The organism is Acinetobacter sp. SCLZS86, from assembly GCF_021560715.1.
GTDB classification, from domain to species: Bacteria; Pseudomonadota; Gammaproteobacteria; order Pseudomonadales; family Moraxellaceae; genus Acinetobacter; species Acinetobacter towneri_A.
This window is the reverse complement of the sequence record NZ_CP090864.1, coordinates 2764573-2822243: the sequence shown is the minus strand read 5'-3', so window position 1 is coordinate 2822243 and position 57671 is coordinate 2764573. Positions and strand designations below refer to the sequence as shown.

Sequence of the window (57671 nt, the reverse complement as noted above, 5' to 3'; positions counted from 1 at the left end):
AAATCATGAAAAAAACACATGGCTTCACATTAATTGAGCTAATGATTACAGTGGTGGTGGTAGCAATTATTGCTGCCATTGCCGTACCTTCGTATCAACAATATATGCGAAAACAGGATTTGGCGATTGCGAAACAGGAGGCCTTGCGTATAGCCAGCGAACTAGAACGCTTTAAATCCAAGAATTTCAGTTATAAGGGCTTCGACGCAAGTTATATCTATAGCTCTTATAATAATTCTACGGGAACCTTGTATCTTCCTGTTGGTTCAGCAGCAGCAGATGGTAAATATGTTTTAACTCTGGTAGATGCTGATTTGAGTACTCCGACAAGCGATACTAAAAAGCCTTTAACTGTTGTAAAAAGTGGGGGGGTTGAAACCGCAGATTCCCAGTCAGTTAAAGGTTTAAATTGGGCAATAAAAGTAGAGCGCTGTAAAGTAGGGGGATGTGCCGCTACCAGTGGTTTTCCGAAAGATCCTCAAAATTATGATTTATTACTGAGAGGTAATGGTCTACGTTGTATGACAAAAGTCAAAGATGTAGTGACAGGTTATGCAAATTGTGGCAGTTATAGCGAGTCATGGTAATGAAAAAATACTCTTTAGGATTTACTTTAATTGAATTAATGATTGTTGTCGCAATTATTGGCATCTTGGCAGCAATTGCTTATCCATCTTACACACAGTACAAAATCCGTACCAATCGCGCAGATGTACAAAGTGAAATGATGCAACAGGCACAACGTCTACAGAGTTATTACGTTATCAACCATAACTATACCAGCGCAACACTGGATAATGGTGCAACTACAAAGGATTACCCAACATCTAATCCTGTTTATAGCATTACACTGGTCCCGAATGGTCAAACGTATACGTTAACTGCAGAACCTAAATCTGGTACTGTTCAGGTGGGTAATGGAAGTGTAATTTTAGATAGTCAGGGAAGGAAGTGTTGGACTAAAACAACTACAGCTTGCGTTCCCTCAGCCACCTCCAACTGGGACGGACGCTAAATAAATTCAAACCTGTAGATAAACAGATTATTTACTTTTAATCAAAACAAAAATAACGTAGAATATCGCCCTCTATGAAAGGGGTTTGAAATGTTGCCGATGGTCGGTACAGGGATAATCCGTAAAAACTATAAGGTTGTTCTCATGGTAGTTATTCGTTTAGCTCGTGGTGGTGCTAAAAAGCGTCCATTCTATCAAATCGTTGTAACTGACAGCCGCAATGCGCGTGACGGTCGTTTCATCGAACGTATCGGTTTCTTCAACCCAACAGCTCAAGGTAAAGCAGAAAAACTTCGTTTAGATGCTGACCGTTTTGCACACTGGGTTGCTCAAGGTGCTCAACCGTCTGAACGTGTTGCTTCTTTAGCTGCTCAAGCTAAAAAAGCTGCAGCTGCTGCATAATTAAATGAATTAAGTAGTAGTAGGTAGCCCATGACACCAACACAGAATGTGCCCGAAGATCGTATTCAGATTGGACAGCTACGTTCAGCTTATGGATTAAATGGGTGGCTCTGGGTCTATTCCAATACAGAACCTATGAGCAACATATTTGACTACCTGCCTTGGTACATTGAAACCAAAGCAGGTTGGCAAATGGTCGATGTAAAACGTTGGAAACCACATGGCAAAGGCTTGGTGGTCAGCTTAAAAGGTGTGAGTGATCGCACTGGAGCAGACAACTTGGTCGGCGCAAATATCTGGATTTCAAAATCGCAACTGCCTCAACCAGGCGTGGACGAGTATTACTGGTCAGATTTAAAAGGTCTAACCGTGTTAGGTCTGCATGATGACGAACAGGAAATTAATCTCGGTCAAATCCACGAACTGTTTGAAACAGGTGCCAATGACGTGATGGTGGTTCGCGCAACTGCCGATAGCGTCGATGGTGAAGAGCGTATGATTCCATGGCATAAAGATGTGGTACAACGCGTTGATCTCGAAGCGGGTCGCATCTATGTCAATTGGGGCGTAGATTATTAATATTTTTGGAAATACGGGAGTCTGCGGTGTTTTTTGCAGTCATTACGCTTTTTCCTGAAATGTTTGAAGCGATTACACGTTTCGGTATTAGCGGACGTGCAGCAAAACGTGATCTGATGCAAATTCATTGCATTAATCCACGTGATTATGCTGAGGGCAACTACAAACGGGTGGATGAACGTCCATTTGGTGGTGGTCCAGGTATGGTGATGATGGCAGAGCCACTGGCAAAAGCAATCCGCCGTGCCAAAGAACTTGCACATGAAGCAGGAGCGGTCAACGTACCTGTGGTGTATATGTCGCCACAAGGTAAAACCTTAAACGAAACTGCAGTACAACAATTCGTTGAATATGATGGCTTAATTGTATTGTGTGGCCGTTATGAGGGTGTCGATGAGCGTTTGATCCAGAAATATGTTGATCAGGAATGGTCGATTGGGGATTACGTGTTGTCGGGTGGTGAACTACCTGCGATGGTGTTGTTGGACAGTATTATTCGGAGACTTCCAGGTGCTATGTCTGATGAGCAATCTCATGTGCAAGACTCATTTGTGGATGGTCTTTTAGATTGCCCACAATATACCAAGCCAGACCATTTTGAAGGTTTGGATGTCCCCGAAGTATTGAAATCGGGACACCATGCCAATATTGAAAAATGGCGGTTTTTGCAGCGTTATCAACGGACTTTAGAGCGTCGACCTGAGTTGATTGAAAAAGTTGAGTTGAGCAAGCAGCAAAAAAAATGGCTAAAAGATGAGCGAGGGTGAGTAAAGCATTGCTCTACCCGAGCGCAAGGCGAGAAGCTATGCTTCGAGCAAACTAAACTGCTTAATGTAAATTAAGTACTTAAATAGGCTCTTTATGTCTTGAAGCGGTCAAGCATAGAGGGAAAGTCAATCGGGTCTATGCGCTTTAGCCTCTATACCCAGTGGAAATCAGACCTCTTCTGACCCACACATATTGGAGATACCCCATGAGTGGTAAGCATCCTTTAGTACAAGCTGTTGAAAATGCACAGCTTAAGCAAGACATTCCAGCTTTTGCACCAGGCGATACAGTTATCGTTCAAGTAAAAGTTAAAGAAGGTGACCGTGAGCGTCTACAAGCGTTCGAAGGCGTTGTCATTGCGAAGAAAAACCGTGGTTTGAACTCTGCGTTCACAGTACGTAAAATTTCTAGCGGTATTGGTGTTGAGCGTGTTTTCCAAACTCACTCTCCAATCGTGGCGAAAATCGAAGTGAAACGTCGTGGTGACGTTCGTCGTGCTAAACTTTACTACCTACGCGAACTTTCTGGTAAAGCTGCACGTATTCGTGAAAAGTTACCAGCACGTAAACAAGGTTAATTTTAACTTTGCGTTACTGCTAAAAAATGCGCCCTTGAGGCGCATTTTTTTGTCTGATCGTTGAGTTTATAAACCTTGTAATTTTAAACGGTTGGCATGTTGACGATAGACATCGACAGGGTCTGGGGCAAAAATACTTTTTAAACCCAGCAGTTGGTTTACTTCATCTAAATGATTCCAATAGTAATTGTCACGAATGGTTTTACCAAATTTGGCACTACAGCGTGAAACCAGACCATCGTTATCACGACCCGCATCAATCAATAAACTGGTTGCCAGCATGGCTGAGTCTGGATCTAATAAGTTGGTGACTGCGGTATTGCCTGTAAATGAATAGAATTGAATGCCTTTTTCTTGATAAGCTCCCTCACCACAACTTGTCGTTGGCATACCCATCGGGAATTTGCGGTTAAATTGTGCAGAACCCGCCAAACTTAAACTGTTGGCACCTGCCAATGAGTCATGTGGATAGCTATTTGGATCTAAACCTTGTGCCCAAGTAATGGTTTTGGAAACCAAATTGACCATGTCGATTAATGGCTTTTCAAGTGGTGTGGCTTGTACTTTTAAAATAAAGTCAGCTACAGGCGAGCCTTTGTTAGGTGAACCGACCGCTGTCAGCGATGCGACTTTAGACGGCATCACGCCTGCAACATAACGAATAGTGGGCCCACCATGTGAGTGACCAATTAAGTTGACTTTGCTTGCACCTGTAATTGCAAGAATTTCATCGACTTGTTGTGCCAATTGTTCGCCACGAACTTCTGATGAGTTAAATGGAGATACGCGGGTTGCCCAAGCGTTAGCACCGTTACGTGCTAAATTGGGTAAAATTTGGTACCAATAATCGACACCTAACTGATCTCCACCAATATTGATAAAGCCTGCCATACCGTGAGTAAACACAATCGGATATTTGGTTTTGGCATAACTGGAGATCACGAAGTTAGATTTGACCTGTTCTGCATTGGATGCGTGCGCGGTACTGAAGGTACTAGCCGCAATTAAGCCTGCAATGAATAATCCATATTTCATATAACATCCTCTATTTTATTGTGCTTTCCTAGCATGACAATATCTATTGTCAAATATCATTATTCAGGAAATTTGCTAGATTGCAAGTTCTGAATGATTCATGGTTATTGAACTTCTTGCACTTGAGTTTCAAGCACAGGAAGATGGTTTTGCCAAGATTGAAATGAGCTTTACTATTACAAACCTTGTAATTTCAATCGGTTGGCATGTTGTCGATACAGTGCAACTGGGTCAGGTGCAAACAAGCCCGTTAAGCCAAACATCATGTTGGCAAGGTCGGTATGATTTAGTCGGTAGTTGTCACGAATGACGTGTCCAATGTGGGTACTACAACGTGCGACCATGCCATCGTTGTCTAAATTGCCATAAGACAGTGGGCCGAGTTGCATTAAAACAGTGTCAATATCCAGTAAATTGGTGGCTTGTGCTACACCTGTCCATGAATAGTAATGAATCCCGCGATCTACTTTGGCACCGCTGCTGCTACAATTTGCGGCCAAGGCTGTGGTTGGAAAACGACGGTTAAAATCTGCAGACGCTGTTTCGGTTAAAGAAGCCATCGATGCATCAAAATCGACAGGCATGTCTGGCTGTTGCTGCGCCCAAGTAATGAGAGGCGCCACCATATAGTCGCCTAAAATATTAAAAGCGGTGCGTGATAAACGATTATTTTGAATATCATCGGCAACTTTGGAGCCACGGAATGTACCTGCAACGCCCGTAATTGATGCCACATATTCAGGTTTGGTCGCAGCTACATAACGTACTGTTGGGCCACCATGTGAGTGACCAATTAAATTGACTTTGGATTTGCCAGTGATTGCCATGACTTCTTCGACTTGGGCAATCAGTTGCTCACCTCGAAATTCAGTACGGTGTGCAGGGGAGAGTTGTGCGGCAAATACGGTTGCGCCATTACGTGCCATATCTGGCAAAATTTGATACCAATAATCCATATTAAAGGTTTCATTGCCAATGCGTGACCATCCGAGCCAGCCGTGTACCATGAGCAATGGATATTTGGTTTTGGCATAGTCAGATTTGGCCTGTTCCTGAATAGGCAACACGCTTGGAGCAGCTTGAGCGACACCCATTGAACCGAGCAAGCAGCCAGTGACAGCCAATGTAATTGCCCGTATGTTAGAGATGATGGTCATAAAACAATCCTGTGTTCTTTATTTTTATTACAAGTGAAGTGGTGGCTTCACTTCCCTCCTGAAAGCTCAGATATGCAAATTGCCGTTGCTTGCGGCACGGTGTTGTGAGTCATCCTCGACTATTTTTTGTACGCTCAGGTATTTTTTCATGCGTAATTTAGAAAAAACATATCATTTGGGGACAGTTATTGCGCATTGCCCAAGAGATTTGTAAATCTACATGCATCTTGATATCTATTTAATATTTATAGACATTTGTATATTAAATCGTTGTGGTGGGTTTGTACTAAAACAGCTTTTCAGGCATAAAAATGGGGCATGTTGCATGCCCCAGTTGTTCTATGCAATATGTTAGTCAGCAAAGGGTAATTTTCCACCTTGATCATGTACCTGTTCAAAGGTTTCTAAACGCAATTGCTCTTGTGGATTTTGAAAATGCTGTCCGCGTAATTGTTTCACGGCTTGTTGCTTGGCTTGATCATTCATTCCACTTTGCATGATTTGATCACGCGTACTTAAATAATCCTCTACTCGTGATTTCCACTGACTGCGTTGCCCATCTAATTGTTCTAAACGCTGAGTTGCTTCAGGACCAACCAGATTTAAACGCATTTGGCGGATTTCAGCAGCAGAACCACCACGTGCTTTAATTGCCGCAGTCAAGCTGCGTAAATCTTGCAAGGTGTTCAGCTGTTCTAAATTTTCTTGCCAATCTTGAGGTAATTGTTTAAATAATTCCTGCAATTGTCGTGCTTTTTCAGCTTCAGATAATTTTTTATCATCCATGACTGCCATGCGCTTTAGGGTATATTCGTGATAGGCATCTTCCGTACCAAATAAACCTTCAATTTCATAATCAGAAAAATATTGTTTACGCAGATTTTGCATGCTGCTAAAAATGCTGCGGTAATATTGCGGATCTTCCTGATTTAAATTCGGTGCTTGCAGTTGTCCAAGCGCATTTCTGTAGTCCAAATAACGCTGCCATAAATCTAAAATTTGCGACAAGGCAGGTTCTTTATGTCCTTGTTGAATATAGCTTTTAAAATCACCACGAATCTGTTCAATGCTTTTTTCGCCATATTGGGTAATAAAATATTCAAAACAGTTACGGGTTTGCTCATTCACAATCAGACGATTACTTGCATCCAGTTTAAGCTGACAATTGACTTCGGTGTCCTGCTGACTTGGGCTTAAAAAATTTGCAGCAGGGTGATTCTGCATGGCTTGCTGCATGCTCAAAGCTTGAGATGTTTCATCATTTGAGCTTTGCTGGGGTGATGTATCGGGGGAGTTTGATTGTGGCATCAGCCAATACACCAAAGTTGAAATGAGCAGTATCACTACGCCTAAAACAATCCATATTTTATGTTTCTGCATTCCAATGCACCTGTATATCCATTTTATTTTTTTAATCCTAAGCCCCAAATATGCCATAAAAGTAAATCGCTGTTCTAGAAATGTTGTCATTTATCGCGGCAGATTGTTACCATGACGCAGTTTTGCTTTGACCTATGTGTGCTATGAAATCATCTGCGGCTAAAATCCAGCGCCGTGCCGTGAGTGGTGTATTTTTATTGAATAAACCTTTGGGCATCAGTTCCAATGCAGCATTGCAAAAAGTGCGTTGGTTATATCGGGCGCAAAAAGCAGGGCATACGGGGGCATTAGACCCATTGGCTTCGGGTTTGCTGCCGATTTGTTTGGGTGAAGCGACCAAATTTTCGCACTATTTACTCGATTCGGTGAAACGCTATCAAACCACTATTCAATTGGGACATAGCACCACCACGGGAGATGTGGAGGGTGAAGTGTTGTTGCAGCAGGATCTACCTGCATTGAGCCAAAAGAGCATTGAGCAGGTATTGGCACAATTTCAGGGCGATATTATGCAAGTTCCGCCTATGTATTCTGCCTTAAAAAAAGAAGGCCGTCCGTTGTATGAATTGGCACGACAGGGCATTGAAATTGAACGTGAAGCGCGTCCAGTCACCATTTATGCCATTGAATTGCTGTCTTTTACAGAACAGAGCATCACTTTGGATGTAACTTGTTCTAAAGGCACGTATATTCGTGTTTTAGGTGAAGACATTGCCAAAGCCTTGGGTACTTATGGACATTTGACCTATTTGCATCGGATTAAAACGGGGCATTTTGACCTGATTCCAAGTAATAGCATTGAATATTTGGAAAGTTTAAGTGAAGCAGAACGTGAGGCTTTATTGCTGCCTGCGTATGCACCTGTGCAGCATTTTCTACACATTCAAGTCCCTGAAGGACGCGCTGAATATTTTAGTCGTGGCATGGAAAGTAATATTGACCATCCTGCATCAGCGCAAGTTTTGGTCTTTGATGGTGAGAAGTGTTTAGGTTTGGCTGAAATTACAGATAAAAAACGCTTGGTACCGAAAAGGGTATTAAATCTCTAAATCTTGTTCAGATACATAACTTGAATAAAGTGGGTAAGTGAATTAAAGCTTTCTATACAAATAGTTGCAGGATTTTTGATTGATCTTCTATATAGTAGCTAGAAGATTAAAAAACGAAATCAAAACTGACTCCAAAGCCAAACCGATGTGGATGTGCGAGTAGATTCTTATCAATCTGTTCGCCGCGCATGGGTTAAAAATAGAGGTCTGCATATGAATATTTTTGAAGCTTTACGCCAAAGTCACGAGATTCAACGAGATTTAGCCCGCCAACTGACGCAAACTTCAGGCGATAGTCGTGAACGTAGAGCGATATTTGAACAACTTAAAAATGAATTATTTGCTCATGCGGTAGCAGAAGATCGCTATTTTTATATTCCTTTAATGATGACTGACGCGGGTTTAAATATCACTCGCCATGCTTTGGCAGAGCATCATCAAATGGATGAATTACTCGAACAATTAACCGAAACGGAAATGAGCAACACGGGTTGGCTGGCCATTGCAAAGCAACTGTCAGATAAAGTCCATCATCATTTAAAAGAAGAAGAACACGGCTTTTTTCAGCAGGCAGGCAAAATTTTGTCTGAACAGCAAAAACAAAGTCTAGCCAAGCAATATTTGGCAGAGTATGAAAAATACCAACAGATGTCTAAAGACAGTTTGGTTTAAGCATTATTCTGATTTAAACATTCTGCGGCTGTTTGGATTTTTTTACTGCTCTAAAAGTAACACCGACCGAAGCTAACATAATGCAGCATAAGGCGAGCCATTGCAGTGAAGTAATTTTCTCACCCAACAATACCAAGCCTGTCAGTGCAGCCAAAGCAGGCGATAAACTGGAAAGTGTGCCATAACTCATTTTGCTGAGTTGTTTTAAGGCCTGTAAATCCAGCGCATAAGGAATGGCCGTGGCAAGCACTGCAATGGCAAGCGCCTTGCCCCAATACTGGGTTTCAAACAGTGCGGGGGCATTGTTATACAGTCCGAATGGAATCAAAGCCAAAGCCGAAATACTGATGGCGATGGTCAGCGCGTGCATGCCAATATTTTGTTGCACCACTTTTTGCCCAAAATAAATATAAAAAGCCCAACACAATCCTGCACCTAGGGCACAGGCTGCACCAAACAGACTAAAATTATCGCCGTGAGCTTGTCCCCATGGCACCATAAAAATAATGCCTAAAATGGCCAAGAACACCCAGATATAATCTTTACGGTTTTGAATGGACAATAACGCCAAACCCAAAGGTCCGACAAATTCCAAACCCACCGCAATGCCTTGCGGTAATTTGCCCAAAGACAGATAAAACAAAATATTCATGCAGCCCAAGGCTGCGCTATAGCACAATAAATCACGCCATTTTAAATGTGCGAGCCGCGAAAGAATTTGCCATGAGCGAAACATGATTGCCACAATCACGCTGGCAAAGCACAGCCGTAAAATTGTCACACTAAGCGGGTCGAGTACCTGAAAGAGTTGTTTGGCAAATGAGGCACTGATTTGATAGGAGATCATGGACAGAACCATGAACAACACCGCAGTGAGTTGGGCGTTTGGCATGAGGCAGGAAAATACTCTAAAGCATCAGAATAGGAATAAGGGGCAGATTATACCAAGTTTAAAATACTAGCGGGTTGTGTAGCATGATGTTGTGCAGATGCAGCAGACATAAAAAACCACAGTACGCAGACTGTGGTTTTTTGTAGCATGCGCTGGTGGATTAGAACAATACACGTACGCGAATTGTGCCTTCAACTTCATGCAAGGTATCAAGCGCTTCTTTAGATGCCGTTGCATCAACGTCCATTACTAAGTAACCGACATCACCTTTGGTCATGAGTGACTGACCAGAGATGTTGATGCCGTGTTCAGCAAACAGGTTGTTAATTTTTGACAATACACCTGGAATATTTTGGTGAATATGTAATAAACGGTGTTTGCCTTCAGTTAATGGCAGTGCAATTTCTGGGAAGTTCACTGCAGATAAAGTCATACCTTTATCTGAATATGCAACGAATTTCTCTGCAACTTCTAAACCAATGTTCGCTTGTGCTTCCATAGTCGAACCACCCACGTGCGGTGTTAAAATCACGTTTGGTAGGTTGCGTAGTGGAGAAACAAATTCTTCACCATTGGCTTTTGGTTCTTTCGGGAATACGTCAACCGCAGCACCAGCAATATGACCAGACTTGATCGCGTCTGCCAAATCTTCAATCACCACACAAGTACCACGTGCCGCGTTAATGAAAATTGCGCCTTCTTTCATTTGTGCAAATTGTTCTTTTGCCATGAAATTACGGGTAGATGGTACATCTGGAACGTGTAAAGAAACCACGTCAGCATTTGCCAATAGTTCGCCCATTGAGCCGACTTGACGTGCATTACCTAAAGGTAACTTGGTCACTGCATCATAATAAATGACGTGCATACCCAAGCTTTCAGCCAATACTGAAAGTTGAGAACCAATTGAACCGTAACCCACGATACCTAAAGTTTTACCACGTGTTTCAAATGAACCGACTGCAGACTTGTTCCAGCCACCTGCATGCGTATCGGTTGATTTTTCAGGTACGCGACGTAGTAATAAAATTGCTTCAGCCAATACCAATTCTGCAACCGAACGGGTGTTTGAATAAGGCGCATTGAAAACTGGAATACCACGTTCCATTGCTGCAGTTAAGTTCACTTGGTTGGTACCAATACAGAAACAACCGACCGCAATTAGTTTGTTCGCAGCTTCAAAAACTTCTTCAGTTAGCTGTGTACGTGAACGAATTCCAATGAAATGCGCATCTTTAATCGCTTCTTTTAACGCATCGCCCTCAAGCGCCGTTTTACGATAATCGATGTTGGTATAACCCGCTGCATTTAACACGTCGATTGCGTTTTGGTGTACGCCTTCTAACAACAAGAAACGAATTTTATCTTTAGGTAGTGAAAGATGTTGGCTCATTACGGCTCCGCTACAAAGGCCAAATTTAGTGGCTGTATGATAACATAGGAGATGGGTCGATATACATTTCCTTTATGACCAAGAGTGCGGGTATTTTTGTCAGATATAATCTCTTTCAGAAATATTGCCCAAAATTGCCCTGTTCTGACCATGTTATATTATCGGAATTGCCAATATTCACAGGTTTTTCAAAAAAATCGCTTATAATAAGCGGCACACATGAAAGCCAACCCACGCTGTTGCTTTGATGCACATATTTAGTCTGCAGTATCTTCAAATTGATCAAGATATGCAGACAGTCGCTTTTCTTCCTGTTTAATTCTTGCTAGGTCTGCAAACGATGAATGCTCCAGTCGCTTTAACCCCTGAGTTATTGACCCAATTAACGGCAATAGTCGGTGAAAACCGTATTAAAACGGATGCCGATAGCCTCCAAAACTGGGGTCGTGACCATACAAAGCATTTTGATCCGAATCCATCGGTCATCGTTTTCCCATCAAGCACAGAGCAAGTACAAGCCATTGTAAAACTGGCGAATCAGTTTAATGTGGCCATTACTCCATCGGGCGGACGTACAGGTTTATCTGCGGGTGCGGTGGCAGCCAATGGTGAAATTGTCGTCAGCATGGACAAGATGAACCAAATCTTGGAATTTTTCCCTGCAGACCGTATGGTACGTGTGCAAGCGGGTGTGGTGACTGAGCAACTACAAAACTATGCCGAAGAACAAGGCATGTATTATCCAGTCGATTTTGCATCTTCAGGTTCTTCACAAATTGGCGGTAATATTGGTACCAATGCGGGCGGTATTAAAGTCATTAAATACGGCATGACCCGTAACTGGGTGTTGGGTCTGACTGTGGTAACAGGCAAAGGAGATATCCTGCGTCTGAACAAAGGCATGATCAAAAACGCAACAGGTTATGCGCTGCAACATTTATTTATTGGCGGTGAAGGCACACTTGGCTTAGTGACCGAAGCTGAAATTAAGCTAGAACGCCAACCGCAAGATTTGCAAGTGATGGTGTTGGGCGTACCTGATTTTAATTCGGTGATGCCTGTATTACATGCTTTCCAAGCTAAAATTGATCTGACTGCATTTGAATTCTTTGGTGAATTGGCGATGCAAAAAGTCTTGGATCATGGTCATGTGCAACGTCCATTTGAAACCGAATGTCCATTTTACGTGTTACTTGAATTTGAAGCGCCATTTGAGCCAATTATGGACAAGGCGATGGAAATTTTTGAACACTGTATGGAACAAGGCTGGGTGATGGATGGCGTATTGAGCCAAAGCCTAGACCAAGTTGAAAGTTTATGGCGTTTGCGTGAAGACATTTCTGAGTCGATTGCACCGTTTATTCCATATAAAAACGATATTTCAGTATTGATTACTCATGTTCCTGCATTTATTCAGGAAATTGATGCAATTGTGGCAGAAAACTATCCTGACTTTGAAATTTGCTGGTTCGGCCATATTGGTGATGGTAACTTGCACCTGAACATTCTTAAACCTGCCGATTTAAGCAAAGACGAATTCTTTGCCAAATGTCAGGTGGTAAATAAGTATGTATTTGATACTGTGAAGAAATATGATGGTTCTATTTCTGCAGAACACGGTGTAGGCATGACCAAAAAACCATATTTGGAATATTCACGTTCGGTTGAAGAAATTGAATATATGAAAGCGCTGAAAAAAGTGTTTGATCCTCAAGGCATTATGAATCCAGGCAAATTATTTGATTTGTAATTCATTGCGCCTTTCATTTATTTAAGTGAATTGAAAAACGCATCCTCGTGATGCGTTTTTTTATGCCGCTGTTTTAATTTTACATTTCTATGCTAGCGTTTTTGCGCTAACAGGGCATCATGGAAGCATAATTAATAATCAATATTTTGGAGGAGTTATGTTGCGTTTAATCACGGTTTCCGCATTGGGTGTTGCGTTGTTGTCAGGTTGTGCGACCACGCAAAACATTATTTCACAAGTAACGCCTGCAGAAACACCTTTGGCGCAAATACTCAAACAACGTCCAGATTTGCGTAAAGAATTGGCTACCGTAGAGATTCGTCAATACTTTAACCGTGTCGAAGCACCAACCGCGGCTGAAGTGAAAATTACCGAAACAGGCTTAATGGATGATTCGGTGCGCTCAATTCGCAGCATTTATCACTTTAAAAATATAAATGGACAATGGCAGCAGGGCGATGTGCAAACCGATTACTTATGCGCACGGGGTAAAAATACCAAGACTTTCCAAAGAAAAAAATGTCCTTAAATTGCTGTAGGGCTTAGGTGAGTCCGCATCTGAACCCAGACAATTGGACTGTAATGGAATTTGAACGTTGTTCTAAAAATACAACAAAGCGTCTGTGGATAATACTCTTCTTATCCACAGCTTTTATTTAGGATGACTTCATTCTAGTCAAAAATGTGTGAGCGCAGCATATCCATCAAAACGCTAGCATTTCTACACTGTAATGATCGCCTCATTGCCGTGGGTAGTTTTATCCTGTACTTTCGGTATTTTCATATTATCAATTGGGCAATACGGTATCGCCTTAACCCGCTGAAGGAGGTGATGCCTAACTTGGTCTGATGTCACATCAAGTGCCGCAATTTATTTAACGGGCTTAAAAAAAGCGCCACAAATTTGCCATTCAACTCTGTTAAACTGCAGTTCAAATTTCTATTTTTATGGGCTAAACGTGGCTGACTTGCATCGTTTAGTCCTTTACAACTCATGCCACAGCAGCAAAAAAATACCATTCAACGTGCCACACTCATGTTTCCCTTGGCTTTGGTCTTGTTTGAGTTCGCGGTTTATATTGGCAATGACTTGGTTCAACCCGCAATGTTGGCCATCACACAAGATTTTGGTGTCAGTAGTGCATGGGCAGCTTCGTCCATGTCATTTTATTTGCTTGGCGGTGCTTGTGTGGCGTGGTTATTGGGGCCACTCTCTGACCGTTTGGGACGCAAAAAAGTATTATTGGGCGGCGTGGCATTTTTTACCCTAACCTGTTTATTGATCTTATTGACTCAGAATATTGAAAGCTTCCTTGTTCTTCGTTTTTTTCAAGGTTTTGGTTTGTCAGTCATTAGTGCAGTTGGTTATGCGGCTATTCAGGAAAACTTTGCAGAACGTGATGCAATTAAAGTCATGGCGCTCATGGCGAACGTGTCTTTACTTGCTCCCTTGCTCGGCCCAGTCTTAGGTGCATTTATGATTGAGCATGTTTCTTGGCATTGGGGTTTTATCGGCATAGCACTGTTGGCATTTTTGAGTTGGTTTGGACTGAAAGCCAAAATGCCTGAAAATCAGCAGCGTATTCCCAAACCTCCATTTCGAGATGTATGGGATGATTTTAAACAAGTTTTTCAAAATACCAGATTCTTAGGTTTGACATTCGCGCTGCCCTTATTGAGCATGCCTTTAATGTTGTGGATTGCGTTATCTCCTGTGATGTTGGTAGAAGAGTTAGGCTTTAGTAGTCTGCAATACGGTTTGGCGCAGTTTCCTGTTTTGGGTGGTTTGATTTTAGGCAATCTGGTACTGATGAAAGTCATAGACCGTTTACCTTTAGGAAAAACAGTCTTGATTGGTTTACCTTTAATGTTGTTGGGTAGTGTGCTGATCGTATTGGGGGCAATTTGGCAAAGCTATTTTGTTTGGTGTTTAGTGATTGGTATGAGCCTGATCAGTTTTGGTGAGGGAATGAGCTTCTCAGTCTTATACCGTTTCGCCTTAATGTCATCGGAAGTGTCTAAAGGTACTGTTGCTGCTAGTGTTTCAATGCTATTGATGCTCTGCTTTTTTATTGTGATTGAACTGGTGCGTGTTTTATATATGCGGTTTGATATTTGGGCGTATAGTTTGGCTTGTTTGGTGCTGATAACGCTGTGGTTTAGTTTGCCACGCATGATGCTTAAACAGGTGATGCAGGAGCGAGTTGCTGCAGGGCAGTTTTAAGGGTTTAAATTTTTCAGCTGCATCATAAAACAAGGCGATGTGGCATCACCTTGCAAACATTTGATTTATAAATTAAATTTCAGAAAATGTGTAATGTGACGAAAGCTGAAAAGGACTTGCAGATTAAGCTTGTACTGGTTGTTCCATCTTTTTCAATTTAGCATCAAAAATAAACGGGCCAAAAGGTAAAATTGAAGCAATTAAGCCCAAAATAAATATTTTAAGAGACCATTTTTGTTTTTCGCAAACCACAAAAAGCACCACTAAAAATTCGATAAACAATACGCCGTGTCCCATACCTACATATTTCACTAAAATTGGGTTATCGAACATATATTTCATGGGCATAGCAATAAATAACAACAATAAGAATGAAATACCTTCTAGGAACCCAACCCAACGTAATGTTTTAATGTTCATGCCCAAATCTTTTACATGTCGATAAAACAGCAGTGTAGCGCAAATAGTAACAATCGCAAAGACGAGCTGTTGCGAGCTCTGCACATTGATGAACTAGATACGATGGCTGCAAAATTGAGCTAATTTTGTGCAAGTTAGTAGCAAGTTATTCAAAAACGAGTAAGTGTGGTTATGAAATACGACCGATATAAAGCAAGAAGAGCTGCATTGAGTGTAGTTTGAGAATAATCCTCAAAAAGATAAATTTTACTTTTTGCGGATAAGTAGAAAGGCGTGTGTATAACCCTTAACTTATCCACAATTGGTAATAAATGTTTTATTGAAAATGCATCATGCTCGCTTAAATAATCCCACAGGCAATTCGCTCACCGCCGCCGCCCAATGGTTTTGGATGGTCGGCATAGTTATCACCGCCTGCATGAATCATCAAGGCCAATCCTTCAACTTGTGCCAATGTTAAACGGGGTGCAATCACGGTCACTTTGGCTGTTCCGTCGTTTGCAACACTTAAAGCCGGTAAGTCTCCTAAATGTCCTGTCAGCGGTGTACCATGATGCGTGACATTTTTGGGGTTATAATGTCCGCCCGCTGCCAAAGCAGCAACCATTTTTCCATCTTTTTCTGCTGCTGCACATGAACCTTTTTCATGGATATGAAAACCTCGTTCCCCTGCAGGGAGTTGTTGGAGTTGGGTGTGAATGACTAAGCCTGCTGCACTGTCACGCAGTTCAACCGTACCTAATTCCTTGCCAATCCCTTGTGCTGAAACAGCATGCATTTTTAAGATTTTAGATTTTTGTTGTGTGGTCGCGGTGGTGCTGCAACCCATGAGTACTAGGCCACTAAAAGCAGCAAGACTGGCAAATTTGAGTATTGAGCGCATAAAAGACATCCTGTTTGTTGTGCATGATATTTAGGGATGTCTTGATTGAAGCAAAGTTAGCTCCGTTACAATACAACGTTTGCGTAGTAGTATGTATGTACTGTGTTGAGCTGATTTATTCAGATCAACACAGCCATGTGAACAATATGATCAGTAAAACAGCTTAATCAAGCTTTGAATTGGATGATGAATCGTCTTCAGGGAGATCATGCGCAAGCGTGGCTTTGGGCAACATTAAAGCTTCATTGTTATTTTCATGCAACCATTCACGCCAAATGGCCAGTAACACGGCCAAAATCACAGGGCCAATAAATAGACCAATTAGACCAAAACTGGCAATTCCACCTAAAACTCCAAACATGATTAACAGGAATGGAATTTGAGTGGCGCCCGAAATCACCAAAGGACGAATCACGTTATCGGCAGTGCTGACCACACATACACCCCATGCCATGACTCCAATCGCTTCCATCGTATGCCCTTGGCTAAATAACCACAGCGACACCGAACCATAAGCTAAAGGTGGGCCAAACGGAATCAGCGCAAATAAGAAAGTCACAATGGTTAGCACCATCGGATTAGGTACATCGGCCACAAAATAACTTACGCCTGCGAGTAAAGCCTGCGCAATTGCAGTAAGACCAACGCCATAAACCACAGCACGTGTGGTTTCAGAAATAGTATCTAAATAGTGATGAATACGTGGCCCAATCACCATTTCTAAAGCCTTGCTGACTTGATGCAAAATGGTGTGACCATCGCGGTAGAAAAAGAATAGCGATAACAGGGCAAAACCCAGTTTGATCAGGTTTTTGCTAACTTCATTAATCACCACTTTGCCGTAATTTAAATGTCCCTGAATCCATAAGGAAATGGATTGCACAATGCTGTTGGGATCATGATTAATTTCTTTAAGGGTACGCGTTACTTCTTTACCAATAATGGGTAAATTGCGAATGAAATCAGGGACATTTAAGTGCCCAGAAAAGACCTGTTTTTGTAATTCGTAATATAAATTACGACCTTCATGTTGCAGAATAAAAATGGCAAAGGTGAGTGGAATTCCCACCACCAAAGTGACCATCAGCATCATTAGGGCTGCACTGAGCGTAGGTCGCTGACCACATAGACGCAGCACAGATTGATACAGTGGCCAACTCATGTAGGCAATAATCGCTGCCCAAACAACAGGAACAATGAAGTATTTGAGGATGTGAAAACTCAAAAAAATCAGGACAAAAAACAGTCCAAACAATAAAATTTTTTGTAATGTTGGCGCGTATTGTTGCACTGAATTCACTGAAACATTCCTAAGGTCATCTGCCATATTAACTGAAAAAAAAGCTCCCGAAAACGAGAGCTTGGTAAGTTCTGGTGAATAAATTCTAAACTGTGGTGATTCTATGCATTAAAACCATTGAGCAGGGTCATCTACAATGGTGTTTAATACAGGTTGCCATTGGTTTTGCATCTGTAAATAAGTTTTTTGGGTTTTATCAAAAATACTGAGACCCTGCATGGCCAATTGTCCGTAAGCGGCACGTTCTGAAATCCAAGCCACAGGTTGTTGTTCAATTTTCTGGAAAAAGTCCTGAATATCTTTAGAGCTGGCAGAGTTGGGTTTAACACGGTTGGCCAACAATAAAATTTGTACCTTGCCTTTGCGAATGCGCTTAATATCTTGTAAATGCTTTAAAAAGCGACGGGTGGAGTCAATGTCAAAAAATGAAGGTTGTAGTGGCGTGATAATGGCATGTGCTTCACTGATCAATTGCTCGGCATGCTCACCCGATAACGCACCAGGTGCATCAATAATTAAATATTCAATGTTTTTGGGTGCATCGCCAATCGACTTTTCATGACGCCAATCTAAACTTTGAATTGGAGCGGCTGTTTCTGGTCGTTGTTTTAACCATTGCAGTGCAGATTTTTGGTTGTCGGCATCCGCCAAAGCAACTTTATAGCCTTTTTGTGCAAGCGCAGATGCTAAACTAATAGCCGTAATGGTTTTTCCACAGCCACCTTTTTGGTTGGCAATTAATATAGTTTTCATGACCCTCGAATCGATTTTAATCTGCTCATCCCTAGCATATCATTGTTTTGTGCTCGGAATATGACAGTTGACAAAAGTCGTATCGAGTTCTGCAAAAAAGGTTTAGGAAGGTTTTATGTCAATCTGGATGGCAATGCTGATGGGTGCCTGTATCGGCGTGGTGCTGACCACCTTAATATTAAGTAATAGCCGCAATGGACGGATTAAAGCCGAGTACGAACAATATATTGCAGAAATTGAACTGGCGCATCAGCAGGCGTTATTGCAGGCACAAAAGCGCAGTGTGAATACCAGTCGTGCGGTGCTGAAAGGCAAAATGGCAGAGCAATTGGCACCGATTATGCCCGAGTTTCAGTATTTACCGAGTGATGCAAAATTTTTAGGTGATCCTGTTGATTATATCGTATTCGATGGCTATACCGATTATCGTGATGGCGATGGGCGTGCCGAAGATATTGCAATTGTCTTGATTGATATTAAAAGTGGCGGTGCGCGTTTGACTAAAGGTCAGCAAGCAATCGCTCAGGCCATTCAGCAGGGCAGACTGCGTTTTGAAACCATTCGGATTGATTTTCAAGATGATGATTAAACATCATTCACGCTGCAACAACGTGACATGACGTCATCTTTGTGGGGTGCATGGTAATGTAAGAGGCATAATTGGCTTTAGCTATTGAAGCAAAGTCTTCGCATTTAGATTTTAAAGTGATGACTTCAATTTATCATTTAGGTTTATGTACTCGCGCCAATAACATGCGCTGTGCAAGTCTGGGGATACCTGCAGCATCAATATAGCGGACTTCACCCAATTCAAAACCTGTTTCCAGTAGGGTATTTTCAATGTCACGGTTTAAGTGACAGCCATCTGCAACTTTTTTTTGAAGAGGCGTGAGCAGATGTTGTAAACGCTGAACATTCAAATTTTGTCGATTTAAAACGTGTTCTACGAGGTGCAAAGTACCGCCTGGTTGCAAGACGCGATAAATCTCTCGTAGGCTTTGTTCTAGGTCTGGAATACTGCACAAGGTCCACGTGGACACCACATGATGCAATTGATCATTTGCAAAAGGCAGTTGTTCTGCACTTGCGGTAATGTGCTCAACCACGAACGGTGCGGCATCAATTCGTTGCTGCGCCAATTGGAAAATTGCTGCATTGGGTTCTAAGGCATACACGGTATCTACACTTTGATAAAAAGGTAAATTTAAACCTGTGCCAAAGCCAATTTCCAAAACCTCACCCGCTACGCTCAATAAAAGCTCACGACGTAAATCCATTAAGGATGGGGTTTGCATGACCTGATTCATCAAGTGCGGAAAAATATGTTTTTGATAAAATTTATCCACTGGAGCGTAAAACCTCGTGGTTCAGCACGAGGATATAAGCGACTGGAGTAAATCATATGAACGACACGAAATGTCTTTTTAAATACTTGTACTATAGTCACTATTAAGAAAAATACTGTTAAAATAATTGGATGAAGACACTCAAATTACGCATAAAAGACAAACATTGCAAGGTGCTAAATCAGTTAGCATCTGAAGTAAATTTTGTCTGGAATTATGTCAATGATTTGTGTTTTAAGCATCTACAACGTAAACAACAATTCTTTTCAGCATACGACCTTGCAAAATACACGAAAGGCACATCGAAAGAATGCAACTTGCACAGTCAAACTATTCAGGCAGTGACAGAAGAATTGGTCACAAGACGCAAGCAGTTCAAAAAAGCAAAACTAAAATGGCGTGTCAGTAATAAAAAATCAGCTAGACGTTCACTGGGTTGGATACCGTTTAAAAAGGTTGCAATCAAATATGCTGATGGCTATGTTCAATATGGCAAGCATCAATTTAAACTATGGGATAGTTACGGATTAAGTCAATACAATATCAAAACAGGCACATTCGTAGAAGATAGTCGTGGACGTTGGTATGTTTGTCTTGTAGTTGATGCAGTCAAAATAGAAAAAAACAACGCTAAAACCTCAATTGGCATAGATTTAGGTTTAAAAGATTTAGCGACTTGTTCAGATGGCGTAAAACTTAAAGCACCTCAAATCTATCGGCAATATGAACAAAAACTTGGTATTGCTCAACGTGCAAAAAATAAGAAACGTGTCAAAGCCATCCATGCCAAGATTAAAAATGTAAGACAAAACATGCTGCATCAATTCAGCCGAAAACTGGTGAATGAACATGCAGCCATCTTCGTTGGCAATGTGAATGCCAAAGCATTAGCGCAGACCAAACTAGCCAAGTCTGTGCTAGATGCCAGTTGGACAACACTAAGAACCATGCTCAAGTATAAATGCGAGAACGCAGGGGTATGTTATGAAGAAGTCAATGAAGCCTATACCACCCAAATTTGTTCGTGCTGTGGCTCACGCTCTAGTAGTCCGAAAGGTAGAGCAGGTTTAGGAATAAGAGAGTGGCAGTGTGTGGAGTGCGGTACGCTCCATGATCGGGATGTAAATTCCGCACTGAATATTCTTGCGCTCGGACATGAGCGTCTAGCAGTAGGAATCTCCGTCCTTTAGGTCGGGGAGGATGTCAAAGAGCATGTGCGGATCTGATTATGGATTTTATGACCCTAAGCTTAGCTGAAATTACAGGTTTTTGGTCATGCCAGATTAAGCGAATGAATGCATTTTGTTACCAATTTCAACTATTGTATTCATGATCTGTGATTAAGATAAATATAGATAGATGAATTTGTTAGGTAGACTTTAGAATGAACACACATATTTCGCTAAAACTCACGGCATTGTTAATGACTCTGGCTTCGCCATGTTCTGTCTATGCCTCAGTCGAGCGTAATATTGCCAAAGGTCTGCCTCCTGTATTGAAAAGTCAGTCGATTGAAGTGTTGCAACCCTTTAAAGGTGACTTTCGGATTTTGGGTTCAAAAGTCTATCAAGATGATGCCCAAGCCAAATTTTCTCCGATTGATTATGCGGTAAGTTGGGGCTTGTTTGCTGAGCCTGAAATTGCCCGTCATATCACAGTCAATCAATATGACCGCTATTTAAACTGGAAAATAGACCGTTTACCTGTGCCTGCTGAACAAGCCATGCAAATGGTATCTAATATGCACATCATTCCTGCTAACCCAAAAATTGCCAAAGACATTCAAAAAGTAAAACGTGGTGATTTGGTGCGTTTAAAAGGTGAGTTGGTCGAAGTGAAAGATCAGGACTTGGTTTGGACGTCCTCTCTTACACCAACCGATACGGGTGATGGTGCTTGCGAAGTGTTTCGCGTTAGCTCGATTCAGTGGATTGAAAAGGTTAAAAGTTAGGACAGGGTGATGAATTGCTATTTGCGCATGGGTTTGAGTAGATGTCTTGTGGCATTGGGCTTAAGCGCATGCACACGTATGAATTCAAGCATTGATGGGCAAACTTTTAAATTTACAGCGCAGCAGCAATGTCCCGCATTGTTAGAGATGGATGTCGGACAAACTTTAGAATTACAACTGAATGAAAACCCAAGTACAGGCTATCAATGGAGTTTGGTAGAGTCACTGAAGCTATTTGATGTAGAAAGTATTTATCATACTGCTGAAGCTTCATCTTCTGCTCAAGTAGGGCAAGGTGGACAAAAAATATTTTATTTTCAGGCAGTCAAGGCTGGTCAGGAATTGCTCCACGTGAAACATGCCCGTGCATGGGAAAAAACCGCAATACAAGAATGGCAATGTCGGGTGCGTATTTCTTGATATGTTTGATTATGCTAAACAGCTTGAATTGTTGTGAGATTTAGCAGCAAAAAATCTATAATTTTCTTAAAATAAAAAGCCGTGTGAGGCTGTTTATAATCAGTATCGCACTGCTTTCCTATCTAAATTTAAAACTAAAATACTAAAAATTATTTGGCGCTGAGTGCTTGTCCTTCAAATTGGATGCCATCCCAACCATGTTGCATAAACTGGCGAATATTTTGGTGGTCACTGCTTGTCGGGTTTGCACGTACCGAGGCATAGTGTTCTGCAAACAAACTGAGGGTTTGTGCCTGATCTAAACCTTTTAACTGAGCAAAAGAAAACACTTTGGCGCTGCCCTGATTTTCAGTGGCCGCATTGTTTTGTTGTCCATTTTTAAATGCGGTTGGGGTGTGGTTATAGTGTGCTTCAATGAATGCAATCACATCGGCAAATGTTGCACTGCCTGCCTCAACTTGAGCCAATAATTCTTTTGCCATGACATCCTCCACATGTGCCTAAATTGAAATAATATGCAGACTAGCGCAATTTGGTTTTGAGTGGAAAACTTTTTCGTGTATTTAACTTATGTTATTTAGGAAGATGTAAAATCTGAGCAAAGATATAGATGCTTCGGGCAAGAATATCTTGAAATACAGAGAGAGATCACATGTGACTAAAAATTATGGCTGTGAGAAATACACGACATAGCCGCAAAAAGGACAGTAGAACAGATGAATTGGCTATTGGTGGCAATTGGTGGTGCATTGGGGGCAAGTTTACGTTATGCCGCAAGCTTGTATTTATTTAAATCGGCACAGCATTTTCCATGGGCAACGTGGTCGGTCAATCTGTTTGGCTGCTTTTTGGCAGGTGTATTTTTTGCATTGAGTCAAAAATATCCTGTGTTACAGCAGGAAGCCCGCTTATTACTGATGGTGGGTGTTTTAGGTGGCTTTACCACTTTTTCTAGTTTTGGTTTGGAAACTTGGCAACTCTTAAGACATGGACAGCAGGGGATGGCGTTTAGTTATGCGCTTTCTAGTGTGGTTTTAGGCGTGATGTTTCTGGGATTGGGTTTTTATGTAATTCAACAGTTTTTAAAACATTAACTGCTTATATTTGCTTTTCAGATAAAAAGAAGCCCAAGCTGGAGGAGAGTGCTTGGGCTTTGAAGATAGAGGATATCCCATCGTTTCGATGAGCAATCTTGCTATTTTTAAAATATAAAACAGAAAACTTAACTGAATATGAAGTGTTTGTGAGATTTTGCAATAAAACTCAAGCTTTGCGTTTGAAACGTGCAAAGCGTTTGTTGAAGCTCGCAACACGTCCTTCATTACTAGTTTGACGTTGCTCGCCTGTGTAGAACGGATGCGATGCGCTTGAAATATCCAAAGTCACATAAGGATAAACTTTGCCCTCGTACTCTTTGGTTTGGCTGCTTTGTAAGGTGCTGCCAATCACAAAATAGGCATTGGCGTTGGTGTCGTGGAATAAAACTTCACGATATTCAGGGTGGATATTCGGACGCATGAGATTTCTCCAAACTAAGTGTGCAATTTGTGAAATGTTATAACATAACAATTGATTTAGCAAATAAAACCCACATGCATTCTTTCTAGTGAGTTTTACATCAAAAATTATCCAATCCCTTTTTAAACCTGTTGTATAAGGGCTGTCATTGAGGGAATAGTGTCTGCACAGATTAAATAATTTTTTCTATTGGAAGTGAAAAGGCATCGTAAGAACAAGTTTGACCCATGCCATTTTAAGGCATAAAATGGCATTCAGTGGTATGTATGGAGTAGATGATGACAACATTGGTAAAAAAACGGGTTCAATACACGGTTGATCAGGCAATTATGGAATCGGCAGAATACATTATGACAAAAGTTGGTCTGACGCCTGCCACTGTAATGAGCATGGTTTACGCTGAAATTGCACGAACTGGAAAAATACCTGTCACGACTCAAGTGAGTGACGAGGATTTGAATACAGCAAGATTAATCGCTATGAGCCATAATGTTCCTAGTGTAAAAGTGTCTAGCGCTGCGGATACTGCTGCTTTTTTAGAAGATGATGGCGGCTACTAATGACCCAACAACTCTATTGGGCTTATGTTGGCTTTACAGATATTGCCGAGGGTAAGACCAGACCTGTGTTGTATATTCGCCAAACGGACACCGACTATGTTGTATTCCGTTTAAGTAGTCAGTACGAAAATAAGTCTGCTTTTATTAAAAGCAAATATGTGGAAATTAAAAACTGGCAACAGGCTGGTTTAAAAAAGCCATCGTGGATTGATACAGTACAAACATATCAGCTGCCTATCCAAAAAACACAACTCACTTATATTGGACAACTGTCTGCCGATGATCTGGAATGCTTAATCAAACACCTTGAAATTCAATAATTTGAATTTCATCGTTTCAACTTGAATGAATCGGTTTAGATAACAAAAAATTCTCCTACATTTGGGAGGATTTTTTGTCTGGATTATAATTTTAGTTACGGAGCATAAAACAGATTGAGTTTTATTTTCAGCATCCTTTGCTGAGTCCAAAGCTGAGTCTAAGCTCGTGGTGGAACCAGTTCTTCAAAAATATCATTTAAATTATCATGTACTTTTAAATGAATTAAATTCCAATAATGTCCTGAAACGGTACGATTCACCATTAATGTATCGGGAGAAGGCTTAAACACATCCCAATATTTCAGTGAAATTTTGACCAACTCAACACCATCATGATGCGCAGAATTTTCAGCAAAATCATAATGTGTGGTGAGTGGACGCATCAGCACTTCTAACCATTGCAAATATAAATCTTCAGGGAATTTGCCCAATGCAGAAATGGCCTGTAGTGCGTCTAAATGCTGTTCAATTGCGGCAATATCTTGCGCACGTGCAGCATGAATCAGTTGTCTAAAATGATGAACTACATCATTCGACAAAGTTTTGACGCCGCCGTAATCATAAATCACCACAGAACCATCTTGGCGAAACGCAAAGTTGCCCGGATGCGGATCGCAATGAAAGCGTTTTAAATAAAAGATTTCTTGGCCCATGGCACGCAATAAACGTCGTCCCAAAGTATTACGGATACCCTGTGGCCATGTGCTTGCCGTTTCAATACTTTCACCTTGCTCTAAGCTCAATGTGAGGATATGCCGTGATGAATAGTCTTTAAACACTTGCGGGATAATAATTTTATCATCCAAAGCCGCATGAAACGTACGCGCTACTTCTAGGTTTTGTGCCTCAATCTGGTAATTCAGCTCATTGTCTAAACTTTCCTGAATTTCCTGAAATAGACGGTCTTGTAATTTACGGTCTATTTTAAGTACACCCATTAAACGCAGTGCCAAACGGACTTGTTTCAGGTCACTTTCGCAGGCTTCATCGACCCCAGGATATTGCACTTTGACCACCACTTGCTCGCCATTGGGTAAAATGGCTTTATGCACTTGCCCAATAGATGCGGCTGCAAACGGAGTTTCATCAAAGTGTTTAAAAATTTTGTCGAGCGGTTTACCGAGTTCTTTTTCAACTTGTGCCTTAATTTCAGCAAAAGGCATGGCAGGTGCTTGGCGCTGTAATTTACTGATGGCTTTTGCAACTTCAGGCGGAAAAATATCTTTATATTGCGAGGCAATTTGCCCGACTTTCATCACCGCACCTTTCATTTCGCCTAAGGTATCAGCAATTTGGATGCCAATATCTTGAAACAATTGGCTGCGAGCCGCATTTTTTTGTTCTTCATCTGCGGTGATGTTTTTAATCGAGTTCGTTACCGTTTTGGTTGCAATACTTGCTGTCATGCTCGCAAGTTTCATAAAGCGACGACCGGGTGTGCGCGCCGTTTTTGCCATGCGATGTTCCTCAAGATCATCTTTACTATCTTTTGATCATAAGTGTTCGTGAGCAAAATGCCTACTTTTAATTGTTAAAGTATTTTTTGATCACAAGACCCACGTGCAAAAACGTCTTTCAGCATGCGGGTGAGTAGGCTGAGGTTTATGCTGAAAACTGGCGTTCTAGTCGCTGATTATTGAAATATAAACGAGTCAGAAGTAACACGCAGGCAATGCTTAAACCGACAATCAGTCCGACCCAAACCCCTGCAGCGCCCATACTGCTGTAACGGGTTAAATACACACCAATGGGAAAGGCTACAACCCAATAAGCGAGCATGGTAATCCACATTGGGCCTTGCGTGTCTTGCATGCCACGCAAACAACCCGCTGCGCTGATTTGCCAGGCATCCATGAGTTGATAGGCAATCGCAAATATTAATAAAGACATCGTCACTTGCGTCACTTGCGGGTCACGAGTGTAAATTGAAATGATTTCAGGACGGAAAAACCACATCAGTGTCATTGTGGAAAAGGCAAATACAGTTGCAGTTACAAAGCCCAAGCCTTGTACTTTACGCATGGCATGAATATTTTGTTCGCCATAATAGGTGCCAATACGAATGGTCAGAGCAATTGCTAAAGACATGGGAATCATAAATAACTGAGATGTGACCGACATGGCAATTTGATGGGCTGCCAGTTTGGTTTCTCCCAAAGGGCTAATCACAATAGCGGCAGTACTAAAAATACTCACTTCAAAGAAAATGGCTAAACCAATTGGCAGTCCTAACAGCAAAATACGTTTAATCCAGACCGCATCAATCGCTTCCCATTGGCTAAAAATCTGTGTGCTTTGATAGGCGCGACTTTTAAAAATATAAAATGCCAAAGTTATAAACATTAACCATTGCAAAATCGCGGTGGCAAAACCACAACCCGCACTGCCCAGTTCAGGCAGAGGCCCCCAACCATACATAAACATAAAGTTCAGTGGAACCAATAAAGCCAATGCCAACAGACTAATCACAGTCACAGGGCGTGGATAGCCCAGTGCTTCTGAATAACCGCGCAAAGCGGCATACATAGTCACGGCAGGCATCCCAAAACCGATGGCATGTAAAAATAAGCCTGCTTTGGGCTGTAAATTTTCAGGCACACCAAATAATGGCAATAGTGCAGGCATGAGCTGTAAAATCAGTCCTGCAATCACGCCTAAAATAAATGCAATCCATAAAGATTGACGGGCGATGGTGGCAATTTTTTTTGGGGTACGTGCGCCTTTGGCTTCTGCGACTAGGGGTGTGGTGGCAATCATAATGCCACTGAACAGCAGCATAATGGGCATCCATAAACCAACCCCAACAGCAATAGCAGCTAAGTCTGTGGCAGACATGTGACCTGCCATAATGGTATCAATTAGACCTAAACCTGCTTGCGCAAATTGTGTGACCAAAATTGGAATCATCAGTTGAAAAAGCTGTTTTAATTCAAAACGGGTCGTGGTCACAGAATGTATATTTGACACAAAAAATCTCAATGCCTGAGGTGCTTAGCGTTTGGGTATTAGCGTTGTAAAGTGAGAAGCACACCAATAAAAATCACCACGCTACCTAAAAGACGTTGCCAGTTGATAGCAACTTTCTCAGTGCCCAGGAACCCAAAATGATCAATCAGCATTGAGGTGACCATTTGTCCAAAAATAATCACCCCAGACAAAGTAAGCAAACTTAGTTTTGGAGCACTATAAATACTCATGCTGATGGCATAAACCCCTAAACATCCGCCAATCCATAAATACCAAGGAATGTTGAGCAAGGTGCTGAGGTTGGGTTTCTCGACTTGTTGAAAAAATACCAGTATGGCTAAAACTATTGTACCAACCAAAAAAGAGAAAAGGGCAGCTTGTAGCGGAGAATATAAATATTCACGTAATTGGCTGTTGATTGCAGTTTGAAATGCCATTGCAATCCCGATGCCCATCGCCAGTGGCAAAATTAAGAGTAATTGGCTGGATATCTTCATCATTTTCACATTTTTTCTTATTCAATACACCCTAGTCTAAAGCAAATTCTAGGCAATACATCGGTGTCTTGCTGTAGTCATGTTAAAATCTGTATCACTGTTTTGATTTTGCATTGAGCCTGTCTTTGAACCCACTTCATCCCATTGATATTCCTTTATCTTTATATATTCACATGCCGTGGTGCGTGCGTAAGTGTCCGTATTGTGATTTTAATTCACATGCTGTGCCTGAAGGTAAATTGAGTTTAGATTTAGAGCAAGAATATCTACAGGCTTTGCTGGAAGATTTTAAAACCCAGACCCAGTTTGCGCAGGGTCGAAAAATCCACAGTGTCTTTATTGGCGGTGGTACACCTTCGCTGATTTCAGCACAGGGTTATCAATGGTTATTTACACAACTGAAAGCCGTGCTGGCTTTTGAAGATGACTGCGAAATTACGTTAGAAGCCAATCCAGGTACAGTGGAGCATGATCCCTTTGCAGATTATTTGGCTGCAGGCATTAACCGTTTGTCGATTGGCGTGCAGAGTTTTAATACTGAGCATTTAAAAAAATTAGGGCGTATTCATTCTAATGATGATGCGATTGCCGCAATTGGCTTGGCGCGTGAAGCGGGCTTTCAGCGAATTAATGTCGATTTAATGCATGGCTTGCCTGAACAGACTTTGCAGCAAGCACTGCAGGATTTAAAACTGGCAGTGGAACATGGTGCAACGCATATTTCATGGTATCAATTGACCATTGAGCCTAATACCGTATTTTTCCGCACTCAGCCAATTTTACCTGTAGATGATGTCTTGGAAGAAATTCAAGCGCAGGGTGAAGCCTATTTAACTGCGCAAGGTTTTGTGAATTATGAAGTGTCTGCATGGCGTAAAGAGTTGCCGTCTGCACATAATTTAAATTATTGGCAGTTTGGCGATTATTTGGCGATTGGTGCGGGGGCACATGGTAAAGTGACTTTGCCTGATGGTGTGTATCGCTTCCAAAAAACCCGTTTGCCGAAAGATTACTTAGCCAAAGTACCTGCGGAAAACTTGCAGTTTAAAGCAATTACAGAAGATGAGTTGCCATTTGAATTTATGATGAATGCACTGCGCCTGAATGATGGGGTTGAGGCAAACTTGTATGCTGCCCGTACAGGTTTAAATTTGGAAGATTTGCAGGATATTTTAAATACATTGCGTCAGCGGCAATTGTTGCAGGATGATCCGAAGCGATTGGCATGTACCGCGCAAGGGCATGTGTTTTTAAATTCGGTGTTGGAAGCATTTTTGTGATTTGAGTTCAGCTCAGGCATCTGTCCTAACGCTTATCGAATATTGTGCTAGAGCGACAGCTTGTGTCTTGCACTGCATGCTATTTAAGGTAAATTTTGTTATTGTAATGGCTTTGTTATTGTATCGCCTTGAAGGTTTGAGATGAACTCTACTAGTCCAAAAGTTTTAAAGGCTCATGGTGAATTAGTGGTAAACAAAGAGGAAAACCTTTCCCTCTTTGAATCAATCCCTTTTTATCCAGAATACCCAAGTAAATTTAAATTTATTGACCTATTCGCAGGAATTGGTGGATTTCGGCTAGCGTTACAAAATCTTGGTGGCGAGTGCGTATTTTCATCAGAAATAGACCTATATGCCCAAAAAACATATTCCGTCAATTTTGGTGAAACGCCTTATGGTGATATCACTTTAGAGTCTACTAAAAATGCGATACCTGATCATTTCGATATTTTATGTGGAGGCTTCCCTTGTCAGGCTTTTTCAATTGCAGGTAAAAGATCTGGATTTGAAGATACACGCGGTACGCTATTTTTTGACGTTGCGGATATTATAAAACGGAAACAACCTAAAGCTTTCTTTTTAGAAAATGTTAAAGGCTTAATTAGTCATGATAAGGGAAATACACTTAAAACTATTTTAAAAACATTAAGAGATGATTTAGGTTACTACGTTGCTGAGCCTCAAATTATAAATGCTAAAGATTTTGGTGTTCCCCAAAATAGAGAGCGAATTTTTATTGTAGGCTTCCATAAAGATACTGGAATTCAAAATTTCTCTTATCCACAACCATTAAATAAAAAAACCTGTTTTGCCGATATAAAGGAAACTCAGGTTGTACCTACTAAATATTACTTATCTACACAGTATTTAGATACCTTGGAAAAGCATAAAGCTCGACATGAAAATAAAGGAAATGGTTTTGGTTACGCTATTATTCCAGATCACGCAATTGCCAATGCCATAGTTGTAGGTGGAATGGGGAGAGAGCGTAATTTAGTTATAGATCATAGAATTACAGACTTTACTCCAACTACTAGAATTAAAGGAGAGGTAAATCGGAAAGGTATTCGGAAAATGACGCCAAGAGAATGGGCACGGTTGCAGGGGTTTCCAGATCATTTCAAAATCGTGGTTTCAGATGCCTCAGCCTATAAACAATTTGGAAATTCTGTTGCTATTCCAGCGATACAGGCAACTGCAAAAGAAATATTAAAAGCATTGAAGATTGGTGAGTATGATTACAGCAAATAAGGGGGAATGGAGTGAACTCTATGCCCTTTTTAAATTACTATGTGATGGGGAGTTAAGTGCGGGTGATGAAAACTTAAATAAAATAAATAATTTAATTTATCCTGTAATTAGAATTTTACGTCAAGAACATTATCATTTATTCACTTATGTACCGCATAAATCAGAGGGTATAGTAGAGATTTTGCGGGGTGAAGATGTTTTTCAGATACCATTACAGGAACTCAGAGATATTACTCAGTTTTTGCTGGCAGAATTACAGAAAAAGCAAACGGCATCATTTACTATTCTAGATGTGGAAAACTTTATATCCAGATACCAATCAAATAAGATTAAAGCAAAATCTAGTGCGAAAAGTGATATTAGAATCGTAATTTATGATGCAAAAATTGGAACAATGCCTGAATTGGGATTTAGCATAAAGTCAAAATTAGGTAAACCATCCACATTGTTAAATGCAGGAAAGACAACAAATTTTATTTTTGAAATAAAAAATATTTGCCTAACCGAAAAAGAGATTGAAGATTTTAATCAGCTTGCATTGCCACAACCAATTATTAAATCTCGTATAGCACATTTAAAAATGTTGGGAGCCGATATTAAATTTTCCCATTTAAATAATGCTGTATTTGAGAATAATTTAATTTTGTTGGATAGTTTACTACCAAAAATTATGGCAGAAGCTATATTTAAATATTACACATCAACTCTTAATTCAGTTAAAGATATTTTTAATGAAATTTCTTATGAAAATCCAATGAAATATTCTTTTGAACATCAGCATCCTTTTTATCAGTTTAAAATTAAAAAATTATTGTGTGAAATAGCAATTGGAATGATGCCTGGTACAGTTTGGACAGGTAACGAAATTGATTCTACAGGTGGATATTTAGTAATTAAAGAAGATGGCGAGATCATTTGCTATCATCTGTATCATCGCCATGAATTTGAAGAGTATTTATACAATAATCTCTGTACACGACAAATTTCATAGGATCCTTGTCCTATCAGGCTTTTTCTTTCTTAAAATTGCTAGCACTTTCTTAAATTCTTCTTTTTTTCCAAAACCAATCAAACGTAGAATAGCCATTTGAACATAGTCCAAACCGTAGCGAAATAAACTTACTGAAAGTCGTCCATGCTTCTTTATTTTTATCGCTTTTTTCCGATCATGTTGCCATTCACCTGTTAAATAGCACCAACAGAAACCGATAGCTAGCACTGCTATCAATTTCTTGACTCGTCCAGGGTCTGTTAAACGAGTATTTTCAAGATTGAATCCTCGTCCTTTGAGACAACTAAATAACGTTTCGATTTCCCAGCGTAATGCATAATCACGAATAGCAGAAGCATTAAACATAGGAGAAACAACAAGTAAAAGTTCTCCATCTTCTAATCGTAGCGCACTAATATACAGTTTCACTCGACCAACCCAAATACGTCGTTTACGACATTCAGTTTGACCAACTTGAAGATGACGAAATAAATCACTAATTTTATGATTCTTGGCTAAGTGATTGGTCACAATAAAGTTTTTTTAACACGTATACAGAAGTTAATGTCATTTTCAATTAACCATGTAAACCATTTCTCACCGATAAATTCTCTGTCTGCAAACACATTCACAATACGATCTTTACCAAAAATGGAGATAAAGCGTTGAATCAAAGCAATACGCTCTTTTGTATCTGAATTTCCACGTTTATTGAGCAATGTCCAAACAATAGGTATCGCTATTCCACGATAGACGATGGCTAACATCAAGATATTGATATCTCGTTTTCCCCATTTCCAATTGGTTCTATCCAAAGTTAATTGGACTTTATCGAATGAAAATATATTGAAAATTAACTGAGAAATTTGACGATAATCGAAATACTGATCTGCAAAGAAGCGTTGTATACGTCGATAAAATGATTGTGGTAAGCACTTGATGGGTAAGGCTTTAGATGCAGAAGAAAGATTACATGTCTGTTTTACAATTAATGCAAGCATAATCAGTGTAAAACATTTTGCATGTGACTTGTTCCACTTTAGATATTTGTTTAAGATGAGATGTAACTCATTGAAATGTGTCATCATATTCGTCGTTAGAAAACAAGTATTATGCCATTATTTCAATGAGTTATCTTTTTTTGTCGTGTACAAAGTACAATAATACAAAGTTTGAGATGGCAAGTAAAACCAAGCATGATTTTGGTCAATTATTTCTAAAGGACAATAAATTGTATCTGTCTTTAAATCTACAAATTCGCTTTAAATGATTAAAAATATATCTTTTATCTTAATATAACCCGAATTACGGATAAGAAAAGCCCTTGAAAAAAAGGTAGTTAGAGCCATTTAGAAAGTTACGACACAACCCAAAGGCTCTAACTACCATGTACGATTTTACAGAAATTTTTTGTATTGTTGATGATTTTTTCAAAAAATTTGAACCCATCTATTGGCAATTTCTCAAGCAAGAAAACAAACGTCAACGTATCAGACAAGCAACGCTATCTTTATCAGAAATTGTGGCTATCTCCATCTACTATAAAAAATCTCAAGTACATAATTTTAAGATGTTTTTTAACTTGCTTTGTCAGTTTGAAAGCAAACTCTTTAAAGACTTGCCTTGTTATAAAAACCTGATTCCCCTCATCAATCAGCACCAACTTGCTATTCATGCTTTGCTTTATGCGTTGAGCCAAAAAGATGAAAGTTCATATTTATGGATTGATTCAACACCTTTACCTGTTTGTAAAAATAAAAGAATCCCTAAAGGTCATCATGCTTTAGATGAGATTGCTTCTCGTGGTAAAAGTACGATGGGCTGGTTTTATGGTTGCAAATTACACTTGCTGATGAATCAAGAGGGTGAAATTGTAAATTCAGATTTATCAAACGGACATATTGCTGATCTTAAAAAAGTTGAGGATTTAGTGAATGGCTTATCAGCAACGGTCTATGGTGATAGAGGCTACATTAGCCAACCATTGAAAGAAACACTTCAAGAGCAAGGCATTGATTTAATTACTTATCCAAGAAAAAATATGAGAGTGACCTTATTGCCATTTTCTGATGAATTTCATCTACGACAACGTAAAAAAATTGAAACATTGATAGGATTATTGAAAGAAAAATATCACTTAGTTACGAGTAAACATCGTTCGATTGCTGGTTTTTTAGCAGGCGTATTTTCTTCACTATGTGCGTATCAACTTTGCCAAAAGAATAAGCCTAAAATTCATGTGATTAAATCTTTGGCTTATCCGTAACTGGGGTTAATATAGTTTGAACTTTTGATTCAATTTTCATAATAAAACTCAAATAGGATAATTTTAAATGGATTTAAAAACGTTTGAGTTACTTGCCCGCTATAATCTTTGGGCAACTCAAAAACTAAATCAGACTTTGCTATTGGTTTCAGATGATGATTTTTTTTTGGATCAGGGCTTATATTTTAAAAGTATTTTTGGCACTCTGAATCATTTGTTGGTTGGAGAGCATCATTTGTGGTTTCCACGTTTTGCTTTGCACCACTCACCAATTTTGCCATTAGATAGTACTGTGGAAACCAACAGAACACAGCTTGTTGAGCAACTTGAAAAGAAGGCTGAAAACTGGATTTATTTTTTAAATCAGGTGTATGAGAAAGTTTTTCATCAAGAGCTGCACTATAAAACATCAACTGATGTGGCGATGCACTTACCCTATGCTGCAACCCTAATGCATGTGTTTAATCATGCAACTCATCATCGTGGGCAAATTACCGCGGCTTTAACCGCAATGGGATATGTCTGTCCTGAGCTGGATTTAATTTATATGTTGCTAGAAGACCAGACTAAGAAGTAAATTGAATGAAACGATTAGAAATTTTATGTCTAGTGATTTTAATTTTTCTGATTTTATATCTGATTCAGTGGGTATTTCATGGTTTTCCAACAGCGCATTAAAAGTAATTTTAATTGATGTGTAGATTCGAGTACTGACTTTCTGAAGTAAACACCAAAAGAGCGCATTACGCGCTCTTTTGGTTTACATTTGCTTAGAATATTTTAGTAATCAAAACTAAAATGTTCTGGTGCTAATGCAGTCATGGTTTTAGATGGGTTGATCATGGCTTCTGCATGACCTTGGGTACGTGGCAATAAACGCTCAAAGTAGAAATCTGCAACTTTGATTTTGGCTTTATAGAACTCAGGTGTTTCCTGACCATTGCCTTCTGCCAATTTGGTCGAAGCCACAGCCGCTTGTTGCGCCCAGAAATAAGCCATCATGACATAACCAGAGAACATCAAGAAATCTACAGAAGCACTGGATACGATGTCACGGTCTTTACGAGCTGCCAACATAATGCGCACGGTTAATGCGTTCCATTGAGCACATAGCTTGGTTAAGTCCCATGCAAAACGACGCATGTATTTGTTACGTGCGTGTTGACCACAGAATTTCAAAATTTCAGCGGTGTAGTCACGAATCACTTTACCCTTAGAGCTTAATAACACTTTACGACCAATCAAGTCGAGCGCCTGAACGCCAGTTGTACCTTCATAGAGGGTAGAAATACGTGAATCACGTACAATTTGCTCCATGCCCCATTCTTTAATATAGCCATGACCGCCGTACACTTGCATGCCGTGGTTGGCAGCTTCATAACCCAACTCAGTTAAGAAGCCTTTTAAGATTGGAGTATAGAAACCTAAATGGTCATCATGTGCTTCAAAAGCAGCAGTATCACCACGCATTAAAGCGTCGTTCATTTTGTCAGCCAGTTGTGCAGCATGATAAATCATGGCACGACCACCTTCTGCTACGGCTTTTTGCGTTAATAGCATACGACGCACATCGGCATGGTGAATAATGGCATCGGCTACTTTTTCAGGGTCTTTTTTACCTGAAAGGGCACGCATCGACATGCGTTCTTTGGCATACGGCAATGCACCTTGGAACGCCAATTCTGCATGGCAAATCCCCTGAATTGCCGTACCAATACGTGCAGTATTCATAAAGGTAAACATGGCATGTAAGCCTTTGTTTGGTTCACCAATCAAATAACCAACGGCATTGTCAAAGTTCAGGACCGCAGTTGCAGACGCTCGGATCCCCATTTTGTGTTCAATAGAACCACAGGTTACAGGATTGCGTTCACCCACCGTACCTTCTACGGTTGGCAGGAATTTCGGTACGATAAATAATGAAATACCTTTCGTACCTTCCGGTGCTTCTGGAAGACGTGCTAACACAATATGAATGATGTTTTCAGTCAGGTCATGCTCGCCTGCAGAAATAAAGATTTTGGTGCCTGAAATCGCATAGGTGCCATCGGCTTGCGGTTCTGCTTTGGTTTTTACCTGACCTAAGTCGGTGCCGCACTGTGGTTCAGTCAAACACATAGTGCCTGACCAAGTACCTGCAACCAAGTGTGGTAAATAGGTATCTTTTTGCGCTTCTGTACCAAATTGCATAATGGTATTGATACAACCTATGCTTAAACCCGGATACATTTGGAAAGACCAGTTTGCAGTACCCATCATTTCAGATTTAATAAGGTTCAGCGACATTGGCAAGTTTTGACCGCCGTATTGCTCAGGATAAGACAGACCTTGCCAACCACCTTGCACAAATTGGTCATAAGCTTCTTTAAAGCCTTTAGGTGTGGTCACATTGCCATTTTCAAAATGACAGCCTTCTTCATCGCCTGATTGATTAAGGGGAGAAAGTACATTTTCACAGAAATCTGCTGCACCTTCCAAAATCATATCAACTGTATCTGCGTCCGCAAGTTCACCGTTAGAAAGATTTTTGTAGTGGGTTGGGTAATCAAGCACTTCGTTCATTAAGAAACGAATATCGTGTAATGGGGCTTTATACGCTGGCATAGTCTTAATCCTAATTTAGAAATAGTTTTGGATTATCTGTATCGATATGTTGATTATTCACACTCATGATTAAAAAACATTGATAAGAATAGCGAATAAAAATGTCAGAAATGCGAATACTGAAAATTATTCACCTTACAAAAACGAATGAAGTGTTATGTTACAATGTATCATAATCTGTACGTTTGAACAGACCAATCTATAATGAATATAAGGTGTTTAGCAATGAAGATACAATTAAAATATTTATCTTTATGTCTTTTTAGTTTAGCTGCTACAGGTTGTTCGCAGCATGTCATTAAGACCAATTCCAATCAGACGGTAAGTATAGAACAAAAGGCAATTACGGGGTTAAATGCCATCTTTGAAACACCTAGTTATGATTTTCAGGGCAAATTACGGGTACAGAGCAATTTAGTTGAAGCAACACCAAAAGTAACGGATATTGCTCCTACCACACTTGATCCTGTACTTAAAAAGCAATTAGATCAGTATTTAAAACAGCAAAAAGTCCGTTTAAGTACACAAGAAAAACAAAACTTATATACGGCAATGGCTAAGGAACAAAACTCTGCTTCCTATGCTGCAGGGGCAATCGAAAAATCGAGTCCTTTTAATTTTCTGTTGAATGTATTGAATGATACTGAGTTTAGCTACGATGGCTCGGTGCATTATCGGCAAAAAATTGCTGCTTTGAATGTGGCAGCACGCTATGAAAAACCGACACTTTTGGTGCAAATGAAAGTACCGATGGTAGTCGATTTTAATGAATATAAGTTCTATACCAATTATTTTTCTTTGTTGCCTTATTTGGTGAATAAAGACAGTCAAAATGACTTTGCCTATATCGACTTTTCTAAATACAAAGCCGATTTTGAGCGGATTAAAGTGGCACAATTTGCCGAATACTTAAAAGCCATGAATGCGGTGCCGTATGTATTGGCAGATTCTAAACATATTCAAAAGTTATCTTTAACTGCACAAGACCGTCAGCAAAAAATTAGTGAAAAAATTCGTTTGAACAGTAGTTTGGAAGATATGTTGCTGCAGCTTGCCATGTTTGATCAGGTCAATGCACCGTATTTGCAACAGACTGTATTGGGGCAGGCGACCACAACCGAAGATGCTGCTGAACAAGCTGAAATTACGCAAGATACATCGGCCAAAGAAAGTGTTGAAGACTACTTGAAACACAATGAAACTGCTGAAGATTATGGCATGAGCCAAGAGGCTTTTGTGGCGTATCAAGCCACCCTTGCTTTACGTGATTTGGTCAGTCAGAAATTTTATGCAACTGAAACGACAGTGAGTAATGTGGCAGATTATTCAGCAGATGCCAGTGAAGATGCCATGATCGCAGCTGAACAAGCCGTTGAAGCGGCTGCTGAGCAGGCAGAAGATTCAGCAAGCACCGCAAGTATGCTAAGCGAACAAGACTGTCAGCGTTTGATCGAAACAGCAAAAACAGCCAAAGTTGGAGATTTAACCTACTGTGCTTATGCCTATGAATTAGAAGCATTTAGCCCAAGTCGTGCTGAGCAGGCACAATCGGTTTTAGATGAGCACTTTGCTTCACCGCAAGAAAAGCTAGCTAAAGTTTTTGAACCATACCGTTCGGAACAATTGGTCGATGCCGCCGCTTTTGCAGCTTTGTGGCAAAAACATCAGGCTGAAATTCAGCAGATTATGAACGCTACACCTAAAGATAAAAAAACACCGATTCAAATTGATGTGGCTTTAGATGATCAGGGGCGTGCTGCAAAAATTGATTATGCGTTGCAATTTAAACGCGAAAATTACGGCACAATTCATGTGTATAACGATGTCAGCATTGCGAATTATGGGCAAGCCAGCAAAATTGACCGTAGTGCGCTGCGTCAAGCCAAATCCATTCAAGAGGTCAGCAAAGACTCAATTTTAGAAAAATGGGTGACAAATTTAGGGCGGACTTTGGAGCAGGAAACTGCAGAAAATAAAGATAAGACCACTGTAAAACCTGCCTTAAGTTATGATGAAGAATTGGCGCAGTTGGCGCAAAAAACCTATCAACAAACAGAATCTTTTAGTCAGACTTATCAGACTTTATTTTTAGTGCACATGGCAGCAGAGCAAAGTACGTGGGTAAAAAATCTTAGTCCACAAACCTTGCAGGAAATGGCAGAAGTGTATGCCTATTGGTTCAGTGATGAGCGCTACTATGACCCGAAAGGTGCCGCGCTAAAACGGATTGAAGCTTTACAAGCCAAGCATCATTTAGAAGAAGATGAGCAATTCAATAATGCAATTGGTCGTCGTATCAATAATTTGACTGAAGATGCAGTCGATGAAAATAAAGTCGCACTTGAATGGCGTAAGCTGAAACATCAATACAAGCAACCACAACAGATATTTGCTCAGCAATATTTAAAAGCCTATGAAGCAGCTTATGATTGGGATGTGCCTGACTTGGAGAATTTAAAGAAAACGGCACACATTTTGGGGCAGACGTATGTTGATCGTCAGCAGGGCAAATTGAGCCAAAATTCAATTCGCACTTTAACTGAAGATCAGGCTGAACAGATTGATTATGAGTTATATATGGATGTGTATGAAGATATGCAGAAATTTGTAAAATAAACCGTGGGTGAAAAATGGGCAATCAGCGTTCAACAAGATTGCCCAGTTTAAATAAAAAAATAGCCCTTTGCTGCTCAAGGGCTATTTTTATTTGGTGATGATTTAGAGGAAATCTTTTAAGTCAGGTTTTACGCCATTCCAGATATAAAAAGACTCAATTGCCTGTCCAACCAGCATGCCAAAACCTTCTGAGGTCGGTACGCCACGCGCTTTGGCTTGTTCTAAAAAGCTTGAAGGTTTGCCATAAGCCATTTCATAAGCAAAATTAAATTGCAAACATTCAGGCAAGGTAAGTGCATCTCCCGATAAACTAGCAGACGTCGCATTAATGGCTAAATCAAAATGACCTGTTAAATCGGTGAGCGCCATGGCTCGTAATTCTGCTTGCGGTACAGCGGCTTGCAAGTCGGCAACTAGTTGTTCAGCACGGGCAAGGGTGCGGTTGGCAATCACAATTTTTTTTGCACCTGCTTGTACCAACGGGTAAATTACGCCACGGGTTGCACCGCCAGCGCCAATAATCAAAATATCGCTATGATCTAAATTCCAGCCCAAAGTACGAATTGCATCAACCAAACCCTGACCATCGGTATTGTCGCCATGCAAAACACCATCTTGCATCCACAAGGTATTGACTGCCTTGGCAATTTGGGCTCGTTCGGTCAAGACGCCACATTCAGCAAATGCTTGTTCTTTAAAAGGTACGGTCACATTCATGCCTACGCCGCCATGATTAAAAAAGTCTGCAACGCTGTCGCTGAAGCCATCAAGCGGCGCAAGGCGTTTGCTGTATTGCAGGTCTATGCCTGTTTTTTTTGCAAAGGCATGATGTAGTTCAGGAGAACGTGATTGTTCAATTGGGTTACCAATCACAGCAAATTGTTTGCGCATTTGCCTAAATCCATGTGCTGAAATGTGCATCAATATACGTCAAATTCAGCGCGGACTAAAGCCTATGAAGGTATAAAAGGGTGGGAGTCTTTGGACTTAAGGATTACAAATTTCTAAAACAGTTTCTAAAACCAAAATAGTGGCAATTACGAACATGGCAATGCCCGCTAAAATGCTGCTGCTAATCGCTAAACCATCTGAAAGATGACTTTCAAAAATAAAGGTCATGCAGATTGAGCCAAGTAACATGGCAAAGGTTGCCCAAAATAGAAAGATTTTGTGTTTGAACAGCGGGCTAAACATGCGGATCTCCTGACATATGTGGCGCAGTGTGACATAAGGCTTTGACAGTTTGATGAATTTGCCTTTGACTCATGATTTGATGTATGAATGGTTAAATCCTGTTTGTGCATGGTCAAATAGGGTGCGCGGTCACATCATTTATTAAAATCCATCCACACTATCATTACAGTTAATTCATGCTGTGCATATTTATTGATTTGAAAAGAAGCGATAAAGTTTGTAAGTAAAAAAGCGATTCGTGCAAGAATCGCTTTTTTGAACATTGACTGTGATCTTATTTACACGGCGATGTAGCAGGGTTTCACCAGTCGCGAGCTTTAACTCGTCTTGAGATTTAACCAATCGCGTGGTTTTAAGTAATAGTCAGTGAGTTTTTTTTCTGCAGAATCTTCTGCCCATTCAGGACGATACGACCATCCCGCCAAGTTCGGTAAGCTGACTAAAATGGATTCAATCCGTCCGCCTGTCTGCAAACCAAATAAAGTACCACGGTCATAGACCAGATTGTATTCCACATAACGTCCACGACGGTAAAGTTGGAATTGGCGTTGTGCTTCAGTATAGGCTTTGTCGCGATTACGCTCAAAAATAGGCAGAATTGCAGTCAAATAACCATTACCCACCGCCTGAATATAGCTGAAACAGGTATCAAAGTCCCATTGATTCAGGTCATCAAAAAATAAACCACCCACGCCACGCTGTTCATCGCGGTGCTTCAAATAAAAATAGTCATCACACCATTGTTTATGTTCTGCATAGACGTGCTCGCCAAAAGGCGCACATAAGTCATGTGCCGTTTGGTGCCATGCCAACACATCTTCATCATTCGGATAAAATGGTGTTAGATCAAAACCACCACCAAACCACCAAATAGGCGGCTGTCCTTCAGGTTCTGCGACAAATAAACGCACATTGGCATGTGAAGTGGGTACATGCGGGTTTTTCGGATGAATCACCAATGACACGCCCATCGCCTGCGCAGGTGCGCCTGCAATATTCGGATGACGCTCGGTTGCAGATGCAGGCAGTTTGGAAATATTGATATGCGAGAACATCACTCCGCCTTTTTCAATCACCGTACCATTTTGTAAAACGCGGGAACGACCACCGCCACCTTCAGGGCGTTGCCAGTCATCAATTTCAAACTGTGCGCTTCCGCCACCTGCTTGTTCTTGTTGTTCCAAAGCCGCACAAATTCGCGCCTGCAAATCGAGAAGAAATTCACGTACACGTTGAATATCCGCGTGAGTAGGATGCGACATGGCCACCTCAGCATAAAAATAAAATGGCTTACATCAAAACATAAAACTGTCTAAAAATTAAGGGGTTTATCCAGTTTGCTGCAAATCGCTCATGCAATTGCGCAAGGTGCTTTGTATTTCAGCATGTATTCCGAGCAAAAGACTAGGTTGATTTCCATGCCTAAGCTCAGCACAATAGTTTTTACAATCTAAATTTTAGTCAGCAGCAATTAACTGAATGGGGCAGAGTGGATGACACAGCAGGCAAATTCTTTAATTCAAAAATACAATGTGCCTGGACCACGTTATACCAGTTATCCAACCGTACCTTATTGGGATGATGCTACCTTTTCTGCCGAGGCGTGGCAGCAAACGCTGAAGCGTTCGTTTGATGAATCTAATGCCAGCGAAGGCATCAGTCTGTATATTCATTTGCCATTTTGCGAAAGCCTATGCACTTTTTGTGGCTGTCATAAACGCGTCACCAAACGCCATGAAGTCGAGCAACCGTACATTCAGGCGTTATCAAAAGAATGGGACTTATATTGTCAGTTGCTCGAAAGCACTCCCATCATTAAAGAAATTCATTTGGGCGGTGGCACACCAACTTTCTTTTCTGTCGAACATTTGACGCAGCTTATTCAAGGCATTTTGGCAAAAGCCAAAGTGGCAGAACAGCACGAATTTAGTTTTGAAGGACATCCCAATAACACCACCCGTGAACATTTACAGGCTTTATATGACTTGGGTTTTCGTCGGGTTAGTTATGGCGTGCAGGATTATAATGAAAAAGTGCAGCGCGCCATTCATCGGATTCAGCCTTTTGAACATGTGCAACGTGTGACCGAGTGGGCGCGTGATATTGGCTATGATTCTATTTCACATGATCTAGTTTTTGGTTTGCCCTTTCAAAATCTGGAAGATGTATTAAATACCATTGAGCAAACTCAGCGTTTAATGCCAGACCGTTTAGCGTTTTACAGTTATGCACATGTGCCATGGATTAAAGGCAATGGGCAGCGTGGTTTTAAAGATGAAGATGTACCTAAAGATGAATTAAAACGTCAGTGCTATGAAGAGGGTAAACAGCGTCTTTTGGCCTATGGTTATCATGAAATTGGAATGGATCACTTTGCTTTAGAACGTGATGGTATGTACCAGTCATTTAAAAATGGTACCTTGCATCGTAACTTTATGGGGTATACCGCATCTAAAACACAGCTTATGATTGGTTTAGGTGTTTCATCAATCAGCGACAGTTGGTATAGCTTTGCCCAAAATGAAAAAAGTATTGAAGATTATTACGCGCGTTTAGCCTGCAACGAGATTCCTGTGTTTAAAGGGCATATGCTGAATCGGGAAGATTTGGTGATTCGTCAGCATATTTTGAATTTAATGTGCAGCTTTGAAACGTCGTGGGCCAGTCCAGAATTGGCATTTCCTGAAATTGAGCAAGTGCTGCAACAGTTACAGGAAATGCAAGAAGATGAATTGCTGCTCATTCAAGATCAGCGCATTCAAATTCTGGAAAAAGGCAAACCCTTTGTGCGCAATATTTGTATGGCCTTTGATTTGCGCTTAAAACGCCGTATGCCAAATAACCGTATTTTTTCGATGACGATTTAAGTAAGTTGAGTAGAAATTATTTAATTCAAAAATTAAAAGGTGACTTAGAAGTCACCTTTATCATACATGTGCGCCATACGTTCATGCTTGGTTTGCAAATATTCCTCATTGAATGGATTCAAACCCACAGTTAAAGGTACACGGTCTACCACCGTAATCCCTTGTTCTTGCAATGCTTGAATTTTCAAAGGGTTATTGGTAATTAGGCGCACAGTTTTGACCTGCAAATGATCTAGCATGATGCTGCACATATCATAGCGACGTGCATCGGCAGGTAAATTCAGCATCAAATTGGCATCGACTGTGTCATGTCCTTGATCTTGCAGGGCATAAGCACGAATTTTATTGGTCAAGCCAATGCCACGGCCTTCTTGGCGTAAATATAAAATCACCCCTTGTCCTGCGTCATTAATCAGGCGCTGAGTGGCTTGAAGCTGCGGGCCACAATCGCACTTCAAAGACGCGAAAGCATCGCCAGTTAAACATTCTGAGTGGATGCGTACTAAAACGGGCTGGGTTGGCGCAGTGTCTAAACCTTTGGATAATGCCACATGTTCTTCGCCAGTTTCAGGATCTTGAAATACCGTAATCTTGAACTCACCAAATGCAGTCGGTAATCGTGAGGTTGCGACAAACTTAATCGGCACTGTTTAACTCGTGAATAGTCGATAAATTGTTTAAAGTATAGCGTAATGCTCAGACATTAGTAGAATAGCAAACACGAATTTATACAGAAGATTTTCTTTTTTGTATAAAGCACACGATAATGGTTGATAAATAGTTAGATTATTCAGGATAATCTACGCACCCAACGTGTGCCCAACTGAAATCACTGCTCAAAACTACATCGCTAGAAATGTGGCTGATTGAAGGTAATACCATTCGGTTATATGATCGAGTAATTCCCATTGACCTCGCTTAGGATTTGCCAGGCTTTAGAAGGCTTTGCCACATATGCTGTATACAGAAATTCCAACTCAACGCCCTGTAACACCATTGCTCGATGCGATTGATCATCCGCAGCAATTACGTTTACTCGCGCAAAGCCAGCTTCCACAGGTGGCAGATGAGTTACGTCAATTCATTTTGTATGCCGCAGGTCAAAGTGGAGGACACTTTGGCGCAAACTTAGGCGTGATCGAACTGACCGTTGCGCTGCATTATTGCTTTAATACTCCACAAGACCGCTTAATTTGGGATGTCGGTCATCAGGCTTATCCGCATAAAGCCCTGACAGGACGCCGCGAGCAACTCACTACCATTCGTGCTAAAGATGGCTTGGCTGCATTTCCTGCACGTGAAGAATCTATTTTTGATACCTTTGGCGTTGGTCATTCCTCTACGGCTATTTCAGCAGGTTTGGGGATGGCTTTAGCGCGACGTTATCAGCAAAACCCATGTGAAGTTGTTGCTATTATTGGCGATGGCGCTATGACAGCAGGGATGGCTTTTGAAGCCATGAATGATGCAGTGGCGCATCAGGCAGATATGATGGTCGTGCTGAATGACAACGATATGTCAATTTCATGTAGCACAGGCGGCTTTGCCAAACATCTTGCAGCGATTTGGGAGCGTGGTGAGTCGGTTCATGTCAGTGAAACAGGTGAGGCTTACGTGCAGCCACATCCGAAATGGACGTATAACTCGCGTTTGCACTGTGCCGCCACTGAAGCTGCAGACAACTTATTTAAAGCGATTGGGTTTGATTATTTCGGCCCTTTCGATGGACATGATGTTGAACAACTCACACACGTGTTTAATGCGCTGAAAAAACGTAAAGGTCCACGTTTAATTCACGTTTACACCAAAAAAGGCAAAGGCTTTGCGCCTGCAGAAGCCGATCAAATTAAATATCACGCCATTGGTAAAATTCATGCCAAAGCTGCGCCCGTTAGCGCGCCTAAATATTCTGATGTATTTGGGCAGTGGCTATGTGATCAGGCAGAACAAGATTCACGTTTATTGGCCATTACGCCAGCCATGTGCGAAGGTTCGGGCATGGTGCAATTTGCCAAAAAATTTCCAGAACGCTATTTTGATGTCGCGATTGCCGAACAGCATGCCGTGACTTTGGCTGCGGGTATGGCCTGCGAAGGTTTAAAGCCTGTGGTGGCGATTTATTCTACCTTCTTGCAGCGCGGTTATGATCAACTGATTCATGATGTCGCTTTGCAAAATCTGGATGTCACTTTTGGTATCGACCGTGCAGGTTTGGTGGGTGAAGACGGCCCAACCCATGCAGGTGCTTACGACTACGCCTATATGCGTACCGTACCGAATATCGTGATTATGGCGCCAAAAGACGAAAATGAATGTCGTCAAATGCTGCATACGGCTTATTTATATAATGGCCCTGCAGCAGTGCGTTATCCACGCGGGCATGGTTTGGGTGTCGAAATTCAGGAGCAGATGACTGCAATTCCATTGGGACAAGCTGAAATTGTAGCGCTGTTCAATCTACAATATGATGACTACATTTCAGTGCTGGCTTTTGGTAGCCGTGTGCAAGCGGCAGTTGAAGCGGCTGAAGCATTTGCTCAGCAGCACGATGTCGCAGTACGTGTGGTGAATATGCGTTTTGTGAAACCACTAGATGAAAAACTGTTAGCTGAGATTTCAGACAGCACTGCATTATTCGTTACTGTTGAAGAACATGCGATTATGGGGGGTGCGGGCAGTGCCGTGAGTGAATACTTGGCGAAGGCACAGATTGTCAAACCCATCATTCATTTAGGTTTAGAAGACAGTTTTATGCATCAGGCAACACATGCTCAAATGCTGCAACAGGCTGGTTTAGACGCACAAGGCATTGAAAAATCGATGCAAAATACTTGGCAAAAACTGCATCAATCTATACTGAGTTAATTTTTAGCAACACTTCTTCCCCAAAAGCCTCAATATTTGCTAAAATATTGGGGCTTTCATGCATTATTCTTTATCAATCTCTTCAAATTTGTAGTGGGTGTTCAATGGAACCTATGGTGGTGATGGCTGCGCGTGCGGCTCAAACAGTTGGTCAAGAGCTTTTAAAAGCGCATCAGAATCGTCATAAACTCGATCTACAAGTCGAAGAAAAAGGCATTGATGGTCCTGTAACGCGCGTAGATCGTTACCTCGAGCAATTGACCATTGATACATTACGCAAAAGTTATAAAAATCACAGCTTCCTGGGCGAAGAATTTGGCATGCAGGAAGGCAAAGGTCACGATGCCGACTGGTGTTGGGTGATTGATCCTTTAGATGGCACGCTAAACTTTGTTCACGGTTTCCCTCATTTCTGTATTTCGATTGCAGTGCAACACAAAGGTGTGACACAGCACGGTGTTATTTACGATCCTGTAAAAGATGAGTTGTTCTCTGCGAGCCGTGGCCGTGGTGCGATGATGAATCAACGTCGTATTCGTGTAAATGTAAAAGACAGTTTAGACAACACCTTCTTGGCAGTGGGTCATGCTTATCGTGCTAAGCGCGATGGCGAAATTGTTTCTTATGCCAAAAACCATTTTGAAAGTTTATTGAATGTGACAGAAGCAGGCGCTCAATACCGCCGTGCAGGTTCTGCTGCATTAGACTTGGCTTATGTGGCTGCAGGTCGTTTAGATGGTTATTTTGAACTTGGCTTAAAACCGTGGGATATTGCTGCGGGTGAGTTAATTGTGAAAGAAGCGGGCGGTACTGTGGTCGATGCACGTGGTGGCAGCGACTCTATGGAAAATGGGCAAGTTTTGGCATGTTCAATGAAAATGTTAAAACCACTTATGAAAGCGGTTGTGCCTGCTTGGGGCGAAGCAGCGAAATAATCAGCTGATCATATTTATACTTAAATAAGACACTTAGCAAAGCTCTCATCCTGAGGGCTTTTCTTTTACCTAACGGTCTAAAACTGCTGGTTTTAAATCTGTTGTTATCGTCCATATACTAGCCATAAAAGCAGAATCTATCACTGTTTACACAAAAAACTGCAAAAGTCGATTAAATAAGGTGACTTTTAAAATAATCCTGCTATAATCCGCGCACGCACTTAATTTCTGTTCATTACCTGAACATTTCTCTTCTAATCATTGTGTATGCGCGTGCGGTCCAAAGAGAGGACGATATCTCGCGCCCCAATCGCTAAAGCGATTCCTTCAGGTTAAGCCGTAATCATGCGTGCGTTATATCACATCGTCGTTACTCGGATCGCCGCTGAATCTTAAATTGTCAGCGATAATTGCTGTACCGCTTTTTGCCGATGTCCATCTGACTTTATTTAATGGAGCACCCATTTTCAGGGTGAAAATCTCTATGAGCAAAACTTTTGCTGATTTTTCTTTACATGAATCTTTACAACAAGCTTTAGAAGGCTTGAACTTTACTACGCCGACTCCTGTTCAAGAACAATCGATCCCAGCGGCACTTGAAGGTAAAGACTTATTGGTATCTAGCCAAACAGGTTCTGGTAAAACTGCTGCATTTTTACTCCCAACTTTAAACGTATTGGCGAGCCAAGACACTTTTGTACCATTTAAAGAGCGTATGAAAGCAATTACTCAGCCTTCAATTTTAGTGCTTTGCCCAACACGTGAATTGGCTCAACAAGTGAGCCAAGACGCGATTGCATTTGTACGTCACATGAAAGGTGTACGTATTGCAGCAATCATGGGTGGTATGCCTTTTGGTAAGCAAATCCAACAATTAAAAGGTGCGCAAGTGGTTGTAGCGACTCCAGGTCGTTTACTTGACTTGGTGAACCGTCGTCAAATCAAACTTGATAAAGTTGATGCCTTAATTGTAGACGAAGCTGACCGTATGCTCGATTTAGGCTTCTCTGAAGACCTAGAAGCGATTAGCGATTTAGCTGCTAACCGTAAGCAAACCTTGATGTTCTCTGCAACTTTTGCCAGCCGTATTATCACACTTGCAGAACGCATGATGAATGAGCCTGTACGTATTGCGATTGAAACAGGTCACTCAACGAACATGGACATCACCCAGACTTTACACTGGACTGATGGTTTCGAGCACAAGAAAAAATTATTGTCACACTGGTTATCTGATGAAGGTGTAGATCAAGCGGTTGTATTCGCATCTACTCAAGAAGATACCGATATGTTGGCTGAAGAATTGGCTGAAGCGGGTCACTCGGTTGTTGCACTACACGGTGCAATGCCACAAACCGTTCGTAACCGTCGTTTACGCAGCATTCGCGAAGGCCGTGCAAAAATCTTGGTTGCAACAGACGTTGCAGCACGTGGTTTAGACGTACCAACTATTTCTCACGTGATTAACTTCGGTTTACCAATGAAAAATGAAGACTATGTACACCGTATTGGTCGTACAGGTCGTGCGGGTCGTACTGGTAACGCGATTACTTTGGCAACTTACCGTGAGCGCGGCAAAATCCGTGCGTTAGAAGATTTCTTAGATGCACGTTTAAGCGTTTCAGAAATTGAAGGCTTAGAGCCATCTCCACCTCCAGCACGTTCTGGTCGTGACGGTGGTCGTGGTCGTCGTGATGGCGGTCGCGGTGGTCGTGGCGGTTTTGGTGGCGGTCGTCGTTTTGAAGGCGAAAGCAACTTCAAACGTCGTGAAGGCGGTGAAGATCGTCCACGTCGCAGCTTTGATGACAAACCACGTGGCGAACGTCCTGCATTTGGTGAAGATCGTCCGCGTCGTGAGTTCAACTCAGACCGTCCACGTCGTGAAGGTGGTTTCGGTGACCGTCCACAACGTTCATTTGAAGATCGTCCACGTCGCGAGTTCAATTCAGATCGTCCACGCCGTGAAGGTGGTTTCGGTGATCGTCCACAGCGTTCATTTGAAGATCGTCCACGTCGTGAATTTAATTCAGACCGTCCGCGTCGCGAAGGTGGCTTCAACGATAAGCCGCGTTTTGATGCGAATGATGACAACCGTGGCAACCGCGTAGACTATAAACCACGTCGTGAAGGTAGTTTCGGTGATCGTCCAAAACGTGATTTTGGTGATCGTCCTGCACGTCGTGAAGGTGGTTTTGGTGACCGTCAACCACGTTCGTTTGATGATCGTCCTAAGCGTTCTTTTGGTGGCGAAGATCGTCCACGTCGCGAGTTCAATTCAGATCGTCCACGCCGTGAAGGTGGTTTTGATCGTCCACGTCGTAAATTTAACGACTAAGACCGCGATAGCAATTTGTATAAAGAAAAACCAGTGCTCAGCACTGGTTTTTTATGTTAAAAATTTTTGCTTTAGATAAATAAAATGTATAATATGTCACGTTTTTAACTCTATTTGCTAATTATGAACATCGGTAGCTTACGATTGCTCATGCAGACGAGAGAGGGAATGATGCCGTATATTGGTTTAGCACTCATTTTATGCAATTTAGTGTATTATATTATTTCTTCTTACTTTTAAATTGTTGCTGTCCTAAAAGTGATTTAAATAACAATAATAAGACTGCTTGAACAATATGCGCACATTTTTTAAAAATTTGCTAGATAACATTTTGTGCTTCAATCCTTTATAGTATGCGTGCTGAAAAAATGCAGGAAAACCCTCAGCTATGAATAATCCAATGCCTCAACATGAGCCGTCATTGATTGAAGTCAATGAACTGAGCTTTAAACGAGGAAAACGTGTCATTTTCGAAAATGTCAGTTTAAAGATTCGCCGTGGTCAAATTACTGCCATTATGGGACCTTCAGGTACAGGTAAGACAACATTATTACGTTTGATTGGCGGTCAGTTGACTCCCGATCATGGTGATATTCTTCTAGATGGAAAAAATCTTGCGCAAATGTCACGCCAGGAGTTGTTTGCTGCGCGCGCACGTATGGGCATGTTATTCCAAAGTGGTGCGCTATTTACCGATATGAGCGTATATGAAAACGTTGCATTTCCATTGCGTGCACATACCCAGTTGCCTGAACATTTAATTGCAGAACTGGTGGCTTTAAAACTCGAAGCAGTCGGTTTGCGTGGTACAGAACAACTCATGCCTGCAGAACTCTCAGGCGGGATGAACCGTCGTGTGGCGCTGGCACGTGCAATTGCGTTAGACCCTGAATTGATCATGTACGATGAACCGTTCGCCGGGCAAGACCCGATTGTAAAAGGCGTGTTGACTCGTTTAATCCGTTCGTTGCGTGAAGCGTTAGATTTAACCACCATCATTGTATCGCATGATGTTGGCGAAACTTTATCCATTGCTGATTACATTTATATTGTTGCGGAAGGCGTGATTCAGGGTGAGGGTACACCTGCAGAATTAAAACAGCATGAATCGGCATTTGTGCGTCAGTTCTTAACAGGCGCTGCCGAAGGGCCAGTCGATTATCAATTTAGCCATCGGGCTTATTTAAGTGATGAGGTGCGTTCATGAATGCTATTGCCGCACTAGGTCAACGCGTCATTGAGCGTGTTCGTGGCATTGGTGTCGCCACCCAAATGTTGTTGCAAATCTTATTTTCCATGCCAACTTGGCTTGGGGTAAAACTGTTTGTTTACCAGATGTACCGTGTAGGCGTTATGTCCCTACTCATTATTGCGGTATCAGGCTTATTTATTGGTTTGGTATTGGGCTTACAAGGCTACTCCATTTTGGTCAATATCGGTTCAGAAGCCATGCTTGGCACCATGGTGTCTTTGACTTTGTTACGTGAGCTCGCCCCTGTGGTTGCAGCATTGTTATTTGCAGGACGTGCAGGTTCTGCATTAACTGCAGAAATTGGTCTAATGAAAGCCACAGAGCAATTGGCCAGTATGGAAATGATTGGGGTAGACCCACTCAAGCGTATTGTATCGCCACGTTTATGGGCGGGAATTATCAGCCTGCCGATGCTGTCCATTATTTTTGCTGCGGTTGGCATTATGGGCGGTAAAATGGTTGGGGTCGATTTTCTAGGTGTCGATGAAGGTTCTTTCTGGAGTGGTATGCAAAGCAACGTCCAGTTTTATAAAGATATTTTCAACGGCACCATTATTAAAAGTTTTGTTTTTGCATTTATTTGTACTTGGATTGCAGTATATCAAGGCTATGCCTGTGTCCCTACATCGGAAGGCATTGCGACATCGACCACACGAACCGTGGTGTATTCTTCATTATGTGTTTTAGGTTTTGATTTTGTGTTGACTGCGGTCATGTTCGGAGGTGTTTAATGAAATCACGTACAAGTGAGCTGGCCGTAGGTGTATTTGTCATTTTGACAGGCATTGCATTATTTTTCTTGGCCATGAAAGTCAGTGGATTGGTGGGTACCAATTTGCGCGACAGTTATAATATGACCGCAACATTTGACAACGTGAATGGTTTAAAACCACGCGCTAAAGTCACCATGAGCGGTGTCACGATTGGGCGTGTTCATGATATTACCTTAGATCCTGTATCACGTTTGGCGACAGTTGAATTTGAACTCGATGGCAAACTGACCAGTTTTAATGCTGAGCAACTGAAAACAGTGCAAAATTATGCACTTGAAGAGTTGCGCTATAGTGCAGAATACGAACAGGCAAGTCCTGAGCAACAAAAAGAAATGGAACAACAACTGTTGAGTAACATGAAATCCATCACAAGTATTGATGAAGATGCTTATATAATGGTAGCAACCAATGGTCTATTGGGTGAGAAATATCTCAAAGTGGTTCCAGGTGGTGGTTTGAATTTTGTGAAGCGTGGTGAAAGTATTGCCAACACGCAAGGCACCATGGATCTAGAAGATTTAATCAGTAAGTTTATTACTGGCGGTGCAGCGAAAACATCCAATGCAGCGTCAGACGCAGATACAGATATAGCGACAGCTGAAACAACAGATGCAGAAGTGTCATTTGTTGAGTAATTGAGGAGATTGTCCGTGAAAACACTTTTAAAGCAAACTCTGGCGGTAAGTGTACTTTCAACCATGTTGGCAGGAACTGCATTTGCTGCACCTACAGAGGCGCCACCAGCTTTTGTGAAAAGAGTTGCCGATAGCTTGATTGCACGTTTAAAAGCAGATCATGCTAAATTGCAGAACAATCCGGCATTGGTCAAAACGATTGTGCGTCAAAACCTTGATCCGTATGTAGATGCACAGGCATTTACCCGTATTGTGATGGGTACTTATGCAACCAACCAATACAGTTCAGCAGCACAGCGCGCGCAGTTTGAGAAAAACTTCCGTGAAACTTTAATTGAGAACTATGGCACAGCGTTTGCGAAATTTAGCAACCAAAGCTATACCATGCGTCCTTATAAGGCGACCAACAGCAAGAACCCAGTGGTGACTATTGACTTTGTTCATAATGGTGAAAAAATTCCTGTGTCATTCCAGTTAGCAGACAAAGGCAGCCAATGGAAAATCCGTAACATTAACGTGTCGGGTATTGATTTAGGTTTGCAATTCCGCAACCAGTTTGCGGCAAACGTGAAGCGTAATGGTGGCAATATTGATAAAGCGATTGCAACCTTTAAACCAGATGCAGAAGCTGCGGTTGAAAAGAAAAAATAGGTTAGGTGTGGTGTGATTGAATTATCAAATCAGGAATTATGCGTTTCTGGAAAAATAGATTTCAGTAATGCAGAGCAATATTACCAAAAAGGCATGCAGTTGATTCGTCAGCAGCAGTTACCTTTGGTAGTGAATTTGGCAAATCTGCAACAGGGGAGCACTTTAGCTTTGGCTGTTTTGGTACAATGGTTGCGTCAGACACCTGAAGCCAAAGGTTTACAGTTTAAAGCGGTTCCTGAAAAAATGATGAAGATCATTCAAGCCTGTCATTTGCAAGATGATTTACAACTGCTCGCCTAAAACTGAAACCACCAAAAAGCACCTTCTTGTAAGGTGCTTTTTTTATTGCGTTAATTTCCTTTCTTTACTAAAGGGAGGTTATGAGTGGTTGCAAACCTCTCTAACCCGCTGCTAAAAGGAGAAGAAAAATTGCAAACCTTTCTAACCCGCTTCTAAAAGGAGAGAAAAGATTGCAAACCTCTCCCTAACCCTCTCCTAAACCTAAAAAGAGAGGGAATAAAAGGCATCAAATCCATTTTTTCCATCTAAAATAAATTAATGGGCCAATAAAGAAGCCAATTAAAATAATACTGACCACTATAAAACTGGTGGTGCCTTTGGCAAAAGGCAACACGTCGGTGTTCATGCCATAAACACTAGCAACCAGCATCGGTGGCGCTAACATACTGGGTAAAATCGAGAATCGACGAATGGTGTCGTTCTGCTCGGTGTTAATAAAGCCCGAAGTTGTGTCGAGTAAGAAACGTACTTTCTGGAATAAGAAGGCATCGTGTTCGACCAGTGAGCGTACATCTTCACTGAGTTCTCTAATGTCGGCATCATAAATATGACTGCCCAACGCGCGCGGACGTGCCAAAAAGGTCAGGACGCGACGTAAATCAATCAAACACAGTTGAGCTTTTCCAAGCATGTCTTCTAATTGTGCCAGTCGGGTAATCATGTCATCGAGGTCTAAAATTTGCTCACGATGACGGTTATTCAGAACTTCTGTGGAATACTTTTCTAAGTCCTTGTGGATATCTTCTAAGATATCCGCAAGTTCGTCTAGTTTGGCTTCAAGCAAGCCTAAAAGTACCCAAGTCGGGTCTTTATAATCAATTTCGTAGTCGTTACGTCGTGCACGCGCCCGAAATGCCCGAAATGCCACTAATTTTTCACCACGTAGGGTAAATAGGCGTTCTTTATGTAAAATAAAGGCAACGGTTTGTACGGTGGCTAAAATACTGGAATTGTCTTCAGTTTCGCCATCGACTTGATAGTTTTTATTTTTCGTTAAAAAATATGTACTTATGTGTAAAATACCATCATCATCACGGTAGAATCGCGCCGAAGATGAAATGTCTTCTAGAGACTTTAAAGTGGGTAAATTTTGTGAGTATGCGTCTAGTACCCATTGCTGTTCTTCTTGTGAAGGGGCAATGAGGTCAATCCAGACCAGATCTGGATGCAAATCAAAACCACCGTTAATGGTGGCATCTTCCAGACTACCGCGCTCTGTGGCATAAAAGGCTTCAAGCATTCGTCTTTTCTCCTTGCGCAGTATGGGGTGTGTGGATGGGTGTATTTTAGACAAGGATATTACTAAATACACTGCTCAGAATGCTATTTTATTTAAAAATCTCCCTGAAGTTTAATTTTATGGCATGACAGCCAGATAACATGGTGAAAAAATGATGTCGTCAATTGCTATTTTCTGTGGTTCTGCTCCAGGAAAAGATTCTGTTTTTGTTGAAAATGCACGAAAAGTGGGGGAAACCCTCGCTGCACAAGGCAAAACTTTAATTTATGGCGGTGGGCGCTCAGGCTTAATGGGGGTGGTGGCAGATAGTACTTTGGCAGCAGGCGGCCGTGCAATTGGCGTTATGCCTGAAAGTTTGGCAGAGTATGAATTGGCGCATCCGCATTTGACTGAATTATACATTGTTGAAAACATGCACGCCCGTAAAATAAAAATGTCAGAATTGGCCGAGGGCTTTATTGCTTTGCCAGGTGGTTCGGGAACGTTAGAAGAAATTTTTGAGCAATGGACGTGGGCACAATTAGGCATTCACTCGAAACCCTGTGCCTTTTTTAATGTTGATGGCTTTTATGATGATTTGCTGAAGTTTTTAAGACAGACCTCTGAAAAAGGATTTACTCAGCCACGTTTTTGTGAGGCATTGATTGTATCGAACTGTATTGACAATATTTTACAGCGATTTGAACAATATCGTGCCCCTGAAATGAAATGGGGAGTGCCTGAGCTAGAGTGGGTGCAGCAGGAATTGGTGAAATAAAATGGCTAAGATCAACAACATTATTACCGTTGCCGCCGCAATAATTTTGAATGTCAAACAGCAGTTATTGGTGGTACGTAAACAGCACACCGCGTGTTTTATGCAAGTCGGTGGCAAGTTAGAACCTAATGAAGCACCTGAAATGACCATGTTGCGAGAAATTGCAGAAGAAATTGGCTGTCAGGCGAAAATTCAACAATTTATTGGTCGCTATGAAACGGCAACGGCCAATGAACCGGATTGCCGATTAGTGAGTTATGTGTATTGGGTGCAGCTTGATCAGGCACCAAAAATTGCTGCTGAAATTGCTGAAATGAAGTGGGTGGATTTGGATGATCGAGATACTTTGTTGGCACCACTGACCCGTGAAGTGGTGATGCCGTGGTTAAGACAATATTTACAACAAAATTAAGAGCAGTTGATCATTCTTCTATATTTTAAGTTCAACTTTTTAATGCGTTGAGCATATTCAACCGAATAGTTTTATATTTTATTCGGCACTGGCGAGACAAACCGCCTTGACTTTTTGACAGCCAAGCTTGAGCAATTGTTGTTTGAGTGCATGAATTGAGCTGCCTGTCGTGACCACATCATCCACAATTAAAACCCGACGAAAACGGATTTTAGGTGCAGTCTGAATTTGAAATTGCTGTTGGATGTCTTCTAATCGTTCTAAGCGACTTAAGCCTTTTTGCGCGTGCTTTTGCAAGCGGGTTACAGGCTGCCAAATCGGAACATTTAAATGCCGCGCCAGTCCTTTTGCCAACAATAAAGATTGATTGTAACCACGTTCAGTCAGGCGGGCAGAGGAAATTGGCATCGGTACAATGGCTTGAATTTTAGGATAAGACAATTGTTTTAGCGCACCTACCAAAAGCAGTTGGTATTGTAACTGCTGTTCATATTTAAATTGTTGAATGATGCGATTAATTGGATAGTGATAGTCAAAGGCGACTTGAATCTGCATTTCTTGTCGTTGTACTGCTTGGCTACGCCACGGTAATTCTTGCCAACAGGTTTGACAGACTGAATGTTGCCATTGCGTGTCGCTATGGCAGAGCTGACACGGTTGCAGTTGGCGCAGCCATTGTATGCCGCGTTGTACTAGGTTGATTGGCTGAGTCATTTTACGACTGCAATCCGTTTAAACATAGGCATAACGTGGTGCCTCAGGCAGCCAGCGTTTTAGCAAAGCTTCAGCATGCGCAGGATAATCTTTTAAAATTTGCTGTGCTACATGGTGTGCCTGTGCCAGTAAATGATCATCCCGTTCCAGTTTGGCCACTCGAAAGCCCATATCTCCTGTTTGTTTGGTTCCCAAGAGTTCCCCAGGGCCACGCAGTTCTAAATCTTTTTCTGCAATCACAAAACCATCGTTGGTTTCGCGCATAATCCGCAAGCGTTCTTGTCCATTTTGCGAAAGTGGATTTTTATACAATAAGGCACAAAAACTGGCTTTGGCACCACGTCCAACCCGTCCACGTAACTGATGTAGCTGTGAAAGCCCTAAACGCTCGGCATTTTCGATCACCATAATTGAAGCATTGGGTACATCGACCCCAACCTCAATGACTGTGGTGGCAATCAGTAACTGAAGTTGATTGTCTTTAAATTGCTGCATGACAGCTTGTTTTTCATCTGCTTTCATTTTGCCGTGTACCAGCCCAATATTCAGTTCAGGAAAGCGTTCTTTAATTTCAGCAAAAGTCGCTTCGGCAGCTTGTGCATCTAAGGTTTCCGATTGTTCCACCAAGGTACAAACCCAATAGGCTTGTTTGCCTTCGGCACAATTGCTAGCAATCCGTTGCAAGACTTCTTCACGCCGATCTAGCGGAATGGTCACCGTTTGAATAGGCGTACGCCCTGGTGGTAGCTCATCAATCACCGAAGTATCCAAATCGCCATAGGCGGACATGGCTAAGGTTCGTGGAATAGGCGTTGCAGTCATCACCAATTGATGCGGTGTGGTGTGATTGGTACCTTTATTGCGCAATGCCAGACGTTGATCGACCCCAAAACGGTGTTGTTCATCAATAATCACCAAACCCAGTTTGGCAAATTGTACATTGTCTTGAAACAGCGCATGTGTACCAACCACCAAATTGGCACTGCCATCCTGAATGGTTAGTTCAGCTGCAGCACGTGCTTTGCCTTTTTGTTTGCCAGACAACCACGCCACAGTTAAGCCCAACGGCTCAAACCATTTTTGAAAGTTCAGATAATGTTGTTCTGCCAAAATTTCAGTCGGTGCCATCAGCGCAACTTGCCAACCTTCTTCTAGGGCATGACACGCCGCGACTGCAGCAACCAAGGTTTTACCTGCACCTACATCACCTTGAACCAAGCGCAGCATGGGTTTATTACGCTGCAAATCCTGCATGATTTCTTGCGAAACGCGTTGCTGTGCGCCTGTCATTTGAAATGGCATGTTACCGAGTAACGCAGGTGCTAGTTTTTGGCTTGGGGAAAATGCAGGTGAGGCAATTTGCTGAATATAAGCCCGTCGGGTCAGTAAACTGACTTGATGCGCCACTAATTCTTCAAAAATCAGGCGTTGCTGCGCAGGGTGAGAACCTTGTGCCAATTGCAGCATATTGGCATTCAAAGGTGGGTGATGAATATAATCTAGCGCCTGTTTGAGTGCATAACCATTGGTCATTTTTTTAGGCAAGAGTTCAGGCAAATCATCACTATGCTGTGCCAAGGCTTGTTTGACGTATTCGCGCAATTTGGCTTGGGTCAACCCATCGGTGCTTGGGTAAATGGCAGTCAGTTGGGTTTTAGGTAGTGGGGTATGTTCAGTGATCAGTTCTAATTCGGGGTGATACATTTCCAGACCACGCGCTCCAACCCGTACTTCGCCAAATACTCTTAAACGATTGCCGAGTTTGGCACGATCTGTAATGCCTTTATAAATATGATAAAAACGTAAGGTTATTTTGCCAAATTCATCTTCTAAATTGATTGCCATTGACTTGCGTTTACCGGGTGGAAAATCCACCCCTTTGACCACGCCTTCGAGTAAATAGCT

60 protein-coding genes and 1 pseudogene (1 of these 61 running past the window's edge) are annotated in these 57671 nt (G+C 41.5%); 37 read left to right on the top strand and 24 right to left on the bottom strand.

Translation table 11 applies throughout. The features are described from left to right. Positions 1 to 5: 5 nt before the first annotated feature. The 6 genes from LZP46_RS13550 (at position 6) to rplS (ending at position 3341) form a co-directional block, all read left to right on the top strand. Positions 6 to 587, top strand: coding sequence for a type IV pilin protein (locus LZP46_RS13550; RefSeq protein WP_179989830.1), 582 nt, complete (start codon positions 6 to 8; stop codon positions 585 to 587). Next, positions 587 to 1015: a type IV pilin protein gene (locus tag LZP46_RS13545; protein WP_236094100.1), complete on the top strand. Its 429-nt coding sequence runs from the start codon at positions 587 to 589 to the stop codon at positions 1013 to 1015. The genes LZP46_RS13550 and LZP46_RS13545 overlap by 1 nt, the downstream gene beginning before the upstream one ends. Before the next feature lie 144 nt (positions 1016 to 1159). Next, positions 1160 to 1417 (top strand): 30S ribosomal protein S16, encoded by a 258-nt coding sequence (rpsP, locus tag LZP46_RS13540; RefSeq protein ID WP_178319388.1) that lies wholly within the window; start codon positions 1160 to 1162, stop codon positions 1415 to 1417. A gap of 30 nt (positions 1418 to 1447) precedes the next feature. Further along, entirely contained in the window at positions 1448 to 1996 is a 549-nt protein-coding gene (gene rimM, locus LZP46_RS13535) for a ribosome maturation factor RimM (protein WP_236094099.1), read from the top strand. A gap of 26 nt (positions 1997 to 2022) precedes the next feature. Further along, positions 2023 to 2763 carry a tRNA (guanosine(37)-N1)-methyltransferase TrmD gene (gene trmD, locus LZP46_RS13530; protein WP_236094098.1) on the top strand — a complete coding sequence of 247 codons (741 nt, stop codon included), beginning with the start codon at positions 2023 to 2025 and terminating at the stop codon, positions 2761 to 2763. Positions 2764 to 2969: 206 nt separating this feature from the next. After that, complete coding sequence (gene rplS / locus LZP46_RS13525; protein ID WP_004809937.1) at positions 2970 to 3341, top strand: 50S ribosomal protein L19; 372 nt, start codon at positions 2970 to 2972, stop codon at positions 3339 to 3341. A gap of 66 nt (positions 3342 to 3407) precedes the next feature. Here rplS and LZP46_RS13520 read toward each other — a convergent pair whose 3' ends face one another. From LZP46_RS13520 to LZP46_RS13510, 3 genes are all read right to left on the bottom strand, one after another. Next, positions 3408 to 4376, bottom strand: a complete 969-nt coding sequence (locus LZP46_RS13520) for a lipase family alpha/beta hydrolase (RefSeq protein ID WP_236094097.1) — start codon at positions 4374 to 4376, stop codon at positions 3408 to 3410. A gap of 176 nt (positions 4377 to 4552) precedes the next feature. Continuing rightward, a complete protein-coding gene (locus LZP46_RS13515) occupies positions 4553 to 5533 on the bottom strand; it encodes an esterase/lipase family protein (protein WP_104852622.1) in 981 nt (326 codons plus the stop codon). 351 nt (positions 5534 to 5884) lie between these two features. Beyond that, the gene (locus LZP46_RS13510; RefSeq protein ID WP_236094096.1) at positions 5885 to 6913 is read right to left on the bottom strand and encodes a lipase secretion chaperone; all 1029 of its coding nucleotides are present in this window, start codon (positions 6911 to 6913) and stop codon (positions 5885 to 5887) included. A gap of 143 nt (positions 6914 to 7056) precedes the next feature. Here LZP46_RS13510 and truB point away from each other — a divergent pair, with 143 nt between their 5' ends. Then, positions 7057 to 7962, top strand: coding sequence for a tRNA pseudouridine(55) synthase TruB (truB, locus tag LZP46_RS13505; RefSeq protein WP_236094095.1), 906 nt, complete (start codon positions 7057 to 7059; stop codon positions 7960 to 7962). 213 nt (positions 7963 to 8175) lie between these two features. Then, complete coding sequence (locus LZP46_RS13500; protein ID WP_070153445.1) at positions 8176 to 8634, top strand: hemerythrin domain-containing protein; 459 nt, start codon at positions 8176 to 8178, stop codon at positions 8632 to 8634. A gap of 13 nt (positions 8635 to 8647) precedes the next feature. On the opposite strand, the gene LZP46_RS13495 is transcribed toward LZP46_RS13500, so the two are convergent. Together LZP46_RS13495 and serA are read right to left on the bottom strand one after the other, a co-directional pair. Then, entirely contained in the window at positions 8648 to 9526 is an 879-nt protein-coding gene (locus tag LZP46_RS13495) for an EamA family transporter (protein ID WP_236094094.1), read from the bottom strand. Positions 9527 to 9686: 160 nt separating this feature from the next. Next, positions 9687 to 10919 (bottom strand): phosphoglycerate dehydrogenase, encoded by a 1233-nt coding sequence (serA, locus tag LZP46_RS13490; protein WP_004974541.1) that lies wholly within the window; start codon positions 10917 to 10919, stop codon positions 9687 to 9689. A 340-nt stretch (positions 10920 to 11259) separates the two neighbouring features. Here serA and LZP46_RS13485 point away from each other — a divergent pair, with 340 nt between their 5' ends. The 4 genes and pseudogenes from LZP46_RS13485 to craA all read left to right on the top strand — a co-directional run bounded on the left by LZP46_RS13485 (position 11260) and on the right by craA (position 14893). Next, positions 11260 to 12669, top strand: coding sequence for an FAD-binding oxidoreductase (locus LZP46_RS13485; protein ID WP_236094093.1), 1410 nt, complete (start codon positions 11260 to 11262; stop codon positions 12667 to 12669). Positions 12670 to 12826: 157 nt separating this feature from the next. Then, entirely contained in the window at positions 12827 to 13198 is a 372-nt protein-coding gene (locus tag LZP46_RS13480; RefSeq protein ID WP_236094092.1) for a hypothetical protein, read from the top strand. A 174-nt stretch (positions 13199 to 13372) separates the two neighbouring features. Next, positions 13373 to 13482 (top strand): annotated as a pseudogene (locus LZP46_RS13475) (pirin family protein); the annotation flags it as partial. A 181-nt stretch (positions 13483 to 13663) separates the two neighbouring features. Then, on the top strand, positions 13664 to 14893 hold the full coding sequence (craA, locus tag LZP46_RS13470) for a chloramphenicol efflux MFS transporter CraA (protein ID WP_236094091.1): 1230 nt from the start codon (positions 13664 to 13666) through the stop codon (positions 14891 to 14893). A 123-nt stretch (positions 14894 to 15016) separates the two neighbouring features. Here craA and LZP46_RS13465 read toward each other — a convergent pair whose 3' ends face one another. The 4 genes from LZP46_RS13465 to LZP46_RS13450 all read right to left on the bottom strand — a co-directional run bounded on the left by LZP46_RS13465 (position 15017) and on the right by LZP46_RS13450 (position 18249). Continuing rightward, complete coding sequence (locus LZP46_RS13465) at positions 15017 to 15313, bottom strand: DUF3817 domain-containing protein (RefSeq protein ID WP_236094090.1); 297 nt, start codon at positions 15311 to 15313, stop codon at positions 15017 to 15019. Between the two features lie 340 nt (positions 15314 to 15653). Further along, positions 15654 to 16196, bottom strand: coding sequence for a superoxide dismutase [Cu-Zn] SodC (gene sodC, locus LZP46_RS13460; protein ID WP_236094089.1), 543 nt, complete (start codon positions 16194 to 16196; stop codon positions 15654 to 15656). A gap of 163 nt (positions 16197 to 16359) precedes the next feature. Next, positions 16360 to 17496, bottom strand: coding sequence for an AI-2E family transporter (locus tag LZP46_RS13455; RefSeq protein WP_236094088.1), 1137 nt, complete (start codon positions 17494 to 17496; stop codon positions 16360 to 16362). 108 nt (positions 17497 to 17604) lie between these two features. Further along, entirely contained in the window at positions 17605 to 18249 is a 645-nt protein-coding gene (locus LZP46_RS13450; protein WP_236094087.1) for a ParA family protein, read from the bottom strand. Positions 18250 to 18364: 115 nt separating this feature from the next. Between LZP46_RS13450 and LZP46_RS13445 the strand changes: the two genes are divergently transcribed. After that, positions 18365 to 18838 carry a Holliday junction resolvase-like protein gene (locus LZP46_RS13445; protein WP_236094086.1) on the top strand — a complete coding sequence of 158 codons (474 nt, stop codon included), beginning with the start codon at positions 18365 to 18367 and terminating at the stop codon, positions 18836 to 18838. 133 nt (positions 18839 to 18971) lie between these two features. On the opposite strand, the gene LZP46_RS13440 is transcribed toward LZP46_RS13445, so the two are convergent. Beyond that, a complete protein-coding gene (locus tag LZP46_RS13440; RefSeq protein WP_236095224.1) occupies positions 18972 to 19556 on the bottom strand; it encodes a class I SAM-dependent methyltransferase in 585 nt (194 codons plus the stop codon). 170 nt (positions 19557 to 19726) lie between these two features. Between LZP46_RS13440 and LZP46_RS13435 the strand changes: the two genes are divergently transcribed. From LZP46_RS13435 to LZP46_RS13425, 3 genes are all read left to right on the top strand, one after another. Then, a complete protein-coding gene (locus tag LZP46_RS13435) occupies positions 19727 to 20785 on the top strand; it encodes an RNA-guided endonuclease InsQ/TnpB family protein (protein ID WP_236094085.1) in 1059 nt (352 codons plus the stop codon). A gap of 233 nt (positions 20786 to 21018) precedes the next feature. Next, positions 21019 to 21546 (top strand): hypothetical protein, encoded by a 528-nt coding sequence (locus tag LZP46_RS13430; protein WP_236095223.1) that lies wholly within the window; start codon positions 21019 to 21021, stop codon positions 21544 to 21546. A gap of 9 nt (positions 21547 to 21555) precedes the next feature. Further along, positions 21556 to 21966 carry a protease inhibitor I42 family protein gene (locus tag LZP46_RS13425; RefSeq protein ID WP_236094084.1) on the top strand — a complete coding sequence of 137 codons (411 nt, stop codon included), beginning with the start codon at positions 21556 to 21558 and terminating at the stop codon, positions 21964 to 21966. 149 nt (positions 21967 to 22115) lie between these two features. Here the strand turns inward: LZP46_RS13425 and LZP46_RS13420 are convergent, their stop codons facing one another. Continuing rightward, positions 22116 to 22448, bottom strand: a complete 333-nt coding sequence (locus LZP46_RS13420; protein WP_136144551.1) for a HopJ type III effector protein — start codon at positions 22446 to 22448, stop codon at positions 22116 to 22118. Between the two features lie 234 nt (positions 22449 to 22682). Here LZP46_RS13420 and crcB point away from each other — a divergent pair, with 234 nt between their 5' ends. Further along, positions 22683 to 23060, top strand: coding sequence for a fluoride efflux transporter CrcB (crcB, locus tag LZP46_RS13415; protein ID WP_236094083.1), 378 nt, complete (start codon positions 22683 to 22685; stop codon positions 23058 to 23060). Between the two features lie 169 nt (positions 23061 to 23229). On the opposite strand, the gene LZP46_RS13410 is transcribed toward crcB, so the two are convergent. Beyond that, positions 23230 to 23484: a type B 50S ribosomal protein L31 gene (locus tag LZP46_RS13410; protein ID WP_019836896.1), complete on the bottom strand. Its 255-nt coding sequence runs from the start codon at positions 23482 to 23484 to the stop codon at positions 23230 to 23232. Between the two features lie 278 nt (positions 23485 to 23762). On the opposite strand from LZP46_RS13410, the gene LZP46_RS13405 reads away from it, so the two are divergent. After that, positions 23763 to 24044, top strand: a complete 282-nt coding sequence (locus LZP46_RS13405; protein ID WP_136144463.1) for a type II toxin-antitoxin system RelB/DinJ family antitoxin — start codon at positions 23763 to 23765, stop codon at positions 24042 to 24044. Next, positions 24044 to 24364, top strand: a complete 321-nt coding sequence (locus tag LZP46_RS13400) for a type II toxin-antitoxin system PemK/MazF family toxin (protein ID WP_131260605.1) — start codon at positions 24044 to 24046, stop codon at positions 24362 to 24364. Before LZP46_RS13405 ends, LZP46_RS13400 begins: the two co-directional genes overlap by 1 nt. A 158-nt stretch (positions 24365 to 24522) precedes the next feature. Here the strand turns inward: LZP46_RS13400 and LZP46_RS13395 are convergent, their stop codons facing one another. The 3 genes from LZP46_RS13395 to LZP46_RS13385 all read right to left on the bottom strand — a co-directional run bounded on the left by LZP46_RS13395 (position 24523) and on the right by LZP46_RS13385 (position 27831). Further along, on the bottom strand, positions 24523 to 25821 hold the full coding sequence (locus LZP46_RS13395; RefSeq protein WP_236094082.1) for an ABC1 kinase family protein: 1299 nt from the start codon (positions 25819 to 25821) through the stop codon (positions 24523 to 24525). Positions 25822 to 25966: 145 nt separating this feature from the next. After that, the gene (locus LZP46_RS13390) at positions 25967 to 27331 is read right to left on the bottom strand and encodes an MATE family efflux transporter (RefSeq protein ID WP_329608972.1); all 1365 of its coding nucleotides are present in this window, start codon (positions 27329 to 27331) and stop codon (positions 25967 to 25969) included. 38 nt (positions 27332 to 27369) lie between these two features. Continuing rightward, on the bottom strand, positions 27370 to 27831 hold the full coding sequence (locus LZP46_RS13385) for a DMT family transporter (protein WP_070153402.1): 462 nt from the start codon (positions 27829 to 27831) through the stop codon (positions 27370 to 27372). A gap of 170 nt (positions 27832 to 28001) precedes the next feature. Between LZP46_RS13385 and hemW the strand changes: the two genes are divergently transcribed. From hemW to LZP46_RS13370, 3 genes are all read left to right on the top strand, one after another. Further along, on the top strand, positions 28002 to 29108 hold the full coding sequence (gene hemW / locus LZP46_RS13380; protein ID WP_070153798.1) for a radical SAM family heme chaperone HemW: 1107 nt from the start codon (positions 28002 to 28004) through the stop codon (positions 29106 to 29108). Positions 29109 to 29249: 141 nt separating this feature from the next. After that, entirely contained in the window at positions 29250 to 30359 is a 1110-nt protein-coding gene (locus LZP46_RS13375) for a DNA cytosine methyltransferase (protein WP_004974609.1), read from the top strand. After that, the gene (locus tag LZP46_RS13370) at positions 30343 to 31350 is read left to right on the top strand and encodes an HpaII family restriction endonuclease (protein WP_178319403.1); all 1008 of its coding nucleotides are present in this window, start codon (positions 30343 to 30345) and stop codon (positions 31348 to 31350) included. Before LZP46_RS13375 ends, LZP46_RS13370 begins: the two co-directional genes overlap by 17 nt. On the opposite strand, the gene LZP46_RS13365 is transcribed toward LZP46_RS13370, so the two are convergent. Next, positions 31345 to 32435 (bottom strand): IS4-like element ISAba33 family transposase gene (locus LZP46_RS13365; protein ID WP_236094081.1). Its coding sequence is split into 2 segments (ribosomal slippage): positions 31345 to 31895 and positions 31895 to 32435, totalling 1092 coding nucleotides; the frame shifts between segments, so codons are not numbered across the junction. The two genes, LZP46_RS13370 and LZP46_RS13365, sit on opposite strands and share 6 nt — an antisense overlap. Before the next feature lie 41 nt (positions 32436 to 32476). Between LZP46_RS13365 and LZP46_RS16365 the strand changes: the two genes are divergently transcribed. The 3 genes from LZP46_RS16365 (at position 32477) to LZP46_RS13350 (ending at position 34193) form a co-directional block, all read left to right on the top strand. Continuing rightward, the gene (locus tag LZP46_RS16365; RefSeq protein WP_178318822.1) at positions 32477 to 32620 is read left to right on the top strand and encodes an HpaII family restriction endonuclease; all 144 of its coding nucleotides are present in this window, start codon (positions 32477 to 32479) and stop codon (positions 32618 to 32620) included. 117 nt (positions 32621 to 32737) lie between these two features. Continuing rightward, positions 32738 to 33616, top strand: a complete 879-nt coding sequence (locus LZP46_RS13355; RefSeq protein ID WP_178318821.1) for an IS982-like element ISAba4 family transposase — start codon at positions 32738 to 32740, stop codon at positions 33614 to 33616. A 67-nt stretch (positions 33617 to 33683) separates the two neighbouring features. Next, positions 33684 to 34193, top strand: coding sequence for a DinB family protein (locus tag LZP46_RS13350; protein ID WP_178318820.1), 510 nt, complete (start codon positions 33684 to 33686; stop codon positions 34191 to 34193). A 203-nt stretch (positions 34194 to 34396) separates the two neighbouring features. Here LZP46_RS13350 and LZP46_RS13345 read toward each other — a convergent pair whose 3' ends face one another. Continuing rightward, on the bottom strand, positions 34397 to 36220 hold the full coding sequence (locus LZP46_RS13345; protein WP_236094079.1) for an acyl-CoA dehydrogenase C-terminal domain-containing protein: 1824 nt from the start codon (positions 36218 to 36220) through the stop codon (positions 34397 to 34399). Between the two features lie 225 nt (positions 36221 to 36445). Here LZP46_RS13345 and LZP46_RS13340 point away from each other — a divergent pair, with 225 nt between their 5' ends. Continuing rightward, positions 36446 to 38836 (top strand): hypothetical protein, encoded by a 2391-nt coding sequence (locus LZP46_RS13340; protein ID WP_178318819.1) that lies wholly within the window; start codon positions 36446 to 36448, stop codon positions 38834 to 38836. Between the two features lie 102 nt (positions 38837 to 38938). Here the strand turns inward: LZP46_RS13340 and aroE are convergent, their stop codons facing one another. The 3 genes from aroE to hemF all read right to left on the bottom strand — a co-directional run bounded on the left by aroE (position 38939) and on the right by hemF (position 41292). Further along, entirely contained in the window at positions 38939 to 39727 is a 789-nt protein-coding gene (gene aroE, locus LZP46_RS13335; RefSeq protein ID WP_236094078.1) for a shikimate dehydrogenase, read from the bottom strand. 96 nt (positions 39728 to 39823) lie between these two features. Next, positions 39824 to 40030 carry a hypothetical protein gene (locus LZP46_RS13330; protein ID WP_004974627.1) on the bottom strand — a complete coding sequence of 69 codons (207 nt, stop codon included), beginning with the start codon at positions 40028 to 40030 and terminating at the stop codon, positions 39824 to 39826. A 317-nt stretch (positions 40031 to 40347) separates the two neighbouring features. Further along, a complete protein-coding gene (hemF, locus tag LZP46_RS13325) occupies positions 40348 to 41292 on the bottom strand; it encodes an oxygen-dependent coproporphyrinogen oxidase (RefSeq protein WP_236094077.1) in 945 nt (314 codons plus the stop codon). A gap of 231 nt (positions 41293 to 41523) precedes the next feature. Here hemF and hemN point away from each other — a divergent pair, with 231 nt between their 5' ends. Then, the gene (hemN, locus tag LZP46_RS13320) at positions 41524 to 42897 is read left to right on the top strand and encodes an oxygen-independent coproporphyrinogen III oxidase (RefSeq protein WP_236094076.1); all 1374 of its coding nucleotides are present in this window, start codon (positions 41524 to 41526) and stop codon (positions 42895 to 42897) included. A 44-nt stretch (positions 42898 to 42941) separates the two neighbouring features. Here the strand turns inward: hemN and ribA are convergent, their stop codons facing one another. Beyond that, entirely contained in the window at positions 42942 to 43544 is a 603-nt protein-coding gene (ribA, locus tag LZP46_RS13315) for a GTP cyclohydrolase II (protein WP_236094075.1), read from the bottom strand. Between the two features lie 307 nt (positions 43545 to 43851). On the opposite strand from ribA, the gene dxs reads away from it, so the two are divergent. From dxs to LZP46_RS13275, 8 genes are all read left to right on the top strand, one after another. Continuing rightward, entirely contained in the window at positions 43852 to 45762 is a 1911-nt protein-coding gene (dxs, locus tag LZP46_RS13310; RefSeq protein ID WP_236094074.1) for a 1-deoxy-D-xylulose-5-phosphate synthase, read from the top strand. 104 nt (positions 45763 to 45866) lie between these two features. Beyond that, positions 45867 to 46697, top strand: coding sequence for an inositol monophosphatase family protein (locus LZP46_RS13305; RefSeq protein WP_019836885.1), 831 nt, complete (start codon positions 45867 to 45869; stop codon positions 46695 to 46697). Between the two features lie 484 nt (positions 46698 to 47181). Next, entirely contained in the window at positions 47182 to 49032 is a 1851-nt protein-coding gene (locus LZP46_RS13300) for a DEAD/DEAH box helicase (protein ID WP_019836884.1), read from the top strand. 388 nt (positions 49033 to 49420) lie between these two features. Continuing rightward, positions 49421 to 50239 carry an ABC transporter ATP-binding protein gene (locus tag LZP46_RS13295; RefSeq protein ID WP_236094073.1) on the top strand — a complete coding sequence of 273 codons (819 nt, stop codon included), beginning with the start codon at positions 49421 to 49423 and terminating at the stop codon, positions 50237 to 50239. Next, complete coding sequence (gene mlaE / locus LZP46_RS13290) at positions 50236 to 51015, top strand: lipid asymmetry maintenance ABC transporter permease subunit MlaE (RefSeq protein WP_236094072.1); 780 nt, start codon at positions 50236 to 50238, stop codon at positions 51013 to 51015. Before LZP46_RS13295 ends, mlaE begins: the two co-directional genes overlap by 4 nt. Continuing rightward, entirely contained in the window at positions 51015 to 51692 is a 678-nt protein-coding gene (mlaD, locus tag LZP46_RS13285) for an outer membrane lipid asymmetry maintenance protein MlaD (RefSeq protein WP_236094071.1), read from the top strand. The genes mlaE and mlaD overlap by 1 nt, the downstream gene beginning before the upstream one ends. Positions 51693 to 51707: 15 nt before the next feature. After that, entirely contained in the window at positions 51708 to 52343 is a 636-nt protein-coding gene (locus tag LZP46_RS13280; RefSeq protein ID WP_236094070.1) for an MlaC/ttg2D family ABC transporter substrate-binding protein, read from the top strand. 12 nt (positions 52344 to 52355) lie between these two features. Continuing rightward, a complete protein-coding gene (locus LZP46_RS13275) occupies positions 52356 to 52643 on the top strand; it encodes an STAS domain-containing protein (protein WP_236094069.1) in 288 nt (95 codons plus the stop codon). 226 nt (positions 52644 to 52869) lie between these two features. Here the strand turns inward: LZP46_RS13275 and LZP46_RS13270 are convergent, their stop codons facing one another. Beyond that, entirely contained in the window at positions 52870 to 53883 is a 1014-nt protein-coding gene (locus tag LZP46_RS13270) for a magnesium and cobalt transport protein CorA (protein ID WP_004974662.1), read from the bottom strand. 154 nt (positions 53884 to 54037) lie between these two features. Between LZP46_RS13270 and LZP46_RS13265 the strand changes: the two genes are divergently transcribed. Then, on the top strand, positions 54038 to 54640 hold the full coding sequence (locus LZP46_RS13265; protein WP_236095221.1) for a TIGR00730 family Rossman fold protein: 603 nt from the start codon (positions 54038 to 54040) through the stop codon (positions 54638 to 54640). A gap of 1 nt (position 54641) precedes the next feature. Continuing rightward, complete coding sequence (locus LZP46_RS13260) at positions 54642 to 55052, top strand: NUDIX hydrolase (RefSeq protein ID WP_236094068.1); 411 nt, start codon at positions 54642 to 54644, stop codon at positions 55050 to 55052. Positions 55053 to 55130: 78 nt separating this feature from the next. On the opposite strand, the gene LZP46_RS13255 is transcribed toward LZP46_RS13260, so the two are convergent. Then, complete coding sequence (locus LZP46_RS13255) at positions 55131 to 55766, bottom strand: ComF family protein (RefSeq protein ID WP_236094067.1); 636 nt, start codon at positions 55764 to 55766, stop codon at positions 55131 to 55133. Between the two features lie 18 nt (positions 55767 to 55784). After that, positions 55785 to 57671, bottom strand: the 3' portion of a protein-coding gene (gene recG, locus LZP46_RS13250; RefSeq protein WP_236094066.1) for an ATP-dependent DNA helicase RecG. It continues 159 nt past the right edge of the window; 1887 of the gene's 2046 nt are visible here — the last part of the coding sequence; the start codon falls outside the window, past its right edge — the gene reads right to left on this strand; its stop codon occupies positions 55785 to 55787.

Bases quoted from the DNA above. Each gene is read 5' to 3' on its own strand.
- LZP46_RS13550 (WP_179989830.1), top strand. From the start codon at position 6: ATGAAAAAAACACATGGCTTCACATTAATTGAGCTAATGATTACAGTG.
- mlaE (WP_236094072.1), top strand. From the start codon at position 50,236: ATGAATGCTATTGCCGCACTAGGTCAACGCGTCATTGAGCGTGTTCGT.
- LZP46_RS13485 (WP_236094093.1), top strand. From the start codon at position 11,260: ATGAATGCTCCAGTCGCTTTAACCCCTGAGTTATTGACCCAATTAACG.
- LZP46_RS13350 (WP_178318820.1), top strand. From the start codon at position 33,684: ATGGATTTAAAAACGTTTGAGTTACTTGCCCGCTATAATCTTTGGGCA.
- LZP46_RS13410 (WP_019836896.1), bottom strand. From the start codon at position 23,484: ATGCGTCCGAATATCCACCCTGAATATCGTGAAGTTTTATTCCACGAC.
- LZP46_RS13495 (WP_236094094.1), bottom strand. From the start codon at position 9,526: ATGCCAAACGCCCAACTCACTGCGGTGTTGTTCATGGTTCTGTCCATG.
- LZP46_RS13330 (WP_004974627.1), bottom strand. From the start codon at position 40,030: ATGTTTAGCCCGCTGTTCAAACACAAAATCTTTCTATTTTGGGCAACC.
- LZP46_RS13260 (WP_236094068.1), top strand. From the start codon at position 54,642: ATGGCTAAGATCAACAACATTATTACCGTTGCCGCCGCAATAATTTTG.
- LZP46_RS13375 (WP_004974609.1), top strand. From the start codon at position 29,250: ATGAACTCTACTAGTCCAAAAGTTTTAAAGGCTCATGGTGAATTAGTG.
- craA (WP_236094091.1), top strand. From the start codon at position 13,664: ATGCCACAGCAGCAAAAAAATACCATTCAACGTGCCACACTCATGTTT.
- LZP46_RS16365 (WP_178318822.1), top strand. From the start codon at position 32,477: ATGAGTTATCTTTTTTTGTCGTGTACAAAGTACAATAATACAAAGTTT.
- LZP46_RS13385 (WP_070153402.1), bottom strand. From the start codon at position 27,831: ATGATGAAGATATCCAGCCAATTACTCTTAATTTTGCCACTGGCGATG.
- dxs (WP_236094074.1), top strand. From the start codon at position 43,852: ATGCTGTATACAGAAATTCCAACTCAACGCCCTGTAACACCATTGCTC.
- sodC (WP_236094089.1), bottom strand. From the start codon at position 16,196: ATGCGCTCAATACTCAAATTTGCCAGTCTTGCTGCTTTTAGTGGCCTA.
- LZP46_RS13345 (WP_236094079.1), bottom strand. From the start codon at position 36,220: ATGCCAGCGTATAAAGCCCCATTACACGATATTCGTTTCTTAATGAAC.
- crcB (WP_236094083.1), top strand. From the start codon at position 22,683: ATGAATTGGCTATTGGTGGCAATTGGTGGTGCATTGGGGGCAAGTTTA.
- LZP46_RS13305 (WP_019836885.1), top strand. From the start codon at position 45,867: ATGGAACCTATGGTGGTGATGGCTGCGCGTGCGGCTCAAACAGTTGGT.
- LZP46_RS13355 (WP_178318821.1), top strand. From the start codon at position 32,738: ATGTACGATTTTACAGAAATTTTTTGTATTGTTGATGATTTTTTCAAA.
- LZP46_RS13465 (WP_236094090.1), bottom strand. From the start codon at position 15,313: ATGAACATTAAAACATTACGTTGGGTTGGGTTCCTAGAAGGTATTTCA.
- LZP46_RS13430 (WP_236095223.1), top strand. From the start codon at position 21,019: ATGACTCTGGCTTCGCCATGTTCTGTCTATGCCTCAGTCGAGCGTAAT.
- LZP46_RS13270 (WP_004974662.1), bottom strand. From the start codon at position 53,883: ATGCTTGAAGCCTTTTATGCCACAGAGCGCGGTAGTCTGGAAGATGCC.
- LZP46_RS13300 (WP_019836884.1), top strand. From the start codon at position 47,182: ATGAGCAAAACTTTTGCTGATTTTTCTTTACATGAATCTTTACAACAA.
- mlaD (WP_236094071.1), top strand. From the start codon at position 51,015: ATGAAATCACGTACAAGTGAGCTGGCCGTAGGTGTATTTGTCATTTTG.
- rpsP (WP_178319388.1), top strand. From the start codon at position 1,160: ATGGTAGTTATTCGTTTAGCTCGTGGTGGTGCTAAAAAGCGTCCATTC.
- LZP46_RS13520 (WP_236094097.1), bottom strand. From the start codon at position 4,376: ATGAAATATGGATTATTCATTGCAGGCTTAATTGCGGCTAGTACCTTC.
- LZP46_RS13370 (WP_178319403.1), top strand. From the start codon at position 30,343: ATGATTACAGCAAATAAGGGGGAATGGAGTGAACTCTATGCCCTTTTT.
- LZP46_RS13265 (WP_236095221.1), top strand. From the start codon at position 54,038: ATGTCGTCAATTGCTATTTTCTGTGGTTCTGCTCCAGGAAAAGATTCT.
- LZP46_RS13500 (WP_070153445.1), top strand. From the start codon at position 8,176: ATGAATATTTTTGAAGCTTTACGCCAAAGTCACGAGATTCAACGAGAT.
- LZP46_RS13425 (WP_236094084.1), top strand. From the start codon at position 21,556: ATGAATTGCTATTTGCGCATGGGTTTGAGTAGATGTCTTGTGGCATTG.
- LZP46_RS13255 (WP_236094067.1), bottom strand. From the start codon at position 55,766: ATGACTCAGCCAATCAACCTAGTACAACGCGGCATACAATGGCTGCGC.
- hemW (WP_070153798.1), top strand. From the start codon at position 28,002: ATGCCGTGGTGCGTGCGTAAGTGTCCGTATTGTGATTTTAATTCACAT.
- LZP46_RS13515 (WP_104852622.1), bottom strand. From the start codon at position 5,533: ATGACCATCATCTCTAACATACGGGCAATTACATTGGCTGTCACTGGC.
- LZP46_RS13480 (WP_236094092.1), top strand. From the start codon at position 12,827: ATGTTGCGTTTAATCACGGTTTCCGCATTGGGTGTTGCGTTGTTGTCA.
- LZP46_RS13395 (WP_236094082.1), bottom strand. From the start codon at position 25,821: ATGGCAAAAACGGCGCGCACACCCGGTCGTCGCTTTATGAAACTTGCG.
- LZP46_RS13440 (WP_236095224.1), bottom strand. From the start codon at position 19,556: ATGAATCAGGTCATGCAAACCCCATCCTTAATGGATTTACGTCGTGAG.
- LZP46_RS13340 (WP_178318819.1), top strand. From the start codon at position 36,446: ATGAAGATACAATTAAAATATTTATCTTTATGTCTTTTTAGTTTAGCT.
- LZP46_RS13545 (WP_236094100.1), top strand. From the start codon at position 587: ATGAAAAAATACTCTTTAGGATTTACTTTAATTGAATTAATGATTGTT.
- serA (WP_004974541.1), bottom strand. From the start codon at position 10,919: ATGAGCCAACATCTTTCACTACCTAAAGATAAAATTCGTTTCTTGTTG.
- rplS (WP_004809937.1), top strand. From the start codon at position 2,970: ATGAGTGGTAAGCATCCTTTAGTACAAGCTGTTGAAAATGCACAGCTT.
- LZP46_RS13400 (WP_131260605.1), top strand. From the start codon at position 24,044: ATGACCCAACAACTCTATTGGGCTTATGTTGGCTTTACAGATATTGCC.
- LZP46_RS13445 (WP_236094086.1), top strand. From the start codon at position 18,365: ATGTCAATCTGGATGGCAATGCTGATGGGTGCCTGTATCGGCGTGGTG.
- hemN (WP_236094076.1), top strand. From the start codon at position 41,524: ATGACACAGCAGGCAAATTCTTTAATTCAAAAATACAATGTGCCTGGA.
- LZP46_RS13420 (WP_136144551.1), bottom strand. From the start codon at position 22,448: ATGGCAAAAGAATTATTGGCTCAAGTTGAGGCAGGCAGTGCAACATTT.
- truB (WP_236094095.1), top strand. From the start codon at position 7,057: ATGAAATCATCTGCGGCTAAAATCCAGCGCCGTGCCGTGAGTGGTGTA.
- aroE (WP_236094078.1), bottom strand. From the start codon at position 39,727: ATGCGCAAACAATTTGCTGTGATTGGTAACCCAATTGAACAATCACGT.
- LZP46_RS13510 (WP_236094096.1), bottom strand. From the start codon at position 6,913: ATGCAGAAACATAAAATATGGATTGTTTTAGGCGTAGTGATACTGCTC.
- LZP46_RS13295 (WP_236094073.1), top strand. From the start codon at position 49,421: ATGAATAATCCAATGCCTCAACATGAGCCGTCATTGATTGAAGTCAAT.
- hemF (WP_236094077.1), bottom strand. From the start codon at position 41,292: ATGTCGCATCCTACTCACGCGGATATTCAACGTGTACGTGAATTTCTT.
- LZP46_RS13450 (WP_236094087.1), bottom strand. From the start codon at position 18,249: ATGAAAACTATATTAATTGCCAACCAAAAAGGTGGCTGTGGAAAAACC.
- LZP46_RS13435 (WP_236094085.1), top strand. From the start codon at position 19,727: ATGAAGACACTCAAATTACGCATAAAAGACAAACATTGCAAGGTGCTA.
- rimM (WP_236094099.1), top strand. From the start codon at position 1,448: ATGACACCAACACAGAATGTGCCCGAAGATCGTATTCAGATTGGACAG.
- LZP46_RS13405 (WP_136144463.1), top strand. From the start codon at position 23,763: ATGACAACATTGGTAAAAAAACGGGTTCAATACACGGTTGATCAGGCA.